Origin of the sequence: Rahnella sp. CJA17(1/100), from assembly GCF_963881615.1 — a bacterium.
Classification (GTDB): domain Bacteria; phylum Pseudomonadota; class Gammaproteobacteria; order Enterobacterales; family Enterobacteriaceae; genus Rahnella; species Rahnella aceris.
The window spans coordinates 288357-346027 of sequence record NZ_CAWOJA010000055.1 but is presented as its reverse complement, the minus strand read 5'-3'; the positions used below and the strand labels follow the sequence as shown (position 1 = coordinate 346027).

At 51.4% G+C, this 57671-nt stretch carries 47 protein-coding genes and 3 tRNA genes (2 of these 50 cut by a window edge); 28 read left to right on the top strand and 22 right to left on the bottom strand.

What is annotated here, in order from left to right:
• From AACU55_RS20575 to budA, 4 genes are all read right to left on the bottom strand, one after another.
• Positions 1 to 265, bottom strand: the 5' portion of a protein-coding gene (locus AACU55_RS20575; protein WP_134706008.1) for a very short patch repair endonuclease. 206 nt of this gene lie to the left of the window's left edge; 265 of the gene's 471 nt are visible here — the first part of the coding sequence; it begins with the start codon at positions 263 to 265; its stop codon lies off the left edge, out of view.
• A 5-nt stretch (positions 266 to 270) separates the two neighbouring features.
• The gene (locus AACU55_RS20570) at positions 271 to 1695 is read right to left on the bottom strand and encodes a DNA cytosine methyltransferase (protein ID WP_134706007.1); all 1425 of its coding nucleotides are present in this window, start codon (positions 1693 to 1695) and stop codon (positions 271 to 273) included.
• A 216-nt stretch (positions 1696 to 1911) separates the two neighbouring features.
• Positions 1912 to 3588: an acetolactate synthase AlsS gene (gene alsS, locus AACU55_RS20565; RefSeq protein WP_112197408.1), complete on the bottom strand. Its 1677-nt coding sequence runs from the start codon at positions 3586 to 3588 to the stop codon at positions 1912 to 1914.
• Between the two features lie 27 nt (positions 3589 to 3615).
• Positions 3616 to 4398, bottom strand: a complete 783-nt coding sequence (gene budA, locus AACU55_RS20560) for an acetolactate decarboxylase (RefSeq protein WP_134706006.1) — start codon at positions 4396 to 4398, stop codon at positions 3616 to 3618.
• Between the two features lie 104 nt (positions 4399 to 4502).
• Here budA and AACU55_RS20555 point away from each other — a divergent pair, with 104 nt between their 5' ends.
• Positions 4503 to 5375, top strand: a complete 873-nt coding sequence (locus tag AACU55_RS20555) for a LysR family transcriptional regulator (RefSeq protein WP_013577134.1) — start codon at positions 4503 to 4505, stop codon at positions 5373 to 5375.
• Positions 5376 to 5380: 5 nt separating this feature from the next.
• Here the strand turns inward: AACU55_RS20555 and AACU55_RS20550 are convergent, their stop codons facing one another.
• The 4 genes from AACU55_RS20550 to AACU55_RS20535 all read right to left on the bottom strand — a co-directional run bounded on the left by AACU55_RS20550 (position 5381) and on the right by AACU55_RS20535 (position 11508).
• Positions 5381 to 8992, bottom strand: coding sequence for an AAA domain-containing protein (locus tag AACU55_RS20550; protein ID WP_134706005.1), 3612 nt, complete (start codon positions 8990 to 8992; stop codon positions 5381 to 5383).
• Between the two features lie 132 nt (positions 8993 to 9124).
• Positions 9125 to 9622 (bottom strand): OmpA family protein, encoded by a 498-nt coding sequence (locus AACU55_RS20545; protein WP_013577133.1) that lies wholly within the window; start codon positions 9620 to 9622, stop codon positions 9125 to 9127.
• Positions 9623 to 9637: 15 nt separating this feature from the next.
• Positions 9638 to 10918 (bottom strand): diguanylate cyclase domain-containing protein, encoded by a 1281-nt coding sequence (locus AACU55_RS20540; protein WP_037033512.1) that lies wholly within the window; start codon positions 10916 to 10918, stop codon positions 9638 to 9640.
• A 2-nt stretch (positions 10919 to 10920) separates the two neighbouring features.
• The gene (locus AACU55_RS20535) at positions 10921 to 11508 is read right to left on the bottom strand and encodes a YfiR family protein (protein ID WP_228389031.1); all 588 of its coding nucleotides are present in this window, start codon (positions 11506 to 11508) and stop codon (positions 10921 to 10923) included.
• Between the two features lie 587 nt (positions 11509 to 12095).
• Between AACU55_RS20535 and AACU55_RS20530 the strand changes: the two genes are divergently transcribed.
• The 3 genes from AACU55_RS20530 to AACU55_RS20520 all read left to right on the top strand — a co-directional run bounded on the left by AACU55_RS20530 (position 12096) and on the right by AACU55_RS20520 (position 16648).
• Positions 12096 to 13379: an HAAAP family serine/threonine permease gene (locus tag AACU55_RS20530; RefSeq protein WP_134706003.1), complete on the top strand. Its 1284-nt coding sequence runs from the start codon at positions 12096 to 12098 to the stop codon at positions 13377 to 13379.
• Positions 13380 to 13482: 103 nt separating this feature from the next.
• Positions 13483 to 14850: an L-serine ammonia-lyase gene (locus tag AACU55_RS20525; protein WP_037033510.1), complete on the top strand. Its 1368-nt coding sequence runs from the start codon at positions 13483 to 13485 to the stop codon at positions 14848 to 14850.
• A 145-nt stretch (positions 14851 to 14995) separates the two neighbouring features.
• Complete coding sequence (locus AACU55_RS20520; protein ID WP_037033509.1) at positions 14996 to 16648, top strand: dihydroxyacetone kinase subunit DhaK; 1653 nt, start codon at positions 14996 to 14998, stop codon at positions 16646 to 16648.
• 67 nt (positions 16649 to 16715) lie between these two features.
• On the opposite strand, the gene AACU55_RS20515 is transcribed toward AACU55_RS20520, so the two are convergent.
• A complete protein-coding gene (locus tag AACU55_RS20515) occupies positions 16716 to 17447 on the bottom strand; it encodes a hypothetical protein (protein WP_037033508.1) in 732 nt (243 codons plus the stop codon).
• 259 nt (positions 17448 to 17706) lie between these two features.
• On the opposite strand from AACU55_RS20515, the gene AACU55_RS20510 reads away from it, so the two are divergent.
• A complete protein-coding gene (locus AACU55_RS20510) occupies positions 17707 to 19881 on the top strand; it encodes a YgiQ family radical SAM protein (protein WP_134706002.1) in 2175 nt (724 codons plus the stop codon).
• Here AACU55_RS20510 and rhaM read toward each other — a convergent pair.
• The 5 genes from rhaM to rhaB form a co-directional block, all read right to left on the bottom strand.
• Positions 19856 to 20170: an L-rhamnose mutarotase gene (rhaM, locus tag AACU55_RS20505; protein WP_013577125.1), complete on the bottom strand. Its 315-nt coding sequence runs from the start codon at positions 20168 to 20170 to the stop codon at positions 19856 to 19858. The genes AACU55_RS20510 and rhaM overlap by 26 nt on opposite strands.
• A 228-nt stretch (positions 20171 to 20398) precedes the next feature.
• Positions 20399 to 21547: a lactaldehyde reductase gene (fucO, locus tag AACU55_RS20500; RefSeq protein ID WP_112198611.1), complete on the bottom strand. Its 1149-nt coding sequence runs from the start codon at positions 21545 to 21547 to the stop codon at positions 20399 to 20401.
• 136 nt (positions 21548 to 21683) lie between these two features.
• Positions 21684 to 22508: a rhamnulose-1-phosphate aldolase gene (rhaD, locus tag AACU55_RS20495; protein ID WP_013577123.1), complete on the bottom strand. Its 825-nt coding sequence runs from the start codon at positions 22506 to 22508 to the stop codon at positions 21684 to 21686.
• A gap of 52 nt (positions 22509 to 22560) precedes the next feature.
• Positions 22561 to 23817, bottom strand: coding sequence for an L-rhamnose isomerase (locus AACU55_RS20490; protein ID WP_013577122.1), 1257 nt, complete (start codon positions 23815 to 23817; stop codon positions 22561 to 22563).
• Positions 23814 to 25298: a rhamnulokinase gene (gene rhaB / locus AACU55_RS20485; RefSeq protein ID WP_134706001.1), complete on the bottom strand. Its 1485-nt coding sequence runs from the start codon at positions 25296 to 25298 to the stop codon at positions 23814 to 23816. Before rhaB ends, AACU55_RS20490 begins: the two co-directional genes overlap by 4 nt.
• A 340-nt stretch (positions 25299 to 25638) precedes the next feature.
• Between rhaB and rhaS the strand changes: the two genes are divergently transcribed.
• Both rhaS and rhaR read left to right on the top strand, forming a co-directional pair.
• On the top strand, positions 25639 to 26466 hold the full coding sequence (gene rhaS / locus AACU55_RS20480) for an HTH-type transcriptional activator RhaS (protein WP_013577120.1): 828 nt from the start codon (positions 25639 to 25641) through the stop codon (positions 26464 to 26466).
• Between the two features lie 83 nt (positions 26467 to 26549).
• Positions 26550 to 27422 (top strand): HTH-type transcriptional activator RhaR, encoded by an 873-nt coding sequence (gene rhaR, locus AACU55_RS20475; protein WP_037033503.1) that lies wholly within the window; start codon positions 26550 to 26552, stop codon positions 27420 to 27422.
• A gap of 28 nt (positions 27423 to 27450) precedes the next feature.
• Here the strand turns inward: rhaR and rhaT are convergent, their stop codons facing one another.
• Both rhaT and AACU55_RS20465 read right to left on the bottom strand, forming a co-directional pair.
• Positions 27451 to 28485: an L-rhamnose/proton symporter RhaT gene (rhaT, locus tag AACU55_RS20470; protein WP_013577118.1), complete on the bottom strand. Its 1035-nt coding sequence runs from the start codon at positions 28483 to 28485 to the stop codon at positions 27451 to 27453.
• A 600-nt stretch (positions 28486 to 29085) separates the two neighbouring features.
• Positions 29086 to 30180 carry a GGDEF domain-containing protein gene (locus tag AACU55_RS20465; protein WP_134706013.1) on the bottom strand — a complete coding sequence of 365 codons (1095 nt, stop codon included), beginning with the start codon at positions 30178 to 30180 and terminating at the stop codon, positions 29086 to 29088.
• A gap of 303 nt (positions 30181 to 30483) precedes the next feature.
• Between AACU55_RS20465 and AACU55_RS20460 the strand changes: the two genes are divergently transcribed.
• On the top strand, positions 30484 to 30768 hold the full coding sequence (locus tag AACU55_RS20460) for a DUF1435 domain-containing protein (RefSeq protein WP_013577116.1): 285 nt from the start codon (positions 30484 to 30486) through the stop codon (positions 30766 to 30768).
• A gap of 115 nt (positions 30769 to 30883) precedes the next feature.
• Here the strand turns inward: AACU55_RS20460 and AACU55_RS20455 are convergent.
• The 4 genes from AACU55_RS20455 to AACU55_RS20440 all read right to left on the bottom strand — a co-directional run bounded on the left by AACU55_RS20455 (position 30884) and on the right by AACU55_RS20440 (position 32357).
• Positions 30884 to 30970 (bottom strand) — tRNA-Leu (locus tag AACU55_RS20455).
• A 46-nt stretch (positions 30971 to 31016) separates the two neighbouring features.
• Positions 31017 to 31102: transfer RNA gene (locus tag AACU55_RS20450), tRNA-Leu, on the bottom strand.
• A gap of 36 nt (positions 31103 to 31138) precedes the next feature.
• A tRNA-Leu gene (locus tag AACU55_RS20445) sits at positions 31139 to 31224 on the bottom strand.
• Positions 31225 to 31418: 194 nt separating this feature from the next.
• The gene (locus AACU55_RS20440; protein WP_134706000.1) at positions 31419 to 32357 is read right to left on the bottom strand and encodes a LysR family transcriptional regulator; all 939 of its coding nucleotides are present in this window, start codon (positions 32355 to 32357) and stop codon (positions 31419 to 31421) included.
• 125 nt (positions 32358 to 32482) lie between these two features.
• Here AACU55_RS20440 and AACU55_RS20435 point away from each other — a divergent pair, with 125 nt between their 5' ends.
• Positions 32483 to 33475, top strand: coding sequence for an aldo/keto reductase (locus AACU55_RS20435; RefSeq protein WP_134705999.1), 993 nt, complete (start codon positions 32483 to 32485; stop codon positions 33473 to 33475).
• Between the two features lie 4 nt (positions 33476 to 33479).
• Here the strand turns inward: AACU55_RS20435 and rsmC are convergent, their stop codons facing one another.
• Positions 33480 to 34526, bottom strand: coding sequence for a 16S rRNA (guanine(1207)-N(2))-methyltransferase RsmC (rsmC, locus tag AACU55_RS20430; protein WP_037033500.1), 1047 nt, complete (start codon positions 34524 to 34526; stop codon positions 33480 to 33482).
• Positions 34527 to 34665: 139 nt separating this feature from the next.
• On the opposite strand from rsmC, the gene AACU55_RS20425 reads away from it, so the two are divergent.
• From AACU55_RS20425 to yjjJ, 15 genes are all read left to right on the top strand, one after another.
• A complete protein-coding gene (locus AACU55_RS20425) occupies positions 34666 to 35079 on the top strand; it encodes a DNA polymerase III subunit psi (RefSeq protein ID WP_013577112.1) in 414 nt (137 codons plus the stop codon).
• Positions 35048 to 35491 (top strand): ribosomal protein S18-alanine N-acetyltransferase, encoded by a 444-nt coding sequence (gene rimI / locus AACU55_RS20420; protein ID WP_013577111.1) that lies wholly within the window; start codon positions 35048 to 35050, stop codon positions 35489 to 35491. Before AACU55_RS20425 ends, rimI begins: the two co-directional genes overlap by 32 nt.
• Positions 35492 to 35722: 231 nt before the next feature.
• The gene (locus tag AACU55_RS20415) at positions 35723 to 36046 is read left to right on the top strand and encodes a helix-turn-helix domain-containing protein (protein ID WP_013577110.1); all 324 of its coding nucleotides are present in this window, start codon (positions 35723 to 35725) and stop codon (positions 36044 to 36046) included.
• 2 nt (positions 36047 to 36048) lie between these two features.
• A complete protein-coding gene (locus tag AACU55_RS20410; protein ID WP_134705998.1) occupies positions 36049 to 37308 on the top strand; it encodes a type II toxin-antitoxin system HipA family toxin in 1260 nt (419 codons plus the stop codon).
• A 164-nt stretch (positions 37309 to 37472) separates the two neighbouring features.
• The gene (gene prfC, locus AACU55_RS20405; protein ID WP_013577108.1) at positions 37473 to 39062 is read left to right on the top strand and encodes a peptide chain release factor 3; all 1590 of its coding nucleotides are present in this window, start codon (positions 37473 to 37475) and stop codon (positions 39060 to 39062) included.
• Between the two features lie 412 nt (positions 39063 to 39474).
• Positions 39475 to 42030, top strand: coding sequence for a PKD domain-containing protein (locus AACU55_RS20400; protein ID WP_134705997.1), 2556 nt, complete (start codon positions 39475 to 39477; stop codon positions 42028 to 42030).
• 423 nt (positions 42031 to 42453) lie between these two features.
• Entirely contained in the window at positions 42454 to 43047 is a 594-nt protein-coding gene (gene osmY / locus AACU55_RS20395) for a molecular chaperone OsmY (RefSeq protein ID WP_013577106.1), read from the top strand.
• A gap of 319 nt (positions 43048 to 43366) precedes the next feature.
• Positions 43367 to 43528: a DUF1328 domain-containing protein gene (locus AACU55_RS20390; protein WP_013577105.1), complete on the top strand. Its 162-nt coding sequence runs from the start codon at positions 43367 to 43369 to the stop codon at positions 43526 to 43528.
• Between the two features lie 273 nt (positions 43529 to 43801).
• Entirely contained in the window at positions 43802 to 44974 is a 1173-nt protein-coding gene (locus AACU55_RS20385; RefSeq protein ID WP_369794760.1) for a patatin-like phospholipase family protein, read from the top strand.
• Positions 44971 to 45756, top strand: coding sequence for a TatD family hydrolase (locus tag AACU55_RS20380; protein WP_134705995.1), 786 nt, complete (start codon positions 44971 to 44973; stop codon positions 45754 to 45756). The genes AACU55_RS20385 and AACU55_RS20380 overlap by 4 nt, the downstream gene beginning before the upstream one ends.
• Before the next feature lie 548 nt (positions 45757 to 46304).
• Positions 46305 to 47084, top strand: coding sequence for a deoxyribose-phosphate aldolase (gene deoC, locus AACU55_RS20375; RefSeq protein ID WP_013577101.1), 780 nt, complete (start codon positions 46305 to 46307; stop codon positions 47082 to 47084).
• A 90-nt stretch (positions 47085 to 47174) separates the two neighbouring features.
• The gene (deoA, locus tag AACU55_RS20370) at positions 47175 to 48503 is read left to right on the top strand and encodes a thymidine phosphorylase (RefSeq protein ID WP_134705994.1); all 1329 of its coding nucleotides are present in this window, start codon (positions 47175 to 47177) and stop codon (positions 48501 to 48503) included.
• Positions 48504 to 48591: 88 nt separating this feature from the next.
• Entirely contained in the window at positions 48592 to 49815 is a 1224-nt protein-coding gene (gene deoB / locus AACU55_RS20365; RefSeq protein WP_013577099.1) for a phosphopentomutase, read from the top strand.
• A gap of 83 nt (positions 49816 to 49898) precedes the next feature.
• Complete coding sequence (gene deoD, locus AACU55_RS20360) at positions 49899 to 50618, top strand: purine-nucleoside phosphorylase (protein ID WP_013577098.1); 720 nt, start codon at positions 49899 to 49901, stop codon at positions 50616 to 50618.
• A 173-nt stretch (positions 50619 to 50791) separates the two neighbouring features.
• The gene (gene yjjJ, locus AACU55_RS20355; RefSeq protein ID WP_134705993.1) at positions 50792 to 52138 is read left to right on the top strand and encodes a type II toxin-antitoxin system HipA family toxin YjjJ; all 1347 of its coding nucleotides are present in this window, start codon (positions 50792 to 50794) and stop codon (positions 52136 to 52138) included.
• A gap of 1 nt (position 52139) precedes the next feature.
• Here yjjJ and AACU55_RS20350 read toward each other — a convergent pair whose 3' ends face one another.
• A complete protein-coding gene (locus AACU55_RS20350) occupies positions 52140 to 52928 on the bottom strand; it encodes a YtjB family periplasmic protein (protein WP_013577096.1) in 789 nt (262 codons plus the stop codon).
• Between the two features lie 234 nt (positions 52929 to 53162).
• Here AACU55_RS20350 and serB point away from each other — a divergent pair, with 234 nt between their 5' ends.
• The 4 genes from serB to AACU55_RS20330 form a co-directional block, all read left to right on the top strand.
• A complete protein-coding gene (serB, locus tag AACU55_RS20345) occupies positions 53163 to 54128 on the top strand; it encodes a phosphoserine phosphatase (RefSeq protein WP_037033481.1) in 966 nt (321 codons plus the stop codon).
• A gap of 20 nt (positions 54129 to 54148) precedes the next feature.
• Entirely contained in the window at positions 54149 to 55531 is a 1383-nt protein-coding gene (radA, locus tag AACU55_RS20340) for a DNA repair protein RadA (protein ID WP_013577094.1), read from the top strand.
• A gap of 72 nt (positions 55532 to 55603) precedes the next feature.
• Positions 55604 to 56863 carry a multifunctional transcriptional regulator/nicotinamide-nucleotide adenylyltransferase/ribosylnicotinamide kinase NadR gene (gene nadR / locus AACU55_RS20335; RefSeq protein ID WP_013577093.1) on the top strand — a complete coding sequence of 420 codons (1260 nt, stop codon included), beginning with the start codon at positions 55604 to 55606 and terminating at the stop codon, positions 56861 to 56863.
• A 346-nt stretch (positions 56864 to 57209) separates the two neighbouring features.
• Positions 57210 to 57671 carry the 5' end (the start) of a DUF3300 domain-containing protein gene (locus tag AACU55_RS20330; protein ID WP_134705992.1) on the top strand. 1080 nt of this gene lie beyond the right edge of the window, so the window shows 462 of its 1542 coding nt (coding positions 1-462); it begins with the start codon at positions 57210 to 57212; the stop codon falls past the right edge of the window.

The following is a 57671-nucleotide window of genomic DNA, read 5'->3' as shown; positions in this document are numbered from 1 at the left end:
TGTTCATCCAAAAATCAGTTCTGGTTGCAGGGATTTTGAAAAGATAGCAATTATGATGATGCCAGAAACAACCATGTACAAAGATAACTGCTTTGTAGTCATCAACGACAAAGTCTGGTTTTCCTGGTAAATCCTGACCTTGTTCCCGGAAGCTGAAACCAGCTTCTACAAGTAAATCCGAAACTTTTTTTTCAATGGCTGTGCCACGATTCTTAATTGCTCGCATATTTTTTCTTCGCGTCTTTGAATCGTGGACATCAGCCATTGGAGTTAAGCTGCCTTATCAGATTTAAGTTCAACAGCTTTCGCAATGTAGGGGGCGAGTAATTTTGCAACTGCCGCAAAGACAGGGACTACAACCGAGTTACCGAATTGTCGGTATGCTTGTGTGTCAGAGACAGGGATACGGAAAGACTCTTTTCCCGGCTGCTCGAATCCCATAAGGCGTGCACATTCTCTCGGCGTCAGACGACGTGGTCTGTTGATTTGATTTTCAGGATTATCAAATTCAGTTTCTCCCAATTCTCTATCCCAGCCCCGGTCAATTAAGATTTCAGAACCATCTTTGTGGTAACGGGCAGAGAGTGTTCTTGCAACCACAGTTGGATTTTCAGGATCAACTAAACCAAAACCAAAACCGTTCCCCTTGGCCTGATGCTTTTTGGCATAATTGTATAAATACTTCCAGAGAAGTGGGGTGAGAATGTACTTTTTATCGTATTCGGTCTGAAGGAGCTGCTTAAAGGTGATGCGCTCCTGGGGGAAAAATTGACTGATATTTTTAAGAGTAAAATCTTTACTAATGTTCAGCGAACGGCGAAATCCAACCAATACAATTCGTTCACGATGCTGAGGAAGGAAATGTTTCCCATCGATAATTTTTGGATCGCTGGAACCCGTGATATCAGCGTCGGCGACGTCGTAACCTAGTTCATCAAGTGTTTCCATAATGACTTTAAACGTTTTTCCTTTGTCGTGACTTTTGAGGTTTTTAACGTTCTCAAGCACGAAAATGGATGGCTGCTTCGCTACGATAATTCGGGCCACATCAAAGAACAAAGTACCCTGAGCCTCACATTCGAAACCATGGGCTTTGCCCAAAGAATTCTTCTTTGACACACCCGCCAGTGAGAATGGCTGACACGGGAAGCCAGCCAAGAGTACGTCGTGGTCAGGAATTTGCTTATCGATGTTTTGGTAAGCTTCTTCAACGTCGATTTCCTGATTATCACTCAGCGTGATTTCTCTGATATCTGAATTAAATACGTGTTCAAATGGGTCGCTATACCAGTTTGCCTTGTATGTACGAACGGCATCTTTGTTCCATTCACTGGTAAAGACACATTTACCACCAATGTCCTCGAATCCTTTGCGGATACCGCCGATCCCGGCAAACAGGTCAATAAAGCGGAATTTATAATCCGGATGAGTTTTAGGTGGTTTTGGAAGCATGCTTTTCAGCGTGATAATTTCACATTCGGTAAGTGGGCGTTGAGTCGCTTTACCGTTAAGCCAGCGATTTAAGGATTCACGCGACCAGTCGTTGTTATACTCGCGCAGCGTCTCAGCAATAGCCTTTTGGTCATATATTTCCAGCAAACGGCGTACCAGTGATTTATCACTTTCAAGCTGAATCTTCATGCTTTCTTCTGCTTTTTTGATTTGTTCTATAGTTGAAGCTTCAGTGGTTTTCATTTCACAGTTTCGCTTTTAGGGAAGAATGAGTGACACTTTATCACTCGTTTGACCCAGAGGCAAAATGAAAATATGTATATCTGTACAGTATTTTTCTGGGCTGACTTAATTTAGCAACCCAGAAAAGCTCTGTCTCTCGATGAATGGTATTTACTTCCAGGATGTCTCGCAATTCTGGAATGTAAAAGCTGCAACTAACGCTCAGAACCCCACCCCCTAAAAAATCCTTCCCATCTCCAGTTGCCCCATCAGCAGCGCGTTATCGCTGTAATCCACCGGGACGGCGACAACGGCGGGGCCTTGTACGTCCATGGCGGCGCGCAGGGTGCTTTCCAGCGTTTCGGCGGAGGTGACGGCAAAACCTTTGGCGCCGAAGGCGTCGGCGTAGGCTTTGAAATCAATCGGGCCGAACTGGATGCCGGAGGTGCGATGGTATTTTTTCTCTTCCTGAATCGCCACCATGTTGTAGGCCTCATCGACCCAGATGATGTGCAGCAGGTTGACGCCGAGGCGTACGGCGGTTTCCAGTTCCATGCTTGATTGCATAAAGCCGCCGTCGCCGGATACGGAAACCACTTTGCGGCTGGGATCGACCAGCGCAGCGCCAATCGCCCACGGCAGCGCGACACCCATGGTTTGTTGGCCGTTGGAAATCAGCACCTGACGTGCACGGAAGCTGTAAAGGTAACGGGCGATCCAGATGTGAAAACTGCCCATATCAACGCACAGGGTGACGTCGCTGTTGACGATGTCCTGCATCGCGCGCACCAGACGCAGCGGATGGATGGCAAACTGGTTCAGGCTGCGGCCTTTCTGGGCCAGCAGTTCGCGCTGCTGGCGGCGATCGTCGAGGATCGCAATAGCAGAAGCACTCAGATCGATGCGCTGTGGGATCTGCTCTGTCAGCAGATCCAGTGTGTCGGCGATATCGCCCACCAGTTCGACGTCCGGCAGATAATCGCTGTCGGTTTCGGCGGGCATCACGTCGATGTGAACCAGTTCGGCGCTGCCGTTGCTCCATTGCACCGGTTCATACTCGACCGGGCTGTAACCGATGGTGATGACCAGATCTGCGTTACGCAGCAGGCGGTCACCGGCCTGATTGTTGAACAGACCGACGCGACCGGCGAAGCGATGGAACGAAGCCTGATCGATAACGCCTGCCGCCTGATAGGTGCTGGTGACCGGCAGATCGCTTTTATGCAGCAGACGGCGGATCGCCTCGGCGTTGCGCGGCTGGCTGGCCATCAGGCCGAGCAGCAGAACCGGATTTTTGGCCTGTTTCAGTAATTGTGCGACCTGCAATATCGCGTCGTGCGGCGCGCTGCCCAGTACCGGCGGTTGCGAGGTCAGGAGTTTGCCGCTGGCCGGTTCATTGACGATATCCATCGGCAGGCTGATAAACGCTGCACCCGGACGCCCGAACTCGGCGGCGCGAAAACCATTCGCCAGCACTTCGGCCAGCGCGGAAGACGAGGTGACTTCGGCGGAATACTTGGTGACCGGGCGGAACATCGCGACGGTGTCCATGGTCTGGTGCACCTGTTTAACGTGGTCGGCGCGTTTCACCGCGCCCCCTAAAGCCACCAGCGGATCGCCTTCGGAGGTCGCGGTGGCAACGCCGGTGATCAGGTTCGAACAACCGGGGCCGGAGGTGACCAGCGCGACGCCCGCTTTCCCGGTCAGGCGGCCGACGGCACCGGCCATAAAGGCGGCGTTGGCTTCGTGACGAACCGGAATGGTTTTGATGCGGGAATCGACCAGCGAATCGAAAACACGATCGATTTTTGCGCCGGGAATGCCGAACACGTGTTTGACACCCTGTGCTTCAAGCTGCGCGACGACCAGATCCGCACCGCATTTCCATTCGCTTTGGCTGTCTGAATTTTTCATGGCTTTATTCCTTTTGTCTGCGGACTGTTAACTTTCAACGGACTGAATCGCATCATTTAAATCGTCAGGGCATAAGTTGGCGTGCAGGAAATCGCTGTCCTGCGGAAAGTCGATCAACAGCTTTTCGACTGTGCCGAAAGTCAGCACGCCGCACTCAACCTGGTAATCCAGCACATGGCCGCCGCTGCTGCGTGTCTGATTGATGAAATGTTCGTGATAGCCCGCCACGTTGATGCCCTGCATATACGCAGGTGTCAGAAAGCCAATCAGCACGCCCTGGCTGTTTTCAATATGAAATGTTGGCTGCGCTTCGATGGCTTCGAGCATCGGTTTATAAGGGCGGTGCTGTTCCGGTACGGTGCGAGTCTCGACGCGGCTGAACTCACCATCAATGCGCAATGCGCAGAAGGTGTTCTGGCTGGCGACGGCGTTATCAATTACGGCGTGGATTTGTTCACGGCTGTGCGGGCGGTCAATCACGTATTCATTAGTCGGGTTAAAGAATGTCATGACGGCGAAGGGCGTTTTTTGTTCAGGAAGGGCGCGCCGGGCGCTGCCGTCGCCACGCAACTGGAAGATATTACTGTTGAATGCGATCAGTTCGCCGTCGAGATGGTTAAAGGTGCCGAGGCCAAAATCGCCGTGTTTCAGCAGGTCCGCCATCGTGGTGTCGCCTTCATAGACGCCGCTCAGCAAGGCGCTCATCAGTGACGACTGATAAAGCACGCGGTCAGGATGCTGATGTTTAAACGCCGTCGCCGTGCGGGCAATATCGGCGACGCAGGAACAGGACTCAGAATGGCTTTTCATGCAGGAGGTCTCCGTCGAATAATTAACTTTGCTAACTAAAAGGTTGACCCCATTCCGTCCTGAGTTCCAATATAAGGAGGTGTTTACTTTGAGACGTTTTTGATATGGAACTTCGTCATCTGCGTTATTTTGTCGCGGTAGCCGAGGCGGGCCACTTCACCCGTGCTGCCGAACTCCTGGGAATATCCCAGCCTCCCCTGAGCCAGCAAATCCAGCGGCTCGAACATGAAATCGGAACCCCTTTACTCAAGCGGCTGACCCGTGGCGTTGAGCTGACCGAAGCCGGAAAAGTGCTGTACGACGACGCACAAACCATCATCAAACTGACCGATGCCGCCTTTGAACGTACCCGTGCGGTGGCACGCGGCCTGAACGGTACGCTGCGCATCGGTTTTGCCACCTCAACGGCCTTCAATCCGCAGGTGTTTGAGCTGCTGCATCGCTTCCGTGACAAGTATCCGGGCATGGTGCTGGAGCCGCAGGAAAAAGATATGGCGGGGCTGATGACCGCGATGAGCGAGGGCGCGCTGGATGCGGCGTTTATCCGTCTGCCTTGCGAGCGCAGCAAGGAGTTCAGTTATAAGGTACTGGATATTGAGGAAATGATGGTGGCGTTGCCGAAGAAGCATCCGCTCAGTCAGGGGAAAGAAGTCCGGCTGGCAGCGCTGCGCCACGACACGCTGATCACCTTTCCCCGCGATTTATCGCCGGGGCTTTATGATGCCGTGACACAGGCGTGTAAAGAGGCGGGATTTTCGCCGCGCTACGGGCAGCAGTGTCCGCAAATTACCTCGGCGCTGAGTATGGTGGCGACAGGATTTGGTTACGCGCTGGTGCCGGCGTCGCTGAGTAAGATTGATGAAACCAATGTGCGCTGTCTGCCCCTGGCAGGGCAGACATTAACGACGCAGATCGCGCTCGCCTGGCGCAGAACGGATAACTGCAAGGCGGCGCTGCATATGGTGGGATTACTGTAAAAAGGTCAAAGCAGAGAATCTTTCTGTGCCAGAACAAAAGCCGGATCCCGTAATTTAACGCTGACCTCTCTGCGAATGTTTTGGCTGAGATTGCCCTGAAGGCGACAAATCTGGTGATAGCCGTGTGATAACCAATTCCAGCTTCCCACCAGCGCATATTGGTTATCCACCAGCAGCAGTTTTTCGTGAGTGCCTTCGTTTATCCGGATCACGTTTTCTCTGCCAAGGGACTGAACATATTGCTCAATCAGCACAGGATCCCCGTCCCGCTCAAAACCATATTTCGCATGATCGTAACCATAGTAGACTTTGACATCGATTCCCCGCTGACGCGCCTCAGTTAACAAACTGAGCTGAGGGTTTTCACCTTCGCGGTTAAAACGAAGCCAGGGCGATACAACAATCAACTCCTGCTGACATTGTTGAGTGGCGGTATGGAAAGCATCAATATGCTCACAATCCCGGTAATAGGTTTCCACAGCCGGGCTCTGGCTCAGTTCGCTAAACTTAGGGTGCTGGCTTCCCAGTTCAAGAATGAAATCATTAGCACATACTTCAGCCAGCGTTTTCAGATACCGGCCCGCCGCAATCAGACGATCATAATTACCCACCACAATAAATTGTTGTTTGGCCCGGGAAACCGCGACGTTGAGCAGGTTGGGCTTATTGTTCTGGAACTTGTCGTTGTCTCGGGGCGAGTGGATCACCGGACTGTAAATGATGACTTCAAACCCGGTTCCCTGGAATTGATGAACCGAACCAATTCGCAGGGAATCATAGTGCCCCAGGCGGTTACCCATTTTTTGGATCAGCAGGTTCTTCTGATTGGCATAAGGGGTGATAATGCCGACATCTTTCGTCAGGTCATAGCCGGCGCTTTCCAGCTTCGTCAGCAGGTCATCAATCGCTTCAACCTCGTCCAGATTGGTATTTGCAGCGGGACCCTTTTTGCCCTCCACGCTGTAAAACATCAAATGGTGACTGTCCATCGCAGTAAAGGCATTGGCAACCGCTTCAGAAGGCGGTGCGGTTTCTACAGAAATGCCCTCATAACCGGCAAGCTGAGTAAACAAGGCGGCAATCGGTGGCTGGCAGCGCCGATGCTCATCAAGCACGATGCCGTTACCGATGTCATTGACCGAGCCTGAGGATGTTCCCGCTGCACGGTGATAGGCAGTGACTAACATCGGCGACATGCGATCATAAAGCAGGTCGTCATCGCCGAAGTGTTGTTCCCGTAGCTGATTTTGCACCCCTTCCGACAAGGTTCTGATGGGCTCGATTTGTGCGGGGTCACCCACAATAATGGCCTGCTCACTGCGGCTCAGCAGAGGAACCAGCGTTTCGACTGACACCATGCCCGCCTCATCACATAACGTCAGATGGTAAGGTTTTACTTTCTCGAAATCCCCGAGGTTTTCATAACCGGCCGGTTTATACGCTGAGGCTAATGTTGTGGCGATGACCGGATAAGCCAGTGAAAGCAAGCGGTAAAACTCTTCCTGACGGGCATTTCTGTAAGTGAAGTAATGAGGCGAACGGGTGCGGGTTAATAAATCTCTCCACACGGTCAGGACTTCCGTAAGCTCGGTTTTCCGGGTTAACTGCTCCTGCCACAGGAATGCGACGGCATCTTCAAACATGGCGCGGTGTTGTCGGATAAAACGTAACCTCAGGATATCCGGCCAGTCCCCCTCCGGATAATCTTGTGCGAAGGCGCGCGCCCTCTCTTTGGTCTCTAAAATATGGCGTTCCAGAACCTGTAAACGGCTCAGTTGCTCATGCAGATTTTTCAGTTTCGGGATCCTGTCTGCCTCCGGCTCGTGACCTTGCAATATCTGCAGTTGGGCTAAATCCTCTTTTTTATTCATCAGTTCGCGACTGTAATGCAGTAAATCGGCCATTTGCTGATGAGATAAATCATTGAGGCCTAATGCCGTGAACTCCGTGAGATTCATGGCCTGGGCTTTTTCACGTCGGGCATTTCGTTTTCCAGAGAAAAAGCGCGTCAGGAAAGCGGTGATACCTGAACGGGGATAATCACCGTAAATATCTTCGAGCAAATCCGGAAGGGTTCCCTGCATAAACCGGGTGAGTGCCGTCAGATCAAAACTGACTGGCCAGACTGAAAGCCAGTACCGGGCGCGGATATTGGCCTGTTCCCAGGCTTCCAGTTTTTGCGCATGATTCTTTTGTTCATCACGAAGAAAATGGGCAACAGCGGTGAGATGGACAGCGTTAAATGAAGTGACCGGGATCCCGACAGACTCCGCCTGCAGAGCAAAAGCGTCTTGCTCACTTTTCAGGATCGCGTCGAGATCATGCAACCGGGTCGTCGGGTCACCGCACGCAGAGATGGCCTGCTGAAGCTCATTTTTCCTGGCGTGATAGCGCGTATAACAGTGGTTAATCATTTCCCGGTTATGGCACAGACGTTGTTCAGCTGCTTCGCGCGCAGGGGCATCGGCAGAATGCTGCTCATACGTTTTTAACAGCTTATCGATGCGCATGACTTCAGACTGGACTTTTTCTTTTGAACCGGCCTGGAAATACAACCAGTCGAGACCTTTTACAACATCATCATCGCGTAAATCATCAATGACATTTTCTACCGCTTTAATGGCGGTCGAGGTGATGAGCATGCCCAGATTACGATCATTACCGTCAATAATAGCTAAGGCGCGCTCAACCAATTTTTGCGCAATTAACGATTTGAATAACGTGGTTTTACCGGTTCCCGGTGCGCCCTGAACCGCCACGAGGGGCAAGTTTTTCTGAACCGATTGTAATGCCTGCATCTGCCCGCGCCCCAAAGGGTATTTTTTCTCAAATAACCCCAACGTGACCACTTTATTTATTTCTTCATTATTGAGTGGCTCATCCTGCTGACATAAATATTGTTGCAGCAAAGGAAAGGCGGAAAGGTCATTACGGGACGTTAAACAGGTGAAGTCTTTACCGTCGCGCTGCGTATTAAAGTCTTCATTATGCAATTCACAGATCAGGGCATTGAATCCCGTTTCCAGTCTGGCATTTCGCCATTTTGCACCCACCAGTTTCTGTTCAATCCACGTCTTCAGACCTGCAAATGCCCCCAGGAATGAATCATATTTTTGTTCATTCAAGGCGCTGATCAGGCTCATCATATGGCGGTTTTCGCCCAGCTCACTGATATCAAATCCCAGTAATTCTTTGAATGCGGACAACAGCGGGGAAACGCGGGTGCCATCCTTCACCGGGATTAAAACAGTTTGCTGGCCTTCCTGTATGAATAATTCAGGATTCAGCTGAAAGGAAAATAAAGGGAGGTATTTCGTGGTTTGTTTGTTATTGCTGAACTCACTGTAGCGGATGATCGGGAAAAGGAAATGTACCGGTGTTGTACTTTCTACTTTACCTTTCTTGTCATACTTAATGTATTTTTGTTTCAGAAGCTGAAGGGTATTAGACGAAAGCGTAATACGTATCCCGTCATCATCATCACGAACGTTGTGTTCAGTAAGATATATTTGCTGGTATTCATGAAGGTTGTCAGCCGGGATTTTACTTTTTTCCATGCCGCTGTATTTGATATATTCCTGCCAGGCCTTCAATACTTTTAATGATGTATCTTCCATGCTGAAAACTGTCCTGAAAATGAGCTAATGATGGGCTATTGCACCAGAATCAATAGGATAGTGAGAGGGGGATTAAAGAATAATACGCCTCAGCGTTGAGGCGTACCAGTCTGTTACTCAATTCAGTGTTATTTACACCACAATAATCACAGACACGCGACGGTTCTGGGCGCGTCCGGCCTGGGTTTTATTGCTGGCGACCGGCTGGCTCTGCCCTAATCCGCGGGTATGGATATTGGCGCGTGGCATTCCGGCATCGGCAAAGGCGGCGGCAACGGTGTTGGCGCGGCGCAGAGACAGATCGTTGTTGTAACCGGCGTCGCCGTAGTTGTCGGTATGGCCGTCGAGATTGACTTTATTCAGCCCGACATGCAGCAGTTCACTGGCCAGTTTTTCCACCGACTGCTTACTTTCTGTCGAAAGCGTCGCCTGATTATTGCCAAACAGCACTTTGGCATCCAGCCCGAGTTCCCAGCCTTCGGCTGTCTGCGAGAAGCCGTTTTTTTGCAGTACGGCGATCTGTTCCGGCGTTAATCCCGCCGGTTTGGTCTGACAGGCGGCCAGCAGCAGAATGCACAGCCCCATTGCGGCGAACTGAAACCAGGTCTTGAAAGTGTTGCAGGTATTCATTGTCATTAATTCCTTTTAGTCTTTCATCACGACAGGAAGCGGCATGCCTGAAGAAACATGCCAGCAACTGCCGGAAATTTTTTTCGAGCGGTACATGGCCTCATCGGCCTTATCCAGTAACTCTTTCGCGTTAGTGGCCTGAGAAGGCGACAGCGCGATACCGATACTGAGAGAAACATCCAGCGTCTTGTTATTGAGCAGGATGACAGGGGTTTTCATGATTTCAACAATGCGTTCGGCAAAAGCCACGGCCTCTGCGGTGGAAACCATCGGTTCAAGCAAGATGGCAAATTCATCACCGCCCAGACGCGCCAGCACATCGCCTTTTCGCAGCGTTTTCGCCAGCCGTTCACCAATCACCATCAGCACGCGGTCTCCGGCAGCATGACCGAGTGAGTCATTGATCTCTTTAAAGTTATCGACATCAATAAACAGCAACGCCAGTGACAGCGCCGGGCGCATCGGGTTAAAGCATTGATTAAGCGTATCAATGAAAAACGCGCGATTATGCAGGCCGGTCAATCCATCATGCAATGCTTTTTGGGTCAGTGAGACGTTCTCGTTGCGCATATGGTTTTCCCAGGCTTCCAGCTCCGTCAGCAGGCTGTTGAAGTCCTGGCTCAGCGTGTGCAGCTCGGCAATCGGCGCAGAAGGGACACGCAGGCTGAACGAACGGTTAGCGCTGACGTCATGAGTGACGCGCGTAATGTGGCCGAGAGCATCGACAATACCTTTTTGCATCCGGCGGGAAAAATACAGCGCCACCAGCGCCGTCAGTACCAGACAGCCGATCAGGCTAAGCACCGTTTCCAGCAGGAAACCCGCCAGGGTTCCGCCATTACCGGCGAGCCAGACGGTACCGATGAGCGAACCGGAATGATTCACCGGCATCGTGACAGGCTCCGGGAAAGCCAGGTGGCCGACGAACTGCCCGAGCTTGTCCCAGTTGCTGTTCACCGGCCGCTGCCATTCAGTGAACGTTGCACCGGCAGGGGTCAGAATTTTAGCCTGCGTGAAATCGCCGCGTTTAGCGATGAATTCCAGCGACTCGTGCGCGGCGGCAGGATCATTAAACACCAGCGCCGCTTCGGTGGTGTAGCTGATAGCGCGTGCGGTCAGTTGCAGATTATTTTCGGCATGCGAACGCAGGGCGATCAGGGCCAGCAAGATCAGTAAAAAACCGGCAAGGCCAATCGCGGTCAAAATCACAATCACATGGATTCTGTTCAGTGCGGCATTCAGCGTCGGGCGCTGGCGCGGCTGTTCTGTGTCAGGAACAGGAATTTTATTTTCCATGGTTACTCCTTTTCCCTGGCAAGTTGTAATACGGCGGGATTAACCCGCACACCGCTGCGGGACAGCGTGTCCAGATTCAGTTTGAATCCGGTGTGAAGGGGCGTGATCACCAGACAAAAAGCGTTCAGTAATCCGCAGGTCTCGTCTTCTTCGCTGATCGTTAAAATGGCATGGCCTTCCAGGCGCTGATGTAAATCGTTTTGCTGCTCAGCCGTTGTTCTGCCGGAATAAATGGCATCGCACTGCGCGGTCAGCAGCGGGCTGTCAAAAGGCAACGTCATCACTTTGAGCGGTCTGCCGGCAAAAGCGCTGCCATCGGGCGTGAGTAGCGCCGCGTATTTAACTGGCTGAATGATGCAAAGTGTTAAAGAAGACGAGGTCGTTTTGTCGGGCCAGCGCGAATAACTGAGGATACCGTTAACGGTCTGGGCGACGGCGGCGTCGGGTGACGTCTCGCTGGTTTCTGCGATAACCGGTTTTAACGGAGCGATCAGAAGCACCATCAGCAGGGCGAAGCCATACGCAGCCTTAAAAAAATGGCCGACACGTATCTTCACTAACAGGTAAAAAGGTGATCGGGCTTTTTCCATGGCGTCACTCTGTGTTTCTTCCGGTTGAAATTGTTTCACCGGAATAAGAATAACTTTATCGGCATGATTTCTGAAAGCGTCAATAAAAAGTTTTTCACCCCGCAACAACACGCATCTTGTGTAGAATTTTTTACAGAAACCAGGAACACAGCGAATACTGAAGAGAATCTAATGAATGTTTAGGTTAATGTGCGTGGTTGATTTTTGAGCAGCGATAAGAGAGGCGGCGTCGATAAATAATACACATTGGTGTTATTTCAACCGTTATTAAAATAATAGTCACGGTCATAACAAAATATGACAAAAAATAAATGTTACCGTAATCACCGTTTGATGAATTTAAATTGCAGGAAATGTTAATAGATTGGAATTTAAAGGAATAATAGACGGCGTTTTAGCTATATTCGTGACCATGATCTCAAAGCCACACCGTTAGTCAGATTTTTATGCTGCTGATAGGTATCATGCCCGCATTAATGGTATGTTTTAACCGTCAGGGTGGTTTTTTCGATGACGGGTGCAGTAAAAAAACATCAACCATTCCTGGGGAAAACGGAATTATTTTTATAATTAGGTGCTGAGGAATCATGGATAATACAACAATCGGGACGCTGTCTGAAAAATCAATAAGTTCCTGGCGTAAAACTGACACCATGTGGATGTTAGGTTTATATGGAACGGCAATTGGTGCGGGTGTTCTTTTTCTTCCTATTAATGCCGGTATTGGCGGATTAATTCCGTTAATTATTATGGCGATTCTCGCCTTCCCAATGACTTTTTTCGCTCACCGCGGATTAACCCGTTTTGTTTTATCGGGTAAAAATGCCGGTGAAGATATTACGGAAGTCGTGGAAGAACATTTTGGTATTACGGCCGGTAAATTAATTACGCTGCTGTATTTCTTCGCCATTTATCCTATTTTGCTGGTTTACAGCGTGGCGATCACTAATACGGTTGAGAGTTTTATTACTCACCAGATGCATATGAATGCGCCACCGCGTGCGTTGCTGTCACTGATCCTGATCCTCGGATTAATGACACTGGTGCATTTTGGTCAGGATATGATCGTGAAAGCGATGAGTATTCTGGTATTCCCGTTTGTGACGGTGCTGATGGCGCTGGCGCTTTACCTTATTCCTAACTGGAATATGTCCGTGTTTACAAACGCCTCGCTTTCCGGTAACGGCGTAGGTCACGGTATGCTGATGACGCTGTGGCTGGTGATCCCGGTGATGGTGTTCTCGTTCAACCACTCGCCTATTATCTCCTCTTTTGCAGTGGCAAAACGCAAAGAATACGGTGATGGCGCTGAGAAAAAATGTTCGCGCATTCTGGCATTTAGCCACATCATGATGGTGATCACGGTGATGTTCTTTGTCTTCAGCTGCGTCCTGAGCCTGTCTCCGGCCGACCTGATGGAAGCCAAATCGCAAAACGTGTCTATTCTGTCTTATTTAGCGAACCACTTCTCTAACCCGGTCATTGAATATATCGCGCCATTTATTGCCTTTATTGCCATTACTAAATCTTTCCTCGGCCATTATCTGGGCGCACGCGAAGGTTTTAACGGCATGGTGATTAAATCTTTGCGCAGTAAAGGCAAGAAAATTGCCCTGCCAACGCTGAACCGTTATACCGGTATCTTCATGTTATTAACCACCTGGTTAGTGGCAACCCTGAATCCAAGTATTCTGGGCATGATCGAAACGCTGGGCGGTCCGATTATTGCGATGCTGTTATTCCTGATGCCAATGTATGCCATCCGTAAAGTTCCGGCGATGAAAAAATACAGCGGTCATATCAGTAATGTCTTCGTTTCTGTAATGGGTCTGATTGCGATGTCAGCCATTGTATTCAGCCTGATGGGTTAATGATTAAAGCTTCTGAAATAAAGTGAGCGGGAATATCCCGCTCCTTTCTCTCCCGTTTTTCTGTTTATTCCGCCCGTAAATAATTTCACTTGGAGTACCCACCGTGATCAGCGTCTTCGATATTTTCAAAATTGGTATTGGTCCTTCCAGTTCGCATACTGTTGGCCCGATGAAAGCCGGGAAAATATTCACTGATGAGCTTATCTCTTCAGGCCATATAACCCAAACGACCCGCGTGGCGGTTGATGTTTACGGATCATTATCATTAACCGGTAAAGGTCACCATACTGATCTGGCCATTATCATGGGGCTGGCGGGGAATATGCCGGATGATGTGGATATCGATGCGATCCCGGCGTTTATCCGTGAGGTAGAAAATACCGGACGTCTGATGCTGGGCAAGGGCGCAAAAGAAGTGGATTTCCCGGCCAGTTCAGGCATGAATTTCCATTCCGGTAATCTGCCGTTGCATGAAAACGGCATGACAATCAGTGCGTTCAGCGGCGATGAACTGCTCTATACCCAAACCTATTACTCTATCGGCGGTGGCTTTATTGTCGAAGCCAGCAAATTTGGTATGCAGGATGAAAATCCGGTGGTGCGCCCGTATCCGTTCCGTTCGGCCAGCGATTTGCAAAAACACTGTACGGACACCGGCCTGTCGTTGTCGGCACTGATGCTGCAAAACGAACTGGCGGGACACACACGCACAGAAATCAGTGATCACTTTGCGGCCATCTGGAATGTGATGAGCGAAGGCATTACGCGCGGCATTCATACCGAAGGCTTGCTGCCGGGACCGATGAAAATCAACCGCCGTGCCGCCGCGCTGCGCCGCATTCTGGTGACGCAGGATAAGAACAATGTCGATCCGATGGGCGTTGTTGACTGGATCAACATGTACGCGATGGCGGTTAACGAAGAAAATGCGGCAGGCGGGCGAGTGGTCACTGCGCCGACCAACGGCGCGTGTGGCATCATTCCTGCCGTGCTGACGTATTACGATCAGTTTATCCGCCCGATCAGCCCTGATTCGTACAGCCGCTTCTTCCTGGCTTCCGGCGCGGTCGGTATTCTGTTCAAAATGAACGCTTCGATTTCCGGTGCGGAAGTGGGGTGTCAGGGCGAAGTGGGCGTGGCCTGTTCTATGGCGGCGGCAGGTCTGACCGAACTGCTGGGCGGCAGCACCGCGCAGGTGTTTATGGCGGCAGAAATCGCGATGGAACATCACCTCGGGCTGACTTGTGATCCGCTGGCCGGACAGGTTCAGGTGCCATGCATCGAGCGTAACGCCATTTCGGCCGTGAAAGCCGTTAATGCGTCGCGTATGGCATTACGCCGCACCAGCGAACCGCGTGTGTGCCTCGATAAAGTCATCGAAACCATGTACGAAACCGGCAAGGACATGAACTCGAAATACCGTGAAACCTCGACAGGCGGTTTGGCTATCAAGGTTCTCGCCTGCAATTGATTTCTTTTCTCATCATTTCCTAAAAGGCGGGAAACCGCCTTTCCCGCCCCCTTCGTTACTTTTCCCTGTGTTATGTTTTGGGTTATCTATACTGCGTAGAAGCTCTTTTTTTCACCTGGAAAACAGTTAAAAGGAAAGGTCCGGTATGTCTAAATTCTTTATGAATGACCGCAAGACTCTGATTAACGATGTTATTGAAGGGGTGATCCTGACCTCTCCCTACAAAAACCTGGCAAAACTGGACATTGATCCGGCAATCCGCGTTGTCGTGCGGCGTGACTGGGATAAGAAAAAGGTTGCGCTGATTTCAGGCGGTGGCTCGGGTCATGAACCGGCGCACGTGGGGTTTGTCGGCAAAGGCATGCTCACGGCGGCAGTGTGTGGCGAAGTGTTTGCTTCTCCGAGCGTGGACGCCGTGCTGAACGCGATTGTGGCGGTCACCGGCAAAGCGGGCTGTCTGCTGATCGTCAAAAACTACACCGGCGACCGTCTGAACTTTGGTCTGGCCGCTGAGAAAGCAAAAGGCTTAGGCTATAACGTCGAGCTGGTGATGGTCTCCGACGACATTTCCCTGCCGGAAAACAAGCAGCCGCGCGGCATCGCCGGTACGGCGCTGGTGCATAAAATTGCCGGTTACGCGGCTGAGCAGGGCAAATCCCTGAAAGATGTCACCAAAATCGCCCTGCAGGCGATTGATGCGACCGCCAGTATTGGTGTCGCGGCGGCGGGGTGCAGCCTGCCGGGAGGCGGTGAAGATGAAGAAGAGCAACGTATCGAATCGGGCCACGTTGAGCTGGGATTAGGTATTCACGGCGAACCGGGTGTGTCGACCATGAAAACCCAGAACAGCAAAAAAGTGGTGGATACGCTGGTCGGCAAGCTTGCGGAACATGTGAAGAAAAGCGACAAGCTGGCGGTGCTGATCAATAACCTCGGCGGCGTCTCTCCGCTCGAAATGAATCAGATCACCAAAGAACTGGTGCATTCTGCGCTCGGCAGTTCGATCCGTTATCTGATTGGCCCGGCATCGCTGGTCAGTGCGCTGGATATGAAAGGGTTCTCGCTCTCGGTGATTGCCCTTAAAGGCGGCATTGAGGAAGCCTTGCTGGCAGAAGTGGAAGCCTCCGGCTGGCAGCCTCTGGTGAAGCTTGAGAAACTGGCGACCAAAAAAGGCAAGAAAATCAGCGATAAGAAAACGGTAAAAGCCTCGTCCAATGCGCAGGTTGGCAAAATCGTTGAAACCATTACTCAGACACTTTCTGATCTGGAAGACGAGCTGAATAAACTCGATGCCAAAGTCGGTGACGGCGATACCGGTTCGACGTTTGCCACCGGCGCGCGCGATATCCAGAAAGAAAACAAAGGCAAAAGATTACCGCTGAATAATGTGGCCGATCTTCTGGGCGTTGTCGGCGATCGTCTGGCGACCGTCATGGGCGGATCCAGCGGCGTGCTGATGTCGATCTTCTTTACCGCCGCCGGTAAGAAAGTCGGTGAGGGTGAGAAGTTGCCGAAAGCGTTGCTGTCCGGTCTCGAACGCATGAAGCATTACGGCGGGGCAGATCTCGGGGATCGCACGATGATCGACGCACTGCAACCGGCGCTGGAAGCCCTTGGCAAAAAAGATGCGCTGAAAGGGGCGGCTAAAGCGGCAGCCAAAGGGGCCAAAGACACGGCCAGCATGAAGAAAGCCAATGCGGGGCGCTCTTCTTATCTCAGCAGCAACAGCCTGAAAGGGGTGAAAGATCCCGGCGCAGTGGCCGTTGAAAAAGTGTTTGAGGCGCTGGCGAAAAAATAAGATTGAGGTCAGCAAAAAAGAAAGGCCTGCGGGAAACCGGCAGGCCTTTTTTATGGCAATGAAAACGTCAGGTAATCGCATTGGGATCAATCAGCGAATAAAGCTTTTTATCATGGATCCGCTGTGAAATTTTGTACTGATTTTGTTCATAAATAACGAACTTGCCGATACGGATCGCTTCACGGGAATCCCTGTTAGCAAAATGGTCGTAAACACCGCCGGGATATTTCCCCTTCAGGCCACGGTTAGACCATTTATTCATTTTCATTTTCCACTCAAGAGAATAATGCGCCAGAGGGCAGACGATCTTTGCCCACGGATCGCAAATCAGTGCGTTCTCAAGGATTTTGCCGTTGTTATGTACAGGCTGGGTGCCGACTAATACCAGGCAATGGTCGACCGGACGCGTAATGAAGATGCTGATCACTTTTAATGGCGTACCAGCGAGCTTTTCCCATTTTTGAATGTTTTCACTGATATAACAAAATGCGACGCGGGCATTTTCGCCGCAGTTGCCCGCATTTTCTTTCCCGTTGCGATAATCTTCTTCAACTTTCCGGTAAAGCTGCTGGGAGGAAAGATTGAGCTTTCGCAGACCCCGCACCATGGCACCCCGATCCCTGTCGCCGCCCAGTGAATGCAGCCGGTATTTTTTAGGATCCGATATCATCAGACCATCAATCATTCTTTTATCCGGATAAAACTTATTGGCAGATTTCAGCGACAGTCGTGAACGCGTAAACAGCATGGCTTCGGTAAGCTTGGGTAAGAGTAATTTCTGGAAACGTTTATTATCCATAACGCTATTTTTCCTTTAAAACCTGATTCAGCAATGGACTATTTGAGCACTCTTTATTGCCGGTATAAAGGAAATGACTTCTTAAGAAATACTGGATCTGCTGAGACCCTCCGCGCCGGAGCAGCCTGGATATAATACGGCGCTCAGTCAGAAAACATAATTTGATCTAAAACAATTTTAAGCGATTTGCTCACCCGCCGCAGTTTCCGTCCCCGTATAATTTGCGGCCAATTATTTGCCGCCGAACGAAGACCTTACTATGCCAGTCAGCCTGATCCAACCTGATCGCACCCTGTTTTCTTACCCACGTTACTGGGCCGAATGCTACGGCACTGCGCCGTTTTTCCCGATGACCCGGGAGGAAATGGATAAACTTGGCTGGGACAGTTGTGATGTGATCGTGGTGACCGGCGATGCGTATGTTGACCATCCGAGTTTCGGCATGGCGATCATCGGCCGCATGCTGGAAGCGCAAGGGTTTCGCGTCGGGATCATCGCGCAGCCGGACTGGACCAGCAAAGAAGATTTCATGCGGCTCGGGAAGCCGAATCTGTTTTACGGCGTGACTGCCGGCAATATGGATTCGATGATCAACCGTTATACCGCCGACCGTAAATTACGCCACGACGATGCCTATACGCCGGGTAACGTGGGTGGAAAACGTCCGGATCGCGCGACGCTGGTTTACACCCAGCGCTGTAAAGAAGCCTACAGCGATGTACCGGTTTTGCTCGGCGGTATCGAAGCCAGCCTGCGACGTATCGCACATTACGATTACTGGTCCGATACCGTGCGGCGCTCGGTACTGGTGGATTCCAAAGCTGACATGCTGATTTATGGCAACGGCGAAAGGCCGCTGGTGGAAGTGGCGCACCGTCTGGCGGCGGGCGAATCCATTACTGATATTCATGATGTGCGTAACACTGCCGTGATGCGCAAAACGGCGCTTATCGGCTGGAGCGGTGTGGATTCCACGCGGCTCGATAAGCCGGGGCGGATTGAGCCGATCATGAATCCGTACGGTGAGGATTTGCCGTGCTCGGAAGGAGAGTTGCCTGCGCCGGATGCCCCGCAACCGGTAACGGTGCGCGCGCCAAAGCCGAAACCGTGGGAGAAAACCTACGTTCTGTTGCCATCATTTGAAAAAGTGAAGGGCGATAAAGTGCTTTACGCGCATACCTCGCGCATTCTGCATCACGAAACCAATCCTGGCTGTGCGCGTGCCCTGATGCAAAAACACGGTGACCGCTATGTGTGGATCAACCCACCGGCGATCCCGCTGTCGACCGAAGAAATGGACGAAGTGTTTGGCCTGCCGTTCCAGCGCGTACCGCACCCGTCTTACGGCAAAGCGACAATTCCGGCATATGACATGATCCGTTTCTCGATCAATATTATGCGTGGCTGTTACGGCGGTTGTGCGTTTTGTTCGATCACCGAGCATGAAGGGCGGATCATTCAGAGCCGCTCGGAAGCGTCGATTGTCCGCGAAATAGAAGAGATCCGCGACAATGTACCGGGATTCACCGGTGTGATTTCCGATCTGGGTGGCCCGACCGCCAACATGTATATGCTGCGCTGTCAGTCGCCGAAAGCGGAACAAAGTTGCCGCCGTGCGTCCTGTGTGTATCCGGAAATCTGTACGCACATGGACACTAACCATGAACCGACGATCAACCTTTACCGCCGTACGCGCAGCCTGAAGGGCATCAAGAAAATACTGATCGCCTCGGGCGTACGTTACGATCTGGCGGTAGAAGATCCGCGTTATATCAAAGAGCTGGCCGAACATCACGTGGGGGGATATCTGAAGATCGCGCCGGAACATACTGAAGCCGGACCGCTGTCCAAAATGATGAAGCCTGGAATGGGCAGTTATTACCGCTTCAAGGAGCTGTTTGACAGCTATTCCAAACAGGCCGGAAAAGAGCAATATCTGATCCCGTACTTTATCTCCGCACATCCGGGGACACGTACTGAAGACATGATCAACCTGGCGCTGTGGCTGAAGAAAAATCGCTTCCGGCTGGATCAGGTGCAGAACTTTTATCCGTCGCCGCTCGCCAGCGCCACCACCATGTATTACAGCGGCAAGAATCCGCTTGGCAAAGTGGATTACAAAAGCGAAGACGTGGTAGTGCCGAAAGGCGATCGCCAGCGCCGGTTGCATAAAGCCTTGCTGCGCTATCACGATCCGGTGAACTGGCCGGTGATCCGCGAGGCGCTGACCGCGATGGGCATGCGCCGTCTGATTGGCATCCGGCCTGATTGTCTGGTGCCGCCGGACGGTTTTGATCCAAAGTTTGCGGCGTCAGTTTCAGGCAAAGCGAAACCGGCCACCACGCGTTTTACCGCCTCAAAAGCGCAAAATCCGTCTGCCGGAAAAGGAAAACCCGCTGGTCAGCGGGTTAATCGAGGTAAAAGACCGGTTTAAGATCGTTACTGACCGGGCTGTTATCGGCATTGGCAGGCATTACGTCTGCCATATGCTTCCACCATTTCTGGCAGATCTCCGTTTTTGCTACCGCGTTCCATCTTTCTTCTGATTCTATTTCCACATAGCCAAACAGCAGATTACGTTTTTCATCAAGAAAAATGCTGTAGTGATGCGCGCCGTGGGCTTTCAGGGTTTCCGCCAGTTCCGGCCAGATTGGCGAATGACGGCGCTGATATTCATCGTGTGCATTCGCATTAACCTGCATCACGAAGGATTTACGGATCATGTTTTTCTCCGGTTAGATTATCGGGGGGTAGAGGGAAAGCTCCTCCCCCTGCGAAGGGGGAGGCAGGGAGGGGGTTTTAAAGATAAACGCCTCGTCAAAGTACACTTCAACACATTAGCTTTTATTTAATACCCCACCCCACCCCAACCCTCCCCTTCGCAGGGGAGGGAGCAGACCGAGCTGTTTTCGTGTTTGCTTTCGCTCTCCCCTTAGGAGGGAGCAAAGAAACTACATTGCTTTCAGATACAACTCGCGCACTTCTTCACGAGTTGCGGTGCGCGGATTGCACGGTGCGCACGGATCAGCGAGGGCTTTGTCCAGCCAGCCTTCGATATCGCTTTCCTTAATCCCCAGCTCTTTGAAACCGGAAGGAATACCCACGCGGGTGGACAATTTTCGGATAGCGTCAATGGCCGCAATACTGGCCTGTGTTTCGCTGATACCTTGCGTATGTACGCCCATCGCGCGGGCGATATCGGCAAAGCGGTGAGGTGCACTGGCGCGGTTAAACTCTTCGACAACCGGCAGCAAGATGGCATTACAGACGCCGTGCGGCAGATTATGTGTCGCGCCCGGCTGATGCGCCAGTGCGTGAACCAGCCCCAAACCTGCGCTGTTAAATGCCATACCGGCCAGATATTGTCCCTGCGCCATTTTCTCGCGGGCTTCAATATCATCGCCGTGATCGACTGCTTTTGGCAGCCATTGCGTGATAGTTGAAATCGCGGCGAGCGCGGTCGGATCGGTCAGAGGATGTGCGCCGACAGAAACATAGGCTTCGATGGCGTGAGTTAGCGCATCCATGCCGGTCGCAGCGGTGACACTGGCCGGGATTTTGAGCATAACCGCCGGGTCATCCACTGCAATATCCGGGATCAGATTGGCGTCGATGATCACTTCTTTCACCTGACGCTGGCTGTCGATGATCACCGCATTGCTGGTGAGTTCTGCGGCTGTGCCCGCTGTGGTATTAATCGCCACCAGGAAGACACCCGGTTTGGTAACTTTGCCGACACCGGAATACATTGTGGCGGGCCCCGGATTGGCGGTCAGAATTTTGATGCCTTTTGCGGTATCAATCGGGCTGCCGCCGCCGAAAGCGATCAGGTAATCGCACTGGTTTTCCTGATACAAACGGAAACCTTCATCAACGTGAGCAGAGGTTGGATTGGGTACCACGCCGCCGTAAATAGCGTAAGGCAGTCCGGCCTGTTTAAGGGCGGAGAATAAACTGTCGAGCAGACCCAGTTCGATTAACTGGCCATCGGTAACGATAAGCGCTTTGCCGTGTTGCTTAGTCGCCAGCATCGCAACCATATCTTCGATTGCGCCCTGACCGTGGAGGCTGATTTTAGGAAGTGCCAACATGAAACTCATAAAAATTCCCTCTATAGAGTAAGTAAAATAGGTGTTCTGTTGTGCGCTGCTCCGCGGTCTTTGCCATTTCCTGCTACGGGAAACATCCACTGTTCCCCGTGCAGGATTTATGAAGTCTGGAGCATAAAGTGCCTGATCAGGCTTTCAGTGCGGCCTCGAAAGGTGTGACGTCAAAACGTTTGCCAAGCGCGATCAGTTCATCGGTCTGGATGGTTTGTTTCATTCCACCCATAGAAATCACTTTCACCAGGATCTCCGCCGATTTTTCAGCGGTGTCGATCAGGCCAAAAGCGTCATCCAGCGTCGGGCCGCAACCGAAGATACCGTGGAATGCCCACAACACCAGGCTGTGATGTTGCATCCGGTCGGAAGTGGCTGCGCCGATACCATCGGTACCCGGCACCATCCACGGTACAATCCCCACGCCGTCGGGGAAGACCACCAGACATTCTGTGCTGCATTCCCACAACTTGCGGGTGATCTTGGCGCTGTCGAGCTCAAGCACGTACGTCAGTGCGATCAGGTTGGTCGCATGGCAATGCATGATCACGCGATCCTGACCGTTGGTGACACGTTTACGCACAGCGTGAGATTGCAGATGTGAGGCCAGTTCAGAGGTTGGCAGACCGCCGGCGGTCAGACCCCACAGGATTTTGTAGCTGGCGCCTTTGTCATCGAGCTGAATAACGGTCAGCGCTTCTGACGGGGCTAATTGCACGTTACGGAAAAACTTACCGGAACCGGTCACGATGAAGTATTCGTTGGCCAGATCAGGCGCATGCTGAGTCAGTTCAACCTGGCGCGGCTGGTCGTAAAAATCATTTTTATAAGGTGCGACGTCTTCCGGTAACAGGCGCATGCTGACGTTGCCGCCGTTACGCTCATCCCAGCCTTTCAGCCACATATCGGTGGTCGCTTTGACCATGCCTTGCACAAACCACGAGCTAAATAATGTTTTCATCGGTTCTTTCCTGCGAATAAGGTGAATGCGTTTTTGTTGCGTTCGGCGGCAATTAACGTTTTGCCAGCACGCTGGTTTCGTAATGACGGACGGTATCCAGCCACTGACCGCCAACCGGTACGTCGTGACGCTGACAATACATGTCCCACACGGCCTGCCATGGCAGGGATTTTTGCTCTTCCAGCAGAGCCAGACGTGCGGTGTAATCGCCTTCGGCTTCAAGTTTTTTCAGTAAATCGGTCGGTTCGAGCAGGGCTTTCAGCAGGGCTTTTTTCATGTTGCGGGTGCCGATAACCCAGGCAGCGATGCGGTTGATCGAGGCATCGAAGAAATCCAGACCGATATGAACGCGGTTGAACAGGTCATGGCGCACGATTTCGCTGGCGATGGCCTGCGTTTCGTCGTCCAGCAGAACTACGTGGTCACTGTCCCAGCGTACCGGACGGCTGACGTGCAGCAGCAGGCGCGGCACATACAGCATCGCAGCAGAAATTTTGTCGGAGATCACTTCAGTTGGGTGGAAGTGGCCGGCATCGAGGCACAGCGCAGTGCCGCGGCTGGCAGCGTAACCGAGATAGAATTCGTTTGAGCCGACGGTGTAGCTTTCAGAACCGATGCCGAACAGTTTGCTTTCAACGGCATCGATGTGTTCGGTGATATCAAACTTCTCAGAAATCACTTCATCAAGTGCGCTCATCAGGCGCTGGCGCGGTGCCAGACGATCGACGGTGATGTCTTTCATGCCATCCGGCACCCAGATATTCATCACTGACGGCGTGCCCAGTGCGCGGCCAAATGAGGCGGAGACACGGCGGCTGGCCTGACAATGTTCAATCCAGAACTGGCGAATTTCCGGGTTTGCGTGTGACAGCGTGAAGCCGTCGGCGCTCAGCGGGTGTGAGAAACAAGACGGGTTGAAGTCCAGACCCAGCTTGTTTTTCTTCGCCCAGTCAACCCAGCCGGTGAAGTGCTTAGGTTCAATCTCATTACGGGCAACGGGCTTATCGGACTCCAGATAAATCGCATGCAGATTCAGCCGGTTAGGTCCAGGGATCATGGAGATCGCCAGTTCTAAGTCAGCACGAAGCTGCTGAGCGTTGCGCGCTTTGCCGGGATAATTACCGGTCGCCTGAATACCGCCGGTCAGGTTGCCCTCAGGGTTTTCGAAGCCAGCGACATCATCCCCCTGCCAGCAATGGATAGAAACGGGCAGGGTATCAAGTTGTTTGATTGCAGCTTCGGCATCAATACCCAACTGTGCAAAGCGTTCTTTGGCAAGTGTCCATGCTTGATCGATAGATGAAGTCATACTGCGAGTTCCTCATTGACGTGACAGAGCGCCTGAAAACGGCGCCAGTGAATAGCGAAATCCGCGTGAATACGTGGAATGTAGTGGTGTTGCTCAAAATTCGTGGCAACAATGCGACGAAATTCAGCGGTATCTTTGACGGCGTTTAACGCCATCAGCTGGCAGCCGATATTGCCAAGCGTTGAAGCTTCCACCGGGCCTGCGCTGACGCTGACCTGACAGACATCAGCACAAAGCTGATTCAGGAACTGGTTCTGACTGCCGCCGCCAACGATGTGGATATCTTCCAGCGGTGTCCCTTGTAAATCAGCAAGTTGCAAGGCGATTTTGCGATACAACATGGCAAGGCTGTCGAAAATACAACGCGCCAGTTCAGCTGGCGATTCTGGCACCGGATCACCCGCCTGACGACAGGCATCGCGAATGGCCTCCACCATAGAGGGGGGATTGATAAAACGATCTTCGTTCGGGTTAATCAGATAAGTGAACGGCGGGACGTTTTTAGCCAGCGTGATTAATGACGGTAAATCCTGGATGTTCAGTTCGCGGCAAACCCGCTGGAACAGCCATAAACCCATGATATTGCGCAACACCCGATAGCTGCCGTCGATACCGCCTTCGTTGGTGATATTGTCGTGGAGTGCCTGGGCATGGTTAAAAGCGTGCGGGCTTTCAATGCCCATCAGCGACCAGGTGCCGGAACTGAGATAGGCGCTGTGTGAACTGGTCAGCGGGGCGGCAACCACCGCGCTGGCGGTATCGTGCGTTGCGACGCTGAATACCGGTACGCTGCGTCCGCGAGGGCTTTTCCACAGTCCCGGGGAGTTACCCGGCTGTGTAGGTTTTTGCAACCAGCGGCGCGGCACACCTGCAAGTTTCAGCAAATCTTCATCCCAGTCACCGGTGGCGAGATTGAGCATCTGTGTGGTGCTGGCGTTGGTGTATTCCCAGTTCAGTTTTCCGGTGAGGCGATAAAGGAAATAATCCGGGATCATCAGCATGTGGGCTGCTTTACTGACGATTTCAGGCTGTTGTTCGCTCAGCGCGCGCAACTGGTAAAGTGTGTTAAACGGCATGAACTGAATGCCGGTTTTCTGGTACAAATTCTCGCGGCCAAACTGCTGTTCCATCCGCGCCATCACGCCTTCCGTGCGGTTGTCACGATAAGCAACCGGCAAGCCGACCCGCTGCCCCTGTGCATCAAGCAGGACATAATCCACTCCCCAGGTATCAATCCCGATACCGTCAAGCTGAACGCCGGACGCGTCGAGGCGATTCAGCCCTTCAAGTATGTGTTTCTCCAGCGCATCAAGGTCCCAGGTATCGTGGCCATCAACGCGGATCAGATTATTAGGAAAACGGTGGATTTCTTTCAGTGTCAGCGTCGCTGCCGGATCGGGATCCTGACGGGTAAACGTCGCCAGCATCACCCGGCCGCTGGAAGCGCCGAGGTCAATAGCGGCAAGATGGTGTGTTCTCATAGCGGCCATTCCTTATTGAATATGTGGCCAGTGTAGGGGAGGTGCCTGAGGGACACCTTCCGGTGATTGCCACCGGTTTTGGCGGGATGGCAGCATTAAAAAGGTAGATGCGAGGCAGATCACATAACGGTTCAAAGCTGACTGAAACAGGGTTTTGCCGCGCCGGAGTAAACCGGAATACGCGATTGTGATCTTTGCCGCAGATCTGCATCACGACAGGCTGAATCTTTGAAATATGACCGTTTATGGCGCTTTTGCTGCCGTGGTTTGAAGGCAAAAACGCAGGGCGCAGGGTAGGGTTGGTTCCCGAAGCACAAGGATTTTGAACCGGAGGTGATACATGACGTTACTGAGAGGTGATGATTATTTTGCGGCACCTGAGCTGACTGTGACGGTTGAGCGGCGGCTTCCGCAAGATGTATTCCCGGAGCACTACCATGATTTCCACGAAATTATGCTGGTGGAAAGCGGATCGGGTGTGCATATCTTCAATGACAACCCTTATACACTGACGGCCGGTACGGTCTGTTTCGTGCGCGCCAGCGATCATCATCTGTTTGAAAATGTTGATAACCTGCGGCTGACCAATGTGCTGTTCCGCTCGCCGAAGGCGTTCCGGTTCATTCAGGACGTCGGCCACTTCCTTCCTCAGGAACATCACTATCAGTCACAGGTCCACTGGCAGCTCAGTCCGTGCGTGCTTCAGCAGGTACTGAACTGCATCACACAGCTTGCAGCGTTGCCTGACAGTGTTGAAATGGAACACATCGCGACCCGTGAAAGTCTGTTTTTACAACTGCTGATCCTGCTTTATCAGGACTGTTTCCAGTCACAATTGCGAGATACCTCGGAAAACAGGGTCAATCAACTTTTGCAATGGCTCCAGTCGCATTACAGTGAGGACGTCAACTGGACCGAGGCTGCAGAACGTTTTTCGCTGGCGCTGAGAACATTACATCGTCAGATGAAGCATTACACCGGCATGACGCCACAGCGGTATCTCAACCGCCTGAGGTTGCTGGAGGCGCGCCGTCGTTTACATCATAGCGATCAAAGTATTACCGACATCGCCTATGCCTGCGGCTTCAGTGACAGTAACCACTTCTCGACACAGTTTCGTCGGGAGTTTTCGGTGTCGCCAAAACTCATGCGTGATCAGTTGCGTTAAACGGCACCTCTCGCGGTTTCCGGTATTCTTACCTGAGAACTGCCTCGTTTATTTTGTCGTCAAACGGGTTTGAGATTGCATCTATGTCATTGAAATTGAATAAAAATGACTTCTTCCTGACCAAAATGAATTCGGTCGTGGTGGCTGAACGTCACCCGCAGGCCGACTTTCCGAGTCATGACCATGATTTTGATGAACTGGTCATTGTCTGGCGCGGTAATGGTCTGCATGTCTGGAACGACATCCCTTATCCCATCACCTGTGGTGACTTGTTTTATATTAATTCGCGGGACCGGCATAGCTATGAGTCAGTCAATGAACTGGCACTGGATAATGTGCTGTTTTGCCGTGAGCGTTTCGGGCTGGCAGCCGACTGGTCGCAATTATTACCGGGCGAAAATGTCAGCCAGGAACAGCGTTACTGGCGTTTAAGTACGCTTGGCATGGCGGTTTTGCGCGATAAAGTGGATGAGCTTGCTAAAGAGTGTATGAAATCGGAGCCGCTTTCGATCCAGCTGAGTGAAGCCCTGTTGATGCAACTGGCACTGTTGTTACTGCGTTTTCGTCAGCGGCCGGACAGTGGCGCGTTACCGGATGCGCATCAGCTGGATCTATTGCTGATGGCTCTGCGGGCAAATATCTCCGCCCCCTTCCATCTTGAAACGTTTTGTCTGCAACATCAGCTCAATCCGCGTGCTTTACGTTCGCTGTTCAAGCAGTACACCGGCATGAGCGTGACCCATTATTTACGTCAGTTGAGGCTTTGCCGGGCGATGAGTTTGCTGCGCTACGGCAACATGACGATCAGTGACGTGGCCGCTGAATGCGGCTTTGATGACAGTAACTATTTTTCTGTGGTGTTCAGTCGTGCAAGTGGTGTTTCGCCGCGGGACTACCGGCAGCGTTTTACACAGCAGACCGGCAAAATCCTTTTATCCTCAATGACAGCAGAATAAGTTCTGCTGTCATTGAGAAACGTAATGCTTACAGTGCCATACCCAGACCGACAATATTTGCGGCCAGAATAATCACCAGCGCACCGATACAAAGAACGCGTACTGGTTTTTTGCCTACCCCGAGCCATTCTTTCAGCACCAGACCGACGATGCCTCCGCACAATACGTAGAAACTCATATGCAGCATCCAGCTCATGTAATCATATTCTGCAGGAATGCTGGCATGGCCCCAGGCGTAGAAGAAGAACTGCAGATACCACATCACGCCGCCAATAATGGAAAAGACCGCATTGGTGAGCAGCAGGGATTTCGCCACCGACATATCGGCGCGCAAAGAGATGGTTTTACGTGTTGCCAGACGGATAAAGCAGAAACCGAGGTTAACGACCGCACCGCCGCCCATAATCACCACATAACTTGGCAGGGCGACGTACAACGGATCAATCCCGAGTTCGCGTGCTGCTTCGTGCATTGGCACCGCAGCGCTCATGGCGAAAGACATCCCTGCGGAGAAAATCCCGCACATTACAGCCAGAATCAGCCCTTTTCGCAGATTGAACTCTTCAGCTTTAATGCCCAATGCTTTTTCTTTCAGGAAACCCGCATAGCTGACAATTGCCACACCGATGACCGCAACAAATACGCCGAGCAGGGTAAGCTGGCCACCTGTTGTGCCAAACAGCATGCCAATTTTGCCCTGTAAAACAGGCGTCATCAGCGTCCCGATAATCAGGGTAATGCCGATGGCGATGCCAATCCCCATCGACATACCGAGGTAGCGCATGGTCAGGCCGTAGTTGATGTTACCGATGCCCCACATGGCGCCAAACAGGAAAATGGGCAGCAGGGTCGCAAAACTGAATGAACCATAATAGGCCCAGAAATCAGGCAACAGCACGTAGCTGACCGCCCATGGCAAAATGATCCAGGAAAAGAAGCCGCCAAGCGACCACATGGTTTCCCATGACCAATGTTTAACTTGTTTGAATGGCGCATAGAAGCAAGCTGCGCTGGCTGCTCCTATCAGATGCCAGATAATCCCTAACACTATCGAACTGTTCATACACTGGACCTTTTATTATGTAGAGTGATGAGATAAACAAAAGCGCTGCTGTTAACTGATCCTTCAGAAACATGAGCAGCGGGTGGCGGTAGTGTAAGAAGTGTCCGGTAGTGGAGCCTTCCGGTCAGTGCCACAGAGAAATCAGCGCTGGCACTCGCCGGAAGATGAACATGAGTCAGTTCACAAATCCAGTAAGAGAATTAATAATTACATTAAATCAACAAACTAGAACATTTTTAGAGACTTTTTAGAGACAAAGGGATTGTGGTTGCAGAAGAGGTCGATAGCGGGTGGGAAATGGACTCAAGGTGTCTTTTAGGATTATTTTTATCTGTGCTTATTTCGTGGTGAAGCGGACGTGTGCAGGCATATTTAAGTAGATTTAAAAAGTTGAAAAGTAACAGGGAGTAGTAACATTCATTATAGTAAACAAGTTTCTTTACTTTCAGCCAGAACCATTAATCTGGCTGAAAGTTGAATGATTATGCAGTGAAAATGAATGACGGCTTTCTTTATGACGAACCGGTAAAACGCTGAACATTGTTCGCAAAAATTAATAACAATAAGTGTGTTGTTATTAATACTATATATAAATCATCGTCAGGCTATTTTTTCTTCCACGGCTTGCTGTATCTCCTGGGGCTCTTCCCAGGCATAAAATATTTTATTACGGCCGCTGTTTTTTGCGTTATAGAGTGAGGCATCGGCTTTACCTAAAGCCTTAATAAAGTCACCGTCCTCCAGCGCAGCCAGCCCGGCACTTACCGTGACGTGGGTGGAGACCTCAACATTAAACAAATGCGGGATATTCAGCCCGAGGACTTTATTCTGGATACGCTCTGCCATGCGAACCGCGTGTTCCTGTTTAACGTTGGACATCAGTACCAGAAACTCTTCTCCACCATAACGGACAACCACATCCCGCGAGCGCACTGCATCGCGGATAGCGGCAGAGACCCGCACCAATGCCTGATCGCCCATCGTGTGGCCATAGTTGTCGTTATAGGCTTTGAAATGGTCGATATCGAGCAGCATAACGTAGTGCCCTGAATCCTGATTGAACAGCGTTTCCAGCTTATTCTGCAAACCCCGGCGGTTGTAAAGACCGGTCAGCGGATCGAGCATACTCAGGTCGCTGAATTTTTCCCGTTCGCTGTAGAGATTGGACACCATTCTGCGCGTAAATTCATCGCTGCGTTTGAGCATCAGATGATGCAGCCAAAGGCCAATCAGCGGCAATGACACGGTAAATAAGATGCGCTCGACATGTTGAAAATCGTCTAAGAAGATGACGCAAAGAGTAGAAGGTACTGCATGCAGGCAAAAAGCCAGAAAATTATCTGATAAAGCGATGGCACTGATAAAGAATATACTGAGCAAGCTGACTAAAAGATAATTTTTATCCAGATGGCCGATTTCTTCAAAGCGTAAGGTTATTTGCCAGGCCCATAACAGCCCGACGGCGACTGAACACATATTAAGATGGGCAGAGTAATTTTTCTTACTGAAAAAAGAAAATATCAGCCCTGAAAAACAAAGCACAAAAATCAGCACCAACGGAAATGGCGTAGAGACTGCATTCTCTGGCGGGTAAGCCATAGAAAATAATGCAGTTGCACTATTTAAAAAAAAGAATAGCAACATCGCCAGCCGATGTTTGCTTTTAAGCAGCTCATCATAGGAATGAGATATCATCAAATTTACTCTATTTAGCGTGTGTTGTTCTGAATAGATAAAGTGTCTTATCGCCCTATACCGCGTAATTATTCCATGCAGGAAGGCTAATAGTTCTAATATGTAATTATTAGAACGCAATAAAATGTTGTTTTTATAGTGACTGTCTTAATTGAGGCTGTACTAATGTGGTTTAACTGCCACAAAACTAACACTTTTGCGGTCAGGTGTCACCCAAACGAAGGGTGGGACTGTAAATAGGTGGTAAATGAGAAAAAATCCTATATGATATTAGTTCTCATTACCATCATTTGGAGCAAGGTTATGATACCAGCAATGGCCATTGCATGTGGCATCTGGGCGGTTGTGTGGATGTTTGGCAAACGTCTTACCAGCGGTTGGGGCGTATTGTTGCCTTGCGCACTGATGCCGCTGCTTGCCCTGACGCATATGTCGCTCGATCAGTTACGTGTGCTGATAGTCGTTGCAATGCTGATCACGCTGGGCATGCTGTTCCACCGTACGTTGCGACACTATATGTTGCTGCCATCATTTATGGCGCTGGCAGGAAGTCTGGCTGCGGTAACGTTGAATTTTAGTTTGTTGTAATAAAAGGATTTTTTTAAGATGAAAAACAGGAAACACAGTAAAGCTGCGGGTCTTTTCTATTTTTTGAAACTGAAAGAAGTATTGCAGGAAGGAAAAACTGGGGAACAGAATCACGTGGTGCGAAGAGAGGGACTTGAACCCTCACGTCCGTAAGGACACTAACACCTGAAGCTAGCGCGTCTACCAATTCCGCCACCTTCGCACAGATGATTTCTGCTTACTGCTGGATTCGATTTATATCACCGGAGTGGTGCGAAGGGAGGGACTCGAACCCTCACATCCAAAGGACACTAACACCTGAAGCTAGCGCGTCTACCAATTCCGCCACCATCGCGTACCGTGCCGTGCAATATAAATCTTGTGATTGTATTGGTGCGAAGGGAGGGACTCGAACCCTCACATCCAAAGGACACTAACACCTGAAGCTAGCGCGTCTACCAATTCCGCCACCATCGCGTTCCAATTGATTACTGTGTTGATGCATTCATCGGAATGTCATCAGCAAGTAACACAACCACGGGGGCGAATTCTAGAGATTTTCCCACAGGCGTCAATAGTTATTTCCCCCATTTCGGACGTTTGATGTAAAAAACAGCATATTCGTGGTGAATGGTTCAATGTCTCAGAACGTCGTCAGGTTAATCGATGGTTTAATCAACGATTTTTCCCATACTGAGGTTCTTACACACCGGGTCATCAGGGCTGGAAAACAGCGCGATCAGCCAGTCCAGCAGCACGCGGATCCTCGGTGCCAGGAAGCGGCCGGGCGGATACATAATGTACAGCGGCATTGGCGGCGGAAGATGCTGATGCAGTACTTCCACCAGTTCGCCCTGTGCCAGTTCCTGCGTCATCGCCAGTTCCGAGGCCTGAATCAGCCCAAAACCCGCTTTTGCGGCGGCGACGTACGCGTCGGCGCCGCTGACGGTCAGTGTGCTGGCGAGTTGTCGCTTTTCGATCTTTCCGTCAGTCACGAATTCCAGATGTGAATCTGCCCGCTGATGGGCAAAAAAATAGCCCACGGCGTGATGTGCGGTGAGATCTTCCGGTGTCTGCGGCGTACCAAATTTGGCTAAATATTCCGGCGATGCGCAGGTGATTTGTTTCAGGTCTGTCAGATGGCGCGACTGCAGATTGTCATCTTCCGAAGGCCACGCACGCACCACGCAATCCACCCCCTGATCGAGCAGATTGATGGCGTTGTCATTGGCGCTGACACTCAGGGTTATCTTCGGATAGCGCTGGTAAAACGTCGGCAGCGCGGGGATCACCATCACGCGCGCCAGAGAATGCGGCATGTCGATGCGGACAATGCCAGCGGGCTGGTTTTTGTGATGCGCAAACAGGGCGTCAGATTCTTCCAGCGCTGAGATCAATTGCAGGCAGCGTTGATAATAGATTTTGCCTTCATCGGTGATTTTGACCTGCCGTGTCGTGCGCAGAAACAAGCGGACACCCAGTCGCTGTTCCAGACGTTTCAGGGTCGTACTGACCGTGGCGCGTGGCACATTAAGATCTTCCGCAGCCCGGCTGAAACTCTCCAGTTCGGCAATGCGGATGAAGATTTTCATCGCCTGAATTTGATCCATACTGTTCTCAATGATTGTTTGCGATTTATGAACAGTGTTGCACGTTTTCGCTGATTTATCTTTCCTGAAAGAACAACCAAACTTTATCCCGTTACTTCTCCTCTCTGTGTCATAAGGAAAATCCGATGAAACAACGTCAGCTGGGTAAAAAGGGTCCGATGGTGTCAGCGCTGGGGCTGGGTTGCATGGGCATGAGCGACTTCTATACCACCGGTCTGGATGATAAAGAATCGATGGCAACGCTGGAGCGTGCGCTGGAACTGGGCGTCACGATGCTGGATACCGCCGACATGTATGGCCCGCATACCAATGAAGAACTTCTGGGGCGTTTCCTGAAAGGGCGTCGCAATCAGGTTTTTTTAGCCACCAAATTCGGTATTGTGCGTGATCCGTCCCATCCGCAGGTGCGGGGTACAAACGGCCATCCGGACTATGTCCGCAAATCGGTAGAAGGCAGCCTGAAGCGTCTGGGGACCGACGTTATCGACCTCTATTATCAGCACCGTCCGGATCCGACGGTGCCGGTCGAAGAAACCATCGGCGCGCTCTCCGATCTGGTGCGGGAAGGCAAGATCCGTTATATCGGGCTGAGCGAAGTGCCTGTGAGTATTCTGGAACGGGCGCATAAAGTGCATCCGGTCACCGCGCTGCAAACCGAATATTCGCTCTGGTCACGTGATGTGGAAGCCGATATTTTACCGGCGTGTGAGCGTCTGGGGATTGGTTTTGTGCCTTACAGCCCGCTGGGTCGGGGTTTTCTGACCGGACAAATCCGTTCAGTGGACGATCTGGATTTGGATGATTACCGCCGCGACAGCCCGCGTTTTCAGGGGGACAACTTCGCGAAAAATCTGCAACTGGCGGAGAAAATCAGTGAACTGGCGCAGGATAAAGGGGTGAAACCCTCGCAGCTGGCGCTGGCGTGGGTATTATCGCAAAGCGATAACATAGTGCCGATCCCTGGCACAAAACATCGTCATTATCTTGAGGAAAACATCGCCGCGCTTGATGTCTCCCTGAGTGAAGCCGAAATCGCGGCGATCGAAGCAGTGTTTCCTTTCCGCGTGGCAGCGGGTGATCGCTACAACGCGGAACTGATGCGTTTCCTCAACGTCTGACTGATTAACGTTTTTTCTTTTTCAGATCGCGCGGCGGACGTCCACGTACGGCCCGGTACACTTTGAAGCGGCCGTTTTGTGCCAGCACTTCGTGGCTGCCAAAGGCGTCATCAAGCAGGGCGGCATAAGGCAGGAAGGCGTTCGCCACAATGCGCAGTTCGCCGCCGATGTTCAGATGGCTTACCGCACCACGGATCAATTGCTCCGCCGCTGTCAGACTGGTTTGCAGACCTTCATGGAATGGCGGGTTGGAGATGATCATATCGAAACGCCCGGCAATGTCGGAATAGACATTGCTGGCAATGACTTCGCCCGGCAGATCGTTTGCCGCCAGTGTGGCGCGGCTGGCTTCGATAGCGGCCGCACTCACATCACTTAGCGTGATTTTCATCTTCGGCGAGTACATGGCCAGTACCGAGGCCAGTACCCCGGCACCACAGGCAACATCCAGCACTTTACCTTTAACCGGCTCTTCGAAACTGTTGATCAGCAACAGGCTTCCGCTGTCCAGACCTTCACGGCTGAATACACCCGGCAGGGTTTTTATGGTCACTTCTTCGACCATGTACTGATCCCACCAGCCGTCAGCATCAAACTCAGGCTGCTTTTCCAGACGGCCATGGTACAAACCGCAACGACGTGCACTGTCGACTTTACTCAGTTCGCACAGGCCTTCCAGCGTGGTTTCCGCGCTGCGAACGCCACTGCGGTTTTCACCGATGACAAACACATCAATGCCGACCGGTAAGTGTGACAGTAAGTTGAACAGCTGGAATTTCGCTTCCAGTTTGCTCTTTGGCCAGTAATAGACGAGCACATCACACGGCGTGATGAATTCAGCATCAGCAACTAAGCCAAACTGAACGTTATCTCCCAGCGCTTTGCTGAGCATCTGCCAGTGGTGATACATATTGGTGTGGACGCGAACTTCTTCGGCGTCAATTTCAGCTGGCAGGCTGTCTTGTAAGTCACCGGCGAACAGGACGCGGCGGCCTTCAAATTCTTCGCTATGGCGCAGTATGACTTCACTGGCCGGAGTTAATGCAGACATCAGGGTGAGGCTCCTCAGGAATGAACGCGGGATTATATACTCTTCGTCTCTGATTGAGTAATCGAGCTTTATTGGCGCATGTTCGATGTGTTTGCTAGCATAGCCGGGCTTTTCGCACTTCAACCGGCAGGGATCAGGCATGGCATCCAGACGAGATACATTATTACAACAGCTGGGCATTACCCAGTGGACGCTGCGCCGGCCTGCTGTATTACAAGGCGAAGTGGCAGTCAGTCTGCCCGCGGGAACTAAATTGCTGATTGTCGCCGCCGTTCCGCCAGCAGAAGATGATCCACTGGTCAGCGATGTTTTGCGCAGCCTGACGCTAAAAGAATCAGAAGTTTACCGCCTGACGCCTGAACAGGTCACTATGTTACCTGAAGATACCCGCTGCAATATCTGGCGACTGGGAGTAAGCGAACCACTGACTCTCACTGGCCCGCAGCTCTCCACTCCGGCCCTGGCCGAACTCTATCAAGACGCCGGCGCCAAACGCGCGCTCTGGCAGCAGATCTGTGAAAATGAACAACATTTCTATCCTGACGCCCGCTGATCTTCCCCGTGCATTCGCCATCGAACAAGCCAGTCATGCCTTTCCGTGGACTGAAAATACGCTTGCCAGCAATCAGGGCGAACGCTATCTGAATCTCAAAATCATGCAGGGCGAAGTGATGGCTGGTTTTGCGATCACTCAAATCGTTCTCGACGAAGCCACACTGTTTAATATCGCTATCGATCCGGCTTTTCAGCGTCAGGGCTTAGGCCGTACGTTGCTGGAAGAAGTGATACAACAACTTGAACAGAAAGATGTTTTTACATTATGGCTTGAAGTTCGTGCCTCCAACGCCAAAGCGATCGCGCTCTATGAAAGCCTCGGTTTTAATGAACTTTCCATTCGCCGTAATTACTATCCCGCCGCACAAGGCCGCGAAGATGCCATCATGATGGCGCTGCCGCTGGGGTGATACTGTAACAACATCTCATTTACTGTAATTTATACTATTTACAGCCAATTAGTTGTATTCCGCCAAAATTACAATTAAAAAGGTGTGATTCATTATATTTACAGTTAAAGAGTTGTAATTAGAATTATTTACAGCAAATTAAATGTAAATTTTAATTATTACAATTAATATGCTGTTAAATGACCCGAAAAACAGCTATTTTGTTGTAAGTAGTCTGTCAGGAGATAGCTAATGAGAACTCTCAATGAATTGCCGACCTTATTAAAACAAAGACGCAGGCAGTTAGGGCTGAGCCAACAAGATATGCGTATGAGAACGGGTATGACTCAGCAGCAATATCAGAAAATTGAAGCGGGTGCGGATCCCCGTCTTTCAACGTTACTGAGGATCCTGGAAGGCATGGAGCTGGAACTCATGCTGGTGCCGCGTCAGCGTGTACAAGAGATTAAAGAGCTGCTTGATTCGACAATTAGTAACGGTAACCGCCCATCTGAGCCGGAGCCAGAGAGTCTTAACAATGATTGGGATGACATCTTAAGTGATTTAAAGGAGTAAACATGGAGAAGCTGGTGGAGTCAGTCGAGGCTTTAGCACTGTATCTTGATGAGCAGTGTGTAGGGGTTTTAGCACATTATGCGGGCAGCCGAAATATCCTATCTTTTGCCCCAGAGTATCTTGAACTACCCATCAGTCAGCGTCCCGTTTTTACATTGACGCAAAAAGTGCGGGCAGAATATCTCAATAAGCCGCTTATCAGTTTTCACAAGCTTCCCCCGGTTCTTTCAAATTTGTTGTCAGAAGGCGCATTGCGGGAATGGATGGCGTTGACGTTGAAAGTCCATCATGACGATGAGTTCCCATTACTGGCCTATGCCGGTAATAACCTGCCCGGTGGGATAACCGCCGTGCCACTTAAGGGGGGCGAAATACCTGGCTGGGCGCTGACATCTCGTGGCGACAAACTGGAAGCCGTTCAAATTGATGTTTCGCATAGCCCCGACAAATTTTCTCTGGCAGGTGTTCAGATGAAGTTCTCTGCATTACGACAAGATGGCCGTTTCAACGTGAGTACGGCTGTCGGGGGAGACAGTTGGATTATCAAAACTCCGTCAACGGCACATCGTGCAGTGCCTGAGAATGAATTTAGTGCGATGAAATTAGCGCAGGTAATCGGTGTCAATATCCCTGAGATTAAGCTTGTCGAGCTCCGAAATTTGGTCAATTTACCTGATATCCCTTTACCTGATGAGCCTTATGCTTACGCGATTCGTCGCTTTGACCGCACGGACGAAGGGCGCGTGCATACAGAGGATTTTGCACAGATTTTTCAGGTTTATGCGCGGAATAAATATAAGGGCTATAGCTACGACGATATTGGTCGTGCTCTTTATAGAGTCGGTGCAGGAGGAATCATCGATATTCAGCAGATGGCGCGCCGGATGTTGGCGAACATTTTAGTGGCGAATGGGGATGCCCATCTAAAAAACTGGACGGTGATCTACCCCAATCGAGTGGACGCTGTCCTTTCACCTGCCTATGACATTGTTTCTACCAAACCCTACGTTAAGAGGGAAGATGGTGTGGCTTTGAATATGGCAAAAGAAAAACGATGGAGTGTGATTAATATGCAGACCTTCAAGCGCTGGGCTGAAAGAATTGGTGTACCATGGTCTGCCGTTGAAGTGCATCTTGATGAAGCCATTGAAATTGCGCGTAAATGCTGGCCAGATTTGCTTACGGAGTTACCGATGCTTGAAGAACATAAAATAGTTCTGCAAGAACACTGGGCCGCACTTTCAACCGACTTCCGTTTCTAAAGCGCTCTCTTAGTCACACCACACAAAAAAACCATTGATTGCCCATCCCGTCTAAATCAGTGAAAATAGCCGGCTATAACTTTTATTACCGCTTTGCCTGACGTCACCTTCTGACGTGATGTGAATCCTATGCAGGGCGGACCAACCGCAGAAACGTGAAAAACATGTCTCCAAGTGAATACGCCCTTGAAGTGGCTAAGCGCCGCACATTTGCCATCATCTCTCACCCCGATGCCGGTAAAACGACCATTACCGAAAAGGTTCTGTTATTCGGACAGGCCATTCAAACAGCCGGCACTGTAAAAGGCCGTGGCTCCAGCCATCACGCCAAATCCGACTGGATGGAAATGGAAAAACAACGTGGTATTTCCATCACCACGTCCGTGATGCAGTTCCCGTACAAACAGTGTCTGGTTAACCTGCTCGATACCCCGGGGCACGAAGACTTCTCCGAAGATACCTACCGTACCCTGACTGCCGTTGACTGCTGTCTGATGGTTATCGACGCCGCAAAAGGTGTCGAGGATCGTACCCGTAAGCTGATGGAAGTGACCCGTCTGCGCGATACGCCGATCCTGACTTTTATGAACAAACTCGACCGCGATATCCGCGATCCGATGGAAGTAATGGACGAAGTGGAGCGCGAGCTGAAGATCGCTTGTTCTCCGATTACCTGGCCGATCGGCTGCGGTAAATTGTTCAAAGGGGTTTACCACCTTTATAAAGACGAAGTGTATCTGTATCAGACCGGTAAAGGTCACACCATCCAGGAAGTTCGCGTGGTCAAAGGCCTGAACAATCCGGAGCTGGATGTTGCCGTCGGCGAAGATCTGGCTGCGCAACTTCGTGACGAACTGGAACTGGTGCAGGGTGCATCACATGAATTCGATCACGAAGCTTTCCTGCAAGGTGAGCTGACGCCGGTATTCTTCGGTACCGCGCTCGGTAACTTTGGTGTCGACCATATGCTTGATGGTCTGGTGGACTGGGCTCCTGCGCCGATGCCACGTAAAACTGACCTGCGCGAAGTGAAAGCTGATGATGAGAAATTCACAGGTTTCGTGTTTAAAATTCAGGCCAACATGGACCCGAAACACCGTGACCGCGTGGCGTTTATGCGTGTGGTATCCGGCAAATATGAAAAAGGCATGAAGCTGCGTCAGGTGCGTACGGGTAAAGACGTCGTGATTTCCGATGCCCTGACCTTTATGGCTGGTGACCGTTCACACGTTGAAGAAGCCTATCCGGGCGACATCATCGGTCTGCACAACCACGGCACGATTCAGATTGGCGACACCTTTACTCAGGGTGAGAACATGAAGTTCACCGGCATTCCTAACTTTGCCCCTGAACTGTTCCGCCGTATCCGCCTGCGTGACCCGCTGAAACAGAAACAGTTGCTGAAAGGGCTGGTACAGCTTTCAGAAGAAGGCGCGGTACAGGTCTTCCGCCCAATCGCCAACAACGATTTGATTGTCGGAGCGGTCGGCGTGCTGCAGTTTGAAGTGGTCGTGGCGCGTCTGAAAAGCGAATACAACGTGGAAGCGATTTACGAATCGGTGAATGTCTCGACCGCCCGCTGGGTGGAGTGTAGCGACGTGAAGAAATTCGAAGAATTTAAACGCAAGAACGAAACCAACCTCGCACTGGATGGCGGCGATAACTTAGCATATATCGCACCCACTATGGTGAACCTGAATCTGGCTTCAGAACGTTATCCTGAAGTGAAATTCCGTAAAACACGCGAACATTAATTCATTCCTGTTTCTGAAAAGGCGACTTTGATGTCGCCTTTTTTATTGTTTCTTAATTTTGTATTAATAAAACATATATTAATTTATTTTGTTAAGACAGAGTATTTATTATATATTTGTATGCCTTTTAATGAAAAATATACCTGACTTATTAAATAATCTTAATTTTAATTATTAGTGCGATTAGTTATGTTTAGATGAGTCCATTCCTTAATAGATATGCCATTATGTGCGGTGAATAAATTACCTCATATTTATTTAATATGTTTTGGGGGTAATTAATATTTTTTGTTTATGAAATAGTAACAAAAGTCTTAATTTCACAGGAATTACAATAGGTTTTCTCGCGAAACATATATGTATTCTATGAATATCCCGCCATGGCAATGATATATATATAAGGAATGTAGTTATGAGAATGAATAAAATCACACAGATGCTCTGTGTTGCCGGTTTGACGATGGCTTCAGCCAGCGCTTTTGCCCTTGAAGCCTGGAACGGACAGGAAGGGGGTGACACCTTTGAAGTCATCTTTGACGGCAGTGTTTACTCAAATGCCTGGTGGGTCGGTGCGACAAACTGCCCGGGCACAGCGGAACAAGATCAAGGTGCCAACCCTTGGCGTAAGGTGCGCGACGCATCTGCGACTGAAATGAGCCAATATGGCAACCCGACCGTTTGTGAGATTGCCGGTGACGGCACGCAGAATAATTATGTCGATTATGACAGCAGCCGTGATTATTTAGCCGGTGATATTGTTCTGGCAAATGGCATGACATACAAAACGTCTAAACCAACGCCTGCTCACAGTTTCGCACCAGCAGAAAATAACCCGTGGGTAGTGTATGCACCGACACCGGTCTGGAGCAGCAGTGCAACCTATAATCAGGGTGATAAAGTTCAGAAAGACGGAGTTATGTATGAAGCTCTGTTTTACACCATTAATAATGATCCGTCGCTGACGGCTAATCAGAACCCGGACGGAAATAATGGCCATCCGTGGAAACCTTTAGGTCCGGTTCAAACCTACTCTCAGGATCAAATTGATAACGCGCCAACGTTGAATATCGATACCTTATATCCTGCTAATTCATTAGTGAAATATAACGGCAAAAACTATCAGTCTTCTGTAATAGTTCAGAAAGTTAAACCTGACGATGTTTCACCGTGGGCTGTATATATGGACTGGAGCGGCACGAAAGAGCGCGTGGGTACGCCGAAAAATCCGTGGCCTGCTCAGTTCTATGCGCCTTATGTCGATTTCACCTTAAATATGCAGCCTGACCTTGTCGGTCTGGCGAAAAACCAGAACGTTAACCACTTCACCATGGCCTTTATGGTCGCTAAAGATGCTAACACCTGTGTACCGACGTGGGGCACCGCTTACAGCGTTACCAACTACGCGCAATACAGCAAAATCAAAGCATTGCGTGAAGCAGGTGGCGATATCATGGTGTCGATCGGCGGCGCGAACAATGCGCCTCTGGCCGCAGCCTGTAATAACGTGAATGATCTGCAACAGCATTATTATGACATTGTCGAAAACCTGAACCTGCAGGTGCTTGACTTCGATATCGAAGGAAACTGGCTGGCTGATAAAGAATCTATTCAGCGCCGCAATGCCGCCGTCAAATTAGTACAGGATCGCTGGGCTGCCGAAGGCCGTCACATCGGTGTCTGGTATACCCTGCCTGTTCTGCCAACCGGTTTAACCCATGAAGGGATGGAAGTGTTGCAGGATGCCAAAGATCAGGGCGTCGTGCTGACCGGGATTAACGTGATGGCGATGGATTACGGCAACGTGCAATGTCAGTCAGCCAATACTGAAGGTCAGAATATTCACGGTAAATGTGCCACTTCTGCCATCGATAATCTGTTCACTCAGGTGAAAGGTTTATACCCTGAGAAGAGCGCCGCACAGGTTTACGCCATGCTGGGGACAACGCCGATGATTGGCTATAACGATGTGCAGGGAGAAGTGTTCTATCTTTCCGATGCGCGTCTGGTTTATCAGCAGGCAAAAGATTATGGCCTGGGTATGATCGGTGCGTGGTCTGTGGCGCGTGATCAGCCGGGTATTTCAGGGCAAGTTTCTGCGGAACACAGTGGTATGACGCCGGAACAGGCTCCGATGTACGCTTACAGCGAAATCTTTGCGCCAATCACCAGCGGTTCACCGGCACCGGTAGAAACCAATACGCCGCCGGTCGCTAATGCCGGTATTGCTCAGCAGGTTAATGGAACCGCTGTTATCACGCTTGACGGTTCAGCCAGCACCGATAAAGAAGGCGACACCCTGACGTATCAGTGGAAGCAAGTTTCCGGGCCAGCAGTGACGCTGCAAAACAGCAACGCGGCAAAAGCGACATTCAGCGTGGCGCAGCCGGTGACCAATGCGGTGTATACCTTCTCGCTGACCGTGAGTGACGGCGAAGGCAGCACCACAGCGCAAACCAGCGTGAATGTGATTGATGCGTCTAAGCCTGTTGCACCGTCCGTTACCCTTGAATCCACGTATACCGTGACTTCAGGTGAATCGCTGACGCTGACAGCAAAAGTGACAGATCCGGATACGCAGGCTGCTGATTTACATTATCAGTGGACTAATCCGGCTGGATTGCCAGTCGCACCGGCTCAGGGGGCAGCATCCAACACTGAAGTGATCAATGCACCACAAGTGACAGTTGATACGCGCTTTACTGTTGACGTGACCGTGACCGATAACACCCGTTTAACCGATACTGCAACGACCACGATTCTGGTAAAAGCCAAAACAGCGGCAGCGGATTATGAGTATGTTTATCCGCAAAGTAGTGAGAAATACGTCGCGGGAACCCGGGTATTAGGCAGTGATGGTGGCATCTATCAATGTAAGCCTTTCCCATACTCCGGTTGGTGTAGTCAGGCGGCCTGGGCGTATGCTCCTGCGACCGGCACTAACTGGCAGGATGCGTGGGATAAACAGTAATTTCACCACCGAAGACTGATTTCTAACGCAATAATTTTCCAATGGCTCCTGTAAAGGGAGCCATTTTTTTATCTGATATCCTTCCGGATCTTAGGCTTTGTTATCAATATGCCGATATTTTGCGCAAATTTTGGCGTAAACCTTCGGACTTGTCTGCATTAGAGGCCATATTCGACGATCTCCCTACTAATCTGAACATTCTTGACTATATTAAATGTGTGTTCAGGACAGGATGGCTTAAAGCACTGCTTTAAAGTCACTCAATAGAGAGTTATGTCGGATGGCGATTAAAAGCCAGAATAAAACGATGTACTCTGCTACAACGGAAGTAAAAACAGCAGCAATACAATTTGTTATAAGGCGTCACCAAGAATGTGGCGTGCAGAGTCGCAACAAGGCTCATAAACCAAAAGGAAGAAATCGATGAAAAATTCTAAATTTGCCTATTCAATGATGGCCGTAGTTCTGGGTACCGCACTGATGAGCGGTAGCGCTCTGGCAGCAACGACGACTACAGATAGCGCAGGTGCAAAAATCGATAGTTCCATGAAGAAAGTTGATAACTACATGGGCGACAGCGCTATCACAGCAAAAGTGAAAAGTGCTCTGGTAGATGATAAAGCCATTAAAAGTAGCGATATTTCCGTCACGACGAATTCCGGTGTTGTTACGCTGAGTGGTTTTGTCGGTTCGCAGGCTGAAGCCGAGCAGGCTGTTGCTGCGGCAACCAAAGTTGAAGGTGTTAAATCCGTCAGCGACAAACTGCATACCAAAGATAGCAAAGATCAAAGCGTTAAAGCCTATGCCGGTGACAGCGCGACCACGGCTTCTGTAAAAGCCAAATTGCTGGCGGATGACATTGTCCCGTCACGTAACGTGAAAGTCGAAACGACCGACGGCGTGGTACAGCTCTCAGGCGCAGTGAAAGATCAGGCACAGTCTGACCGTGCTGAAAGCGTTGCGAAAACCGTTGATGGCGTGAAAAGCGTCAAAAATGACCTGAAAGTCGCACCATAACGATCACGTGCTCTGTCTGTAGTACGAAGCGCCTTCCCACGGGCAGGGCGCTTCATTTTTTGAATAACACATAATTACATTTACGTTGCCCGCTGAAGATTTGTGTTGGACGAGATTTGCCTGCTGTCAGAAAAATATTGTGTCGGAAACGCTAAGACTTTCATTTTTCGACTACCTTTATTAGGTAAGCATTTTTTTGTTACCGGCATGCTGTCGGTTGATAAAGCGTCATAAGGCAAATGTTTCACAATGAGTCCGGCCCGAAGCGGGGCACAACCTTTTAAAATGGCAAAGTGAAAATAGGGTAAAGGAGAAGCTTATGTTTCGTTGGGGCATTATTTTTCTAATCATCGCGTTGATCGCGGCGGCTCTCGGTTTCGGTGGTTTGGCGGGTACAGCGGCCTGGGCTGCAAAAATCGTCTTCGTAGTCGGTATCATTCTGTTTCTTGTCAGCCTGTTTACCGGTCGTAAACGACTCTGACCGCATCATTCCAGTGATGCCAAAATGTGTTAATTAATGACATCGCCCCCTTCACTGAAGGGGGCGATTCTTTTATGTGTACAATCTGGCCGTTAACAGGACGTAACGATTTTGTCGCCCGATTTTGGCAAGAAATCTACGCAAAGCAGGAAGACGAGGTATGCTCTGAAATGAAGGCCAACTGAGTGGGGCCATTTGCGTGAGGACGATGCGTTGGGATACAGAATACCTGTCACGCTGGGGAATATAGAACCGCTGGCGTACAAACCCTATATGCCGGGGAAGATTGCCCTGGTGTGCGAAGGCGGCGGGCAGAGAGGCATTTTTACGGCAGGCGTGCTGGATGAGTTTCAGCGCGCGCGTTTCAATCCCTTTGATTTATATCTGGGCACCTCTGCGGGTGCACAAAATCTCTCTGCTTTCGTCTGCGGGCAGCCCGGCTATGCCAGAAGGGTGATCACCCGCTACACCACCAGCCCTGACTTTTTCAACCCGCTGCGTTTTGTGCGCGGCGGACATCTTATCGATCTCGACTGGCTGGTTGAAGAAACGGCCAAAAACATGCCGCTGGCGATGGACAGTGCTGAAAAGCTTTTGATCGACGGCCGGGAATTCCTGATGTGTGCCTGTCGCAGTGATGATTATGCGGCCAATTATTTCTCGCCGACGCGGGAAAACTGGCTACCCGTGATCAAAGCCTCAAGTGCTATTCCGGGCTTTTACCGCATGGGTGTGGATCTGGATGGTGTCAGCTATCAGGACGGAGGCATCAGTGACGCGATCCCGGTTGAAGAAGCGTACCGCCGTGGCGCGGATACCATTGTGGTCATCCGTACCGTGCCTTCGGCGATGTTCTATACACCGCAATGGATGAAGCGCATGGAGCAATGGCTGAGTGAAAGCAGCCTGCAACAACTGGTGCGCATGATGCAGCACCACGAAGAAAGTTATCACCGCATTCAGCAATTTATTGAGAATCCGCCGGACGATGTGCGTATTTTCGAAATCTTCCCGCCAAAACCGCTGGCCAGCCACGCGCTTGGCAGTCGTCTGCCTGCGCTTAATCAGGATTACCATCTTGGCCGTCGCTGCGGACGGTACTTCCTTTCTGCTGCGGCACACTGGCTGTTACCGCGTGAAAACGAGCGCCCTCATCCGCAAATCGAACCACGGATATTCCGCCAGCCAAAACAGGTTATCGTGCCGCAGGATGAACCGGAAAATGTGATCCCGCTGGCTGCTTCGGTCAGTACGGTTGAGCAAATCATTCTGGATCCAGCCGTGTTGACGGATATGGTCGCCGACGGCGGTATGGTGCGTCCGGCAGCCTTTAAAGACAACGTGGTCAGTGCGCCGCAACCGCAGCACGCATCCTCAGACATGCCGCCACCGGAAAGTCCGGCGTCATCAGAAAATTATCCGTCCAGTGAGGGCGAAAATCTGTGAGTTTCACCTTCGTCGATACGCATTGTCATTTCGATTTTCCGCCGTTTACCGGCGCGGAAACGGAAAGCCTGCGCCTCGCCGCAGAAGCTGGCGTAGGGCAGATTATTGTTCCGGCGGTCACGTCTGACCGTTTCAGCGGCATTCTCACACTGGCCGAAAAATTCCCGCAATTGCACGCCGCGCTGGGCTTGCATCCGCTTTATATCGCCGAACATAAAGACAGTTGTCTGGATTTACTGGATTCACTGCTCAGCCAGCAGGATCCACGCCTGGTGGCCGTCGGGGAAATCGGCCTGGATTTATACATGGAAGCGCCGAAGTTTGAGCAACAACAGCGGTTGCTGAAAGCGCAGTTCGCGCTGGCAAAGCGTGAGATGTTGCCGGTGATCCTGCACTCCCGTCGCAGCCACGATCAGCTGGCGGCGCTGCTGCGTCAGGCAAAACTGCCGGCAACCGGGGTAGTGCACGGATTTGCAGGCAGTCTTTCTCAGGCGCAGGCGTTTATCAAACTGGGTTTTGCGATAGGCGTGGGTGGCACTATCAGCTACGAACGCGCGCAGAAAACCCGTCATGTGATGGCAGAATTACCGCTTTCGTCATTGTTGCTGGAAACCGATGCGCCGGATATGCCGTTGCAGGGGTTTCAGGGGCAGCCTAATCGCCCGGAACGGGCGGCAACCGTGTTCGACATTCTGTGCAGCCTGCGCAGTGAAACGCCGGAACAGATTGCTCTTGCACTGCTCGACAATACCCGCCGCATCTTTAATCTCCCTTCCCGGTAAACCGTCGAAATTTTAATTTTGTGATTTAAATAACATTCACCCTGACGTATAGAAACCTTTCCAGAAAGGGTTTCTGGCTTATTGCAATTTCATTTCTCTTTAAAATGTTATTATTATAACATTGCTCGTAAGATCGCCGGTTGGTGATCGTGGTGTGGCCACCCGAACTCCGTTTGTCATGATTCGGGTATACACTCTTATTAAGGGTCGAATACTGAGCATAAGGGCTAAGAATTGTGACCAAGGTCTCATTTAGCCAGGCAACGTTGCAATCGGTTTTCATTTTGTGTGAAATAATGCACACAGGAACCTGATGTGACGTGTTCAAATAGTCACAACGAACTGGCGTCAGCCAGTCCAAGCGCGGTGAGAAGGATCTCAGTTGCCACGTAAGCCGTTCTACGCCGCTTACGCACGCTATCTTCAAGGAACCAAGTCCGCTCGCCAACGTGCAGAATTCTCTTGCCGACGTTAAACGCCGGAACGAATTCATGACTGTATGCTCAGTCCCGGCCGGTCGCTGGAATTGAAAATTGTTGGAGAGTTATATGACCGATTTAACCGCCGCAGCGCAACGTGCGCTGAACCTGATGGATTTAACCACCCTGAACGAAGACGACACTGATGCAAAAGTGATCGCGCTTTGTCACCAGGCGAAAAGCCCGGCAGGTAACACCGCTGCTGTCTGTATTTATCCTCGTTTTATTCCTGTTGCCCGTAAAACCCTGCGCGAGCAAGGCACGCCGGACATCCGTATTGCCACCGTCACCAACTTCCCGCACGGTAATGACGATCTTGAGATTGCGCTGGCAGAAACCCGCGCGGCAATTGCTTACGGTGCCGATGAAGTTGACGTGGTCTTCCCATACCGCGCGCTGATTGCCGGTAACGAGCAGATTGGTTTTGAGATGGTGAAACAGTGCAAAGAAGCCTGTGCGGCTGCCAATGTGCTGCTGAAAGTGATCATCGAAACCGGTGAGCTGAAGCAGGATGCGCTGATCCGCAAAGCCTCTGAAATCGCCATCAACGCAGGCGCTGACTTCATCAAAACCTCTACCGGTAAAGTGCCAGAAAACGCCACGCTGCACAGCGCTGAGTTGATGATGAGCGTGATTGCTGAGATGGGCGTGGGCAAAGCTGTCGGTTTTAAACCGGCCGGTGGCGTGAAAACCGCTGAAGACGCTGCGCAATATCTGGCACTGGCTGATCGCCTGCTGGGCCGCGAATGGGCTGACGCACGTCACTTCCGTTTCGGCGCATCCAGTCTGCTGGCAAGCCTGCTCACCACTCTCGGTCACGCTGGCCAGAAAGCCACCAGCAGCTACTAATCACTGTTGTTATGCCAATACCGTGGCGCTGTTTTACAGCGTCCGGTATTCGCATCTACATTTAGCGTTCAGCTCAGGCAGGGGGATACCTTGTTTCTCGCACAAGAAATTATTCGTAAAAAACGTGACGGTCAGCCTTTAAACGATGAAGAAATTCGTTTCTTTGTTAATGGTATTCGCGACAGTCAGGTTTCAGAAGGCCAGATTGCCGCGCTGGCAATGACTATCTATTTCAATGATATGACCATGAATGAGCGTGTGTCGCTGACCATGGCAATGCGCGACTCCGGTACCGTCCTGGACTGGAAATCGCTCAACCTCAACGGCCCGATCGTTGATAAACATTCGACCGGCGGTGTGGGTGACGTGACGTCCCTGATGCTGGGGCCGATGGTAGCGGCATGCGGCGGTTATGTGCCGATGATTTCCGGCCGCGGCCTCGGTCATACCGGCGGTACGCTGGATAAACTTGAAGCCATACCGGGCTTCGATATTTTCCCGGATGACAGCCGTTTTCGCCGCATCATTCAGGATGTCGGCGTGGCAATTATCGGCCAGACCAGCTCGCTGGCTCCGGCGGATAAGCGTTTCTATGCGACACGTGATATCACCGCAACTGTCGATTCTATCCCGCTGATCACTGCTTCGATTCTCGCCAAAAAACTGGCCGAAGGGCTGGATGCGTTAGTGATGGACGTCAAAGTCGGCTCTGGCGCCTTCATGCCGACTTACCAGCTATCCGAAGATCTGGCGCAGGCGATTGTCGATGTGGCCAATGGCGCAGGTTGTAAAACCACGGCGCTGCTGACCGACATGAATCAGGTGCTGGCATCCAGCGCAGGGAATGCGGTGGAAGTGCGCGAAGCCGTGCGCTTCCTGACGGGTGAATACCGGAATCCGCGTCTGCTGGAAGTGACAATGGCGCTCTGTGTTGAAATGCTGCTGTCCGGCGGGCTGGCAAAAGATGACGCCGACGCCCGCAGTCAGTTGCAGGCCGTGCTGGATAACGGCAAAGCCGCAGAAGTCTTTGGCCGCATGATTGCCGCCCAGAAAGGCCCAACCGATTTCATCGAGAATTACGATCGTTATCTGCAACAGGCCACGCTGAGCAAACCGGTTTACGCCGAAGGCAACGGGATTGTCAGCGCGATGGACACCCGTGCGCTGGGCATGGCCGTCGTTTCACTGGGTGGCGGACGTCGCCGCGCCAGCGATGCTATCGATTACAGCGTCGGTCTGACCCATATGGCGCAGCTTGGCCAGCAAGTGGATACCCGTCAGCCACTGGCGATGATCCACGCGAACAGTGAAGCGGCCTGGCAGCAGGCGGCGCAGGAAGTGCGTGCGGCCATTGTCCTGAGCGACAAAGCGCCGGAAAGCACGTCGGTGGTTTACCGCCGGATCGGTGGTAACGCTTGATTTCAGGCCAAATCACCCCCATTTAAGATTGATCAGGTGCGCGGCAGTTCCGCGTGACCCAATGCGTAACCATTCGCAGGAGAGCAAAATGAAACGTACATTTATCATGGTGTTAGACTCATTCGGTATCGGTGCCAGTGAAGATGCCGAGCGCTTTGGCGATGCCGGTTCTGACACGCTGGGCCATATCGCAGCTGCCTGTGCGCGTGGCGATGCGGACAAAGGCCGCAAAGGCCCTCTGAATCTGCCTAACCTGACCCGTCTGGGGCTGGCGAAAGCTGCGGAAGAATCTACCGGTAAAATTCCTGACGGCATGGACGGTAATGCTGAAATTACCGGTGCGTATGCTTATGCCAGCGAACTGTCTTCCGGTAAGGACACCCCATCAGGCCACTGGGAAATCGCCGGTGTGCCGGTTCTGTTTGACTGGGGCTACTTCAGTGACACGACCAACAGCTTCCCGCAGGAACTGCTGGATAAACTGGTTGAGCGCGCTAATCTGCCGGGTTATCTCGGCAACTGCCATTCTTCCGGTACCGTGGTACTGGATGATTTGGGCGAAGAGCACATGAAAACCGGCAAGCCGATTTTCTACACCTCAGCCGACTCCGTCTTCCAGATTGCCTGTCACGAAGAAACCTTCGGGCTGGATCGCCTGTATGAACTGTGTGAAATCGCCCGTGAAGAGCTGACTGAAGGTGGCTACAATATTGGTCGCGTGATTGCCCGTCCGTTCATCGGTGACAAAGCCGGTCACTTCGAACGTACCGGTAACCGTCATGATTTAGCGGTTGAACCACCGGCTCCGACCATCCTGAAAAAGCTGGTGGATGAGAAAGACGGCCATGTGGTGTCTGTCGGTAAAATCGCTGACATCTACGCGCAGGTTGGTATCACTAAAAAAGTGAAAGCTACCGGCCTGGATGCGTTGTTTGACGCGACGATCAAAGAGATGAAAGAAGCGGGTGACAAGACCATCGTCTTCACCAACTTTGTTGATTTCGACTCCTCTTACGGCCACCGCCGTGACGTACCAGGCTACGCTGCCGCGCTGGAACTGTTTGACCGCCGTATGCCGGAACTGCTGGAACTGGTGAAAGAAGATGACATCATCATCTTCACCGCTGACCACGGTTGTGACCCGACCTGGCGCGGCACCGACCATACCCGTGAGCACATCCCGGTCTTAATCTATGGCCCGAAAGTAAAACCAGGTTCATTAGGTCACCGTGAAACCTTCGCGGACATCGGCCAGACAGTCGCTAAATACTTCGACCTGTCACCGATGGATTACGGCAAATCCATGCTCTGATACTTTTCTTACGCGGCCAGTCTCTTATACTGGCCGCGTTTTTTATAATGAATATGACACCTCGCTGATTAAGGAATAAGAAGATGGCAACTCCACACATTAATGCTGAAATGGGCGACTTCGCTGACGTCGTGCTGATGCCAGGCGATCCGCTGCGCGCCAAGCACATCGCGGAAACTTTCCTTCAGGATGTTAAGCAGGTGAACGACGTGCGTGGCATGTTGGGTTTCACCGGCACTTACAAAGGCCGCAAAATCTCCGTGATGGGCCACGGCATGGGCATTCCTTCCTGCTCAATTTATGCCAAAGAGCTGATCACTGAATTCGGCGTGAAAAAAATCATCCGCGTGGGTTCTTGTGGTGCTGTGCGTGCCGACATCAAACTGCGCGACATCGTGATCGGCATGGGTGCCTGTACCGATTCCAAAGTGAACCGCATGCGTTTCAAAGACCACGATTACGCGGCTATCGCTGATTACGACATGGTGCGCAACGCGGCTGACGCGGCGAAAGCCAAAGGCATCAACGCGCGCGTAGGCAATATCTTCTCCGCTGACCTGTTCTACACGCCGGACCCGCAAATGTTCGACGTGATGGAAAAATACGGCATTCTGGGTGTGGAAATGGAAGCCGCCGGTATCTACGGCGTGGCCGCAGAATTCGGCGCGAAAGCACTGACCATCTGTACCGTTTCCGACCATATCCGTACGCACGAACAAACCACTGCCGCTGAACGTCAGACGACCTTCAACGACATGATCGAAATCGCGCTGGAATCCGTTCTGCTGGGCGACAAAGAATAAATTCTGCAAATATTGCAGTCACTAAAACGGGCGCCGGATGGCGCCCGTTTTGCTATGCGTTTTTTCGTGTTTTTTTGCGTATTCAAATTTATATCTTTAGGATATATCGATTTATTTTAATTTTTTATCTATGCTATTAGCTATGCATTTTCCTATTCATCACTGAGCCGCTCATGTCTGAACTTGTAGATTTACTGCGTCAGGGCAGTCTGACGGCAAAAGAGATCACGGAGCAACTGCACATCACCCAGTCAACGCTCTCAAGGCGGCTGACTAAAATTCCTGAGATCGTCAAAATCGGGCAAAGCCGCTCGACCCGTTATATTCTGCCGCGTCCGCTGGAAGGCCAATGGAGCTTCCCGCTTTACCAAATTAATGAGGCAGGAAATGCCGAAAAGGTCGGGACGCTATATTCCATCTGGCCGGGTGAAAGTTGTGCAGTGGAAGTTGTCAGCGGCCAGTCGCTGATTTACGACGGTCTGCCGTGGTTTATCACCGATATGCGGCCTCAGGGTTTTTTAGGTCGGGCGTGGGGACGTGATATTAACGCTGCCCTGCATTTTCCGGATGACATTAAAAGGTGGACCGAATCTCAGACGCTGGTGGCTCTCGCAAGAGCGGGGGATGAAACGGTCGGGAATTTTGTCATTGGAGAAATGGCCTATCAACGATGGTTTCATAAACCTGAAGATATTCCCGTTCCCCGTGAAGACAAAATTCAGGTGTATGAACGGCTGGCACAGAGAAGTCTGGCAGGGGAGGAAGTCGGATCATCTGCGGGAGGCGAGCAGCCTAAATTCAGCTGCTATGCAGAACATGCAGGCCGGGACGCCTCTCAGGTTCTAGTTAAATTTTCGCCTCCGGCTGTCAATGAAAACGCCTCCCGCTGGGGCGATTTACTGCGCTCTGAAGCTCATGCGTTAAGCGTTTTGCAGGAGGCCGGCATTCCGGCGGCAACAGCCGAAATTTTTACCGGCAGAAAGGGCGAGGTTTTCCTTGAGGTCGAAAGATTTGACCGGACAGGTGAGCGCGGGCGTCGCGGGCTGGTTTCCCTTGAGGCCGTCTCTGCTGAGTTTGGCGGAGGAAACAGCAACTGGTTTTTGACCGCGCAGCGGTTACGCCAAAGCAAGGTCATTACAGCCGCTACAGTCGACAAAATTGAGCAGATTTATGCCTTCGGAAAACTGATCGCCAACAGCGATATGCACCAGGGAAATCTGTCATTTATCGATCCTGCCATTGACCCTTTAAAGCAGGCTCTTTCGATATCGCCTGTGTATGACATGCTGCCGATGGCTTTTGCACCGACCAACGCCGGTACCATGCGTCGTGAAACCTTACCCTTAACGCCCGACCCTTTAGTGTCTAAAGAAAAGTGGTTGAATGCACAGGATTGGGCGAGTGAGTTCTGGCGGAAGGTAGAAAGCGATATGGCAATCAGTCCTGAATTCCGCCAACTGGCCAGCGGAATGCTGGCGCAGGTGGAAGGGTTAACATCAATTATTCAGCGACTGGCCTGAATCACTTCGGCCTGCTGCGTTTCAGGCTGCGGTAAGCGGCTTGTGCGGCTTCTTTCGTTTGCGCTTCGGTGGCAGGTTTTGCCGGCGCGACCTCAGATTCCGGCTCGGGAATGTTCAGCACCGGCGGCGGGCCGAATTCATCCGGCTCTTCTTCCTGTTCATCATCTTCTTTCACCGGCTTGCTGGCGGTCAGCAGGAACGGAGATTGCTGCCAGCGCGAACGGCGGCCTTGCAACAGGGTGCGGGCCAGAATAATACCGACGCCCAGCGCGGCGAGCATCATCAGACGCAGCAGGTTGGTGGTGTTATCCACCTGTTTGGATTCTGTCGCCAGCACGTGCGTATCCAGCGTAATGCGTAAAAATCCGCTCGGACCGTTTTTATCTTCGATCGGCACCACAATCTGATGATTGAAGTAGCTGCCCGCACGTTTGCCATCCAGCGACAAACGGTCGCGAACCGGCACCTGTTCACCGGCATGCGCCACCAGAGAACCGTCGGACTCATAAACACTGGCGTCAAGAATGCGACTGCTATCGGTAAGCTGACTCAAAATAGTGGAAATTTGTGCGATATCAGCGCCATCATTGTCGCTGTCCATCAGTGGCGCGAGGGAAAACGCCACCTGTCTGGCGAGCGTCTGAGCAAGCTGTTCCACCTGCGTTGAACGGGCCAGTTGGTGTCCCAGACTGAAATAGGATGCGCCTTGCATCAGGATGACTAATAATGCCAGACTTATCAATACGATAGCTGCTCTGTGCAGGCGAAATTTAAGTTTGGCCTTGGCCATTCTGTTTCCTTGCGTATTTCGATGACTTTATGTTGCCAGAAGCCGCTACGATAAGGTAGCTTGATGCCAGTTTTTACCCGGCATCCTTCAAGCTGCTGCTTTCATTTATACCGGTCACTGGCCCGTGTCAGTTCCCGGAGGTGCGTTCAGTTGCTGCCTTGAGTCAACTGAATGATTTTGGGTAAATCGTGATATTTGTTTTTCTTAATGCCATAACGCCCTACAGGAGCCATCATGCCAAACAGTCTGACCTATTGCGATCTTCCTGCGGAGATCCACAAATGGCCGGGACTTCCCCTTTCACTGAGCGGTGACGAAGTCATGCCGCTGGATTACCGGGCGGGGCATACCGGATGGCTCCTTTATGGAAGAAAACTCGATAAGAAGAGTATTACGCTGTTCCAGCGCCGGTTAGGCCGCGCTTTGGTGATTGTGAGCGCCTGGGCAGTCGAAGGTTATCAAGTTGTGCGTCTGGCCGGTTCACTTACCGCTGATGTACAGCTTCTCGCCGAATCCTTTGAATTTGATGTTGCTCAGCTGGGGAAAGTGCCGTATCTGCGTGCACCGGGTCTGCTGGTTATGGACATGGATTCTACCGCGATTGAGATTGAATGCATCGATGAAATTGCCAAACTGGCTGGCGTCGGTGAGCAGGTGGCTGAAGTCACTGAACGCGCCATGCGCGGCGAGCTGGATTTCGCCGCGAGTCTGCGTCAGCGCGTCGCGACACTGAAAGATGCGGATGCCAGCATTCTCCAGCAGGTGCGTGAAACCCTGCCGCTGATGCCGGGCCTGACCGTCATGGTTCAGCGTCTGCAGGAAGCGGGCTGGCATGTGGCGATTGCTTCCGGTGGTTTTACGTATTATGCCGAATACCTGCGTGATCAGCTGAATCTGGTCGACGTGGCCGCGAACGAGCTGGAAATCCGTGAAGGTAAACTGACTGGCCGTGTGATCGGGCCAATCGTCGATGCGCAATATAAAGCAGATACCCTGCTGAAACTGGCGGAAAAACTGGGTATTTCCCATGAGCAAACCGTCGCTATCGGTGACGGCGCGAATGACCTGAAAATGATGGCGGTAGCGGGCATGGGCATTGCTTATCACGCCAAACCGAAAGTCTACGAACAGGCCGCAGTATGCATCCGTCATGCCGATCTTCTTGGCGTTCTCTGCATTTTAAGTGGTAGTCAGTCTTAATCAATACAAAGAGGTAAGTTGTGGCAAAAGCAGCAAAACGTGCATTTGTGTGTAATGAATGTGGCGCAGACTATCCGCGCTGGCAAGGGCAGTGTAGTGCCTGTCAGGCCTGGAACAGCATTACTGAAATCCGTTTGGCCGCTTCTCCGACTGTAGCGCGTAATGAACGTCTCACCGGTTACGCCGGTGATGCGGGCGTCAGCCGCGTACAGAAACTTTCTGATATCAGCCTTGATGAACTTCCGCGTTTCAGCACCGGTTTTAAAGAGTTTGACCGTGTATTAGGCGGCGGCGTAGTGCCGGGCAGTGCGATTCTGATTGGTGGTAACCCCGGCGCAGGTAAAAGTACGCTGCTGCTGCAAATTCTGTGTCATCTCAGCGAAAACATGAAAACCCTGTACGTCACCGGGGAAGAATCTTTGCAGCAGGTGGCGATGCGTGCACACCGTCTGGGTCTGCCGACGGCTAACATGAATATGTTGTCGGAAACCAGCATCGAGCAAATTTGCGAAATAGCGGATAAAGAACAGCCGAAACTGATGGTGATCGACTCCATTCAGGTGATGCACATGGCGGATATCCAGTCGTCGCCGGGGACGGTTGCGCAGGTGCGTGAAACGGCGGCTTACCTCACCCGTTTCGCTAAAACGCGCGGCGTGGCGATCGTCATGGTCGGCCATGTCACTAAAGACGGTTCACTGGCGGGGCCGAAAGTGCTCGAGCACTGTATCGACTGTTCCGTGCTGCTCGACGGCGATGCTGATTCGCGTTTCCGTACGCTGCGCAGCCACAAAAACCGTTTTGGTGCCGTGAACGAACTAGGCGTATTTGCCATGACCGAGCAGGGATTGCGTGAAGTCAGCAATCCGTCGGCGATTTTCCTCAGCCGTGGCGATGAAATCACCTCCGGCAGTTCCGTGATGGTGTTGTGGGAAGGGACGCGTCCGTTGCTGGTTGAGGTTCAGGCGCTGGTCGATCAGTCGATGATGGGCAATCCGCGTCGTGTGGCGGTCGGTCTTGAGCAAAATCGTCTGGCGATATTACTGGCCGTGCTGCACCGTCATGGCGGCTTGCAGATGGCGGATCAGGATGTGTTTGTTAACGTGGTCGGCGGCGTGAAAGTCACCGAAACCAGTGCTGACCTGGCGCTGCTGATGTCGCTGGTGTCCAGCCTGCGTGACCGTCCGCTGCCGCAGGATTTAGTGGTGTTCGGCGAAGTCGGGCTGGCGGGGGAAATTCGCCCGGTACCGAGCGGTCAGGAGCGGATCACCGAAGCGGCGAAGCACGGTTTTAAACGCGCCATTGTGCCGCACGCCAACGTGCCAAAAAAAGTGCCCGCCGGTATGCAGGTGTTTGGCGTCAAAAAACTGGCTGATGCGCTGGCGATCCTCGACGATTTGTAACGGTTAACCGCTGTCGCAGCTCAGTGCCTTTGTGCTATTTTTTGTTTAGTAAAAAAAACCTGAGGACAAGGCATGTCACAGTTCGACTATCTAAAAACCGCGATAAAACAACAGGGACGCACGCTGCAACAGGTGGCCGAAGCCAGCGGGATGACCAAGGGTTATCTCAGCCAGTTGTTGAATGCAAAGATAAAAAGTCCCAGCGCCCAAAAGCTCGAGGCGTTGCACCGCTTCCTGGATCTTGAGTTTCCCCGTCGCGAGAAGAATATCGGCGTGGTGTTCGGTAAGTTTTATCCGCTGCACACCGGCCATATCTATCTGATCCAGCGCGCCTGCAGTCAGGTTGATGAACTGCATATCATCATGGGCTATGACGAGCCGCGTGATCGCGAGCTGTTTGAGAACAGTTCGATGTCTCAGCAGCCCACGGTCAGCGACCGCCTGCGCTGGTTATTACAGACCTTCAAATACCAGAAAAACATCCGCATTCATGCCTTTAACGAAGAGGGGATGGAGCCGTATCCGCACGGCTGGGATGTCTGGGGACGTGGCATTAAAGAGTTCATGAGCCAGAAAGGCATTGAACCCAATACCATTTATTCCAGCGAAGAAGCTGATGCGCCGCAGTACCGTGAACATCTGGGGATTGAAACGGTGCTGATCGACCCGAAACGTTCCTTTATGAATATCAGTGGCCGCCAGATCCGTCAGGATCCGTTCCGTTACTGGGATTATATTCCGACAGAAGTGAAGCCGTTCTTCGTGCGTACCGTGGCGATTTTAGGTGGCGAATCCAGCGGAAAATCCACGCTGGTCAACAAGTTAGCCAATATCTTCAACACTACCAGCGCCTGGGAATATGGCCGCGATTATGTTTTCTCGCATCTTGGTGGCGACGAAATGGCGCTGCAATATTCAGATTACGATAAAATCGCGCTCGGTCAGGCGCAGTACATTGATTTCGCGGTGAAATATGCCAATAAAGTGGCGTTTATTGATACCGATTTTCTGACCACGCAGGCCTTCTGCAAAAAATATGAAGGGCGTGAGCATCCGTTCGTGCAGGCGCTGATGGATGAATACCGGTTTGATCTGGTTATCTTGCTTGAAAACAATACACCGTGGGTCGCTGATGGCCTGCGCAGTCTGGGCAGTACGTCTGACCGGATGTCTTTCCAGAACCTGCTGATCGACATGCTGAAACAGAACAACGTCGATTATGTTCACGTTGAATCATCGGATTATGACCAGCGTTTTCTCGAATGTGTGGAGCTGGTGCAGAATATGCTGGCAGCAGATACCAGCCGGCTGAATGAGCCGCCTGTGAGCTGATCAACAAGCAGCAATAAGAAAGCGTGTGTTCTTCGGAATACGCGCTTTTTTATTATTCACACTATGAATATTTTATATATTATTTATCTCTCACAATTATTAATTAATTGATCTGACTATCTTTTCTGGTCATTTTATTAATTCAGTTTGTAACGCTGTAAAATTAAATATCCTTATTATTCATTGGATTGTGTGTGTGCTTTTTTTAAGGCTTTTTATTGCGCATTTTATGTGTAAATCCCTGACATGAAATAAAAATACAGTGGCGGTCGTTGAGTTTTATTTATCCGATTATACTCATTCAATCTGCCTCTCATTCCCGCTGAGGCTTTCTAAGGTGATCCGAATGAATTTATCATTCAAGCCCTGGGGTATCGCAGTATTGTGCGGCGCAGGGGCATTTGCTCTGGCCAGTGTGATGTTTATACAAGGCTGGCTTCCGGTCAGCAGTCAGGCCGAAACCACGGCGCAGACTGCGCCTCCGCCTGCATCAGCCGCCGTTCCTCCGCCAGCAGCCCCGGTTCCTGCACCCGTTGCACCTGCGGCATTTACACAAGCTCAGCTCGACCAGTGGGTGGCTCCTGTTGCGCTTTATCCTGACAGCCTGCTTTCACAGGTACTCATGGCATCGACTTATCCCACTAACGTGATTCAGGCAGTACAATGGTCACGCGACCATCCGCAAAACCAGGGCGACGCTGCCGTCGCTCAGGTGGCGAATGAGCCGTGGGATCCGAGTGTGAAGTCGCTGGTGGCTTTCCCGCAATTGCTGGCGCTGATGGGAGAAGATCCGGCATGGGTGCAGAAT

Excerpts from the sequence above, each read along its gene's own strand:
- AACU55_RS20570 (WP_134706007.1), bottom strand. The coding sequence starts at position 1,695 with ATGAAAACCACTGAAGCTTCAACTATAGAACAAATCAAAAAAGCAGAA.
- alsS (WP_112197408.1), bottom strand. The coding sequence starts at position 3,588 with ATGAAAAATTCAGACAGCCAAAGCGAATGGAAATGCGGTGCGGATCTG.
- budA (WP_134706006.1), bottom strand. The coding sequence starts at position 4,398 with ATGAAAAGCCATTCTGAGTCCTGTTCCTGCGTCGCCGATATTGCCCGC.
- AACU55_RS20555 (WP_013577134.1), top strand. The coding sequence starts at position 4,503 with ATGGAACTTCGTCATCTGCGTTATTTTGTCGCGGTAGCCGAGGCGGGC.
- AACU55_RS20550 (WP_134706005.1), bottom strand. The coding sequence starts at position 8,992 with ATGGAAGATACATCATTAAAAGTATTGAAGGCCTGGCAGGAATATATC.
- AACU55_RS20545 (WP_013577133.1), bottom strand. The coding sequence starts at position 9,622 with ATGAATACCTGCAACACTTTCAAGACCTGGTTTCAGTTCGCCGCAATG.
- AACU55_RS20540 (WP_037033512.1), bottom strand. The coding sequence starts at position 10,918 with ATGGAAAATAAAATTCCTGTTCCTGACACAGAACAGCCGCGCCAGCGC.
- AACU55_RS20535 (WP_228389031.1), bottom strand. The coding sequence starts at position 11,508 with ATGGAAAAAGCCCGATCACCTTTTTACCTGTTAGTGAAGATACGTGTC.
- AACU55_RS20530 (WP_134706003.1), top strand. The coding sequence starts at position 12,096 with ATGGATAATACAACAATCGGGACGCTGTCTGAAAAATCAATAAGTTCC.
- AACU55_RS20520 (WP_037033509.1), top strand. The coding sequence starts at position 14,996 with ATGTCTAAATTCTTTATGAATGACCGCAAGACTCTGATTAACGATGTT.
- AACU55_RS20515 (WP_037033508.1), bottom strand. The coding sequence starts at position 17,447 with ATGGATAATAAACGTTTCCAGAAATTACTCTTACCCAAGCTTACCGAA.
- AACU55_RS20510 (WP_134706002.1), top strand. The coding sequence starts at position 17,707 with ATGCCAGTCAGCCTGATCCAACCTGATCGCACCCTGTTTTCTTACCCA.
- rhaM (WP_013577125.1), bottom strand. The coding sequence starts at position 20,170 with ATGATCCGTAAATCCTTCGTGATGCAGGTTAATGCGAATGCACACGAT.
- fucO (WP_112198611.1), bottom strand. The coding sequence starts at position 21,547 with ATGAGTTTCATGTTGGCACTTCCTAAAATCAGCCTCCACGGTCAGGGC.
- rhaD (WP_013577123.1), bottom strand. The coding sequence starts at position 22,508 with ATGAAAACATTATTTAGCTCGTGGTTTGTGCAAGGCATGGTCAAAGCG.
- AACU55_RS20490 (WP_013577122.1), bottom strand. The coding sequence starts at position 23,817 with ATGACTTCATCTATCGATCAAGCATGGACACTTGCCAAAGAACGCTTT.
- rhaB (WP_134706001.1), bottom strand. The coding sequence starts at position 25,298 with ATGAGAACACACCATCTTGCCGCTATTGACCTCGGCGCTTCCAGCGGC.
- rhaS (WP_013577120.1), top strand. The coding sequence starts at position 25,639 with ATGACGTTACTGAGAGGTGATGATTATTTTGCGGCACCTGAGCTGACT.
- rhaR (WP_037033503.1), top strand. The coding sequence starts at position 26,550 with ATGTCATTGAAATTGAATAAAAATGACTTCTTCCTGACCAAAATGAAT.
- rhaT (WP_013577118.1), bottom strand. The coding sequence starts at position 28,485 with ATGAACAGTTCGATAGTGTTAGGGATTATCTGGCATCTGATAGGAGCA.
- AACU55_RS20465 (WP_134706013.1), bottom strand. The coding sequence starts at position 30,180 with ATGATATCTCATTCCTATGATGAGCTGCTTAAAAGCAAACATCGGCTG.
- AACU55_RS20460 (WP_013577116.1), top strand. The coding sequence starts at position 30,484 with ATGATACCAGCAATGGCCATTGCATGTGGCATCTGGGCGGTTGTGTGG.
- AACU55_RS20440 (WP_134706000.1), bottom strand. The coding sequence starts at position 32,357 with ATGGATCAAATTCAGGCGATGAAAATCTTCATCCGCATTGCCGAACTG.
- AACU55_RS20435 (WP_134705999.1), top strand. The coding sequence starts at position 32,483 with ATGAAACAACGTCAGCTGGGTAAAAAGGGTCCGATGGTGTCAGCGCTG.
- rsmC (WP_037033500.1), bottom strand. The coding sequence starts at position 34,526 with ATGTCTGCATTAACTCCGGCCAGTGAAGTCATACTGCGCCATAGCGAA.
- AACU55_RS20425 (WP_013577112.1), top strand. The coding sequence starts at position 34,666 with ATGGCATCCAGACGAGATACATTATTACAACAGCTGGGCATTACCCAG.
- rimI (WP_013577111.1), top strand. The coding sequence starts at position 35,048 with ATGAACAACATTTCTATCCTGACGCCCGCTGATCTTCCCCGTGCATTC.
- AACU55_RS20415 (WP_013577110.1), top strand. The coding sequence starts at position 35,723 with ATGAGAACTCTCAATGAATTGCCGACCTTATTAAAACAAAGACGCAGG.
- AACU55_RS20410 (WP_134705998.1), top strand. The coding sequence starts at position 36,049 with ATGGAGAAGCTGGTGGAGTCAGTCGAGGCTTTAGCACTGTATCTTGAT.
- prfC (WP_013577108.1), top strand. The coding sequence starts at position 37,473 with ATGTCTCCAAGTGAATACGCCCTTGAAGTGGCTAAGCGCCGCACATTT.
- AACU55_RS20400 (WP_134705997.1), top strand. The coding sequence starts at position 39,475 with ATGAGAATGAATAAAATCACACAGATGCTCTGTGTTGCCGGTTTGACG.
- osmY (WP_013577106.1), top strand. The coding sequence starts at position 42,454 with ATGAAAAATTCTAAATTTGCCTATTCAATGATGGCCGTAGTTCTGGGT.
- AACU55_RS20390 (WP_013577105.1), top strand. The coding sequence starts at position 43,367 with ATGTTTCGTTGGGGCATTATTTTTCTAATCATCGCGTTGATCGCGGCG.
- AACU55_RS20385 (WP_369794760.1), top strand. The coding sequence starts at position 43,802 with ATGCCGGGGAAGATTGCCCTGGTGTGCGAAGGCGGCGGGCAGAGAGGC.
- deoC (WP_013577101.1), top strand. The coding sequence starts at position 46,305 with ATGACCGATTTAACCGCCGCAGCGCAACGTGCGCTGAACCTGATGGAT.
- deoB (WP_013577099.1), top strand. The coding sequence starts at position 48,592 with ATGAAACGTACATTTATCATGGTGTTAGACTCATTCGGTATCGGTGCC.
- deoD (WP_013577098.1), top strand. The coding sequence starts at position 49,899 with ATGGCAACTCCACACATTAATGCTGAAATGGGCGACTTCGCTGACGTC.
- yjjJ (WP_134705993.1), top strand. The coding sequence starts at position 50,792 with ATGTCTGAACTTGTAGATTTACTGCGTCAGGGCAGTCTGACGGCAAAA.
- AACU55_RS20350 (WP_013577096.1), bottom strand. The coding sequence starts at position 52,928 with ATGGCCAAGGCCAAACTTAAATTTCGCCTGCACAGAGCAGCTATCGTA.
- serB (WP_037033481.1), top strand. The coding sequence starts at position 53,163 with ATGCCAAACAGTCTGACCTATTGCGATCTTCCTGCGGAGATCCACAAA.
- nadR (WP_013577093.1), top strand. The coding sequence starts at position 55,604 with ATGTCACAGTTCGACTATCTAAAAACCGCGATAAAACAACAGGGACGC.